The organism is Desertivirga arenae, assembly GCF_017355785.1.
In the GTDB taxonomy this organism is placed as follows: domain Bacteria; phylum Bacteroidota; class Bacteroidia; order Sphingobacteriales; family Sphingobacteriaceae; genus Desertivirga; species Desertivirga arenae.
Genome location: NZ_JAFEWE010000001.1, coordinates 230,686 through 288,356, shown reverse-complemented (window position 1 = coordinate 288,356; position 57,671 = coordinate 230,686). Strand labels below are relative to the sequence as shown.

General features: G+C 42.0%; 27 protein-coding genes (2 of these 27 only partly in view). All 27 read left to right on the top strand.

Annotation, left to right across the window (positions count from 1 at the left end; all coding sequences use genetic code 11):
* A protein-coding gene (locus tag J4N24_RS01045) for a RagB/SusD family nutrient uptake outer membrane protein (RefSeq protein WP_207531787.1) crosses the window boundary here: on the top strand, positions 1-913 show its 3' end. Its footprint begins 935 nt before the window's first position; only the last 913 of its 1,848 coding nucleotides appear in the window; its start codon lies off the left edge, out of view; its stop codon occupies positions 911-913.
* A 304-nt stretch (positions 914-1,217) separates the two neighbouring features.
* On the top strand, positions 1,218-3,365 hold the full coding sequence (locus J4N24_RS01040) for a hypothetical protein (protein WP_207531786.1): 2,148 nt from the start codon (positions 1,218-1,220) through the stop codon (positions 3,363-3,365).
* A 202-nt stretch (positions 3,366-3,567) separates the two neighbouring features.
* On the top strand, positions 3,568-5,589 hold the full coding sequence (locus J4N24_RS01035) for a T9SS type A sorting domain-containing protein (RefSeq protein ID WP_207531785.1): 2,022 nt from the start codon (positions 3,568-3,570) through the stop codon (positions 5,587-5,589).
* Positions 5,590-5,756: 167 nt separating this feature from the next.
* The gene (locus J4N24_RS01030; RefSeq protein WP_207531784.1) at positions 5,757-10,109 is read left to right on the top strand and encodes a hybrid sensor histidine kinase/response regulator transcription factor; all 4,353 of its coding nucleotides are present in this window, start codon (positions 5,757-5,759) and stop codon (positions 10,107-10,109) included.
* A gap of 208 nt (positions 10,110-10,317) precedes the next feature.
* The gene (locus J4N24_RS01025) at positions 10,318-13,140 is read left to right on the top strand and encodes a glycoside hydrolase family 2 protein (protein ID WP_207531783.1); all 2,823 of its coding nucleotides are present in this window, start codon (positions 10,318-10,320) and stop codon (positions 13,138-13,140) included.
* A 188-nt stretch (positions 13,141-13,328) separates the two neighbouring features.
* A complete protein-coding gene (locus J4N24_RS01020) occupies positions 13,329-15,797 on the top strand; it encodes a glycoside hydrolase family 95 protein (protein ID WP_207531782.1) in 2,469 nt (822 codons plus the stop codon).
* Positions 15,798-16,003: 206 nt separating this feature from the next.
* A complete protein-coding gene (locus J4N24_RS01015; RefSeq protein WP_207531781.1) occupies positions 16,004-16,156 on the top strand; it encodes a hypothetical protein in 153 nt (50 codons plus the stop codon).
* Positions 16,157-16,445: 289 nt separating this feature from the next.
* Entirely contained in the window at positions 16,446-17,297 is an 852-nt protein-coding gene (locus tag J4N24_RS01010; protein ID WP_207531780.1) for a PAS domain-containing protein, read from the top strand.
* Between the two features lie 92 nt (positions 17,298-17,389).
* Positions 17,390-17,617: an NAD-dependent epimerase/dehydratase family protein gene (locus tag J4N24_RS01005; protein ID WP_207531779.1), complete on the top strand. Its 228-nt coding sequence runs from the start codon at positions 17,390-17,392 to the stop codon at positions 17,615-17,617.
* Positions 17,618-17,946: 329 nt separating this feature from the next.
* Positions 17,947-19,179 carry a glycoside hydrolase family 88 protein gene (locus J4N24_RS01000; RefSeq protein WP_207531778.1) on the top strand — a complete coding sequence of 411 codons (1,233 nt, stop codon included), beginning with the start codon at positions 17,947-17,949 and terminating at the stop codon, positions 19,177-19,179.
* Positions 19,180-19,211: 32 nt separating this feature from the next.
* A complete protein-coding gene (locus J4N24_RS00995) occupies positions 19,212-21,092 on the top strand; it encodes a glycoside hydrolase family 97 protein (protein ID WP_207531777.1) in 1,881 nt (626 codons plus the stop codon).
* A 161-nt stretch (positions 21,093-21,253) separates the two neighbouring features.
* Complete coding sequence (gene fucP, locus J4N24_RS00990; RefSeq protein WP_207531776.1) at positions 21,254-22,528, top strand: L-fucose:H+ symporter permease; 1,275 nt, start codon at positions 21,254-21,256, stop codon at positions 22,526-22,528.
* Between the two features lie 37 nt (positions 22,529-22,565).
* Positions 22,566-24,398 (top strand): glycoside hydrolase family 97 protein, encoded by a 1,833-nt coding sequence (locus J4N24_RS00985; protein ID WP_207531775.1) that lies wholly within the window; start codon positions 22,566-22,568, stop codon positions 24,396-24,398.
* A 12-nt stretch (positions 24,399-24,410) separates the two neighbouring features.
* Positions 24,411-26,405, top strand: coding sequence for an alginate lyase family protein (locus J4N24_RS00980; RefSeq protein ID WP_207531774.1), 1,995 nt, complete (start codon positions 24,411-24,413; stop codon positions 26,403-26,405).
* Positions 26,406-26,761: 356 nt separating this feature from the next.
* Complete coding sequence (locus J4N24_RS00975) at positions 26,762-27,331, top strand: RNA polymerase sigma factor (RefSeq protein ID WP_207531773.1); 570 nt, start codon at positions 26,762-26,764, stop codon at positions 27,329-27,331.
* A 146-nt stretch (positions 27,332-27,477) separates the two neighbouring features.
* The gene (locus tag J4N24_RS00970) at positions 27,478-31,578 is read left to right on the top strand and encodes a two-component regulator propeller domain-containing protein (protein ID WP_207531772.1); all 4,101 of its coding nucleotides are present in this window, start codon (positions 27,478-27,480) and stop codon (positions 31,576-31,578) included.
* Positions 31,579-31,921: 343 nt separating this feature from the next.
* Complete coding sequence (locus J4N24_RS00965; RefSeq protein ID WP_207531771.1) at positions 31,922-33,421, top strand: glycosyl hydrolase family 28 protein; 1,500 nt, start codon at positions 31,922-31,924, stop codon at positions 33,419-33,421.
* A 19-nt stretch (positions 33,422-33,440) separates the two neighbouring features.
* Positions 33,441-34,451 (top strand): LacI family DNA-binding transcriptional regulator, encoded by a 1,011-nt coding sequence (locus tag J4N24_RS00960; protein ID WP_207531770.1) that lies wholly within the window; start codon positions 33,441-33,443, stop codon positions 34,449-34,451.
* Positions 34,452-34,604: 153 nt separating this feature from the next.
* The gene (locus J4N24_RS00955) at positions 34,605-41,456 is read left to right on the top strand and encodes a cellulose binding domain-containing protein (RefSeq protein ID WP_207531769.1); all 6,852 of its coding nucleotides are present in this window, start codon (positions 34,605-34,607) and stop codon (positions 41,454-41,456) included.
* Positions 41,457-41,924: 468 nt separating this feature from the next.
* Positions 41,925-44,810, top strand: a complete 2,886-nt coding sequence (locus J4N24_RS00950; protein WP_207531768.1) for a SusC/RagA family TonB-linked outer membrane protein — start codon at positions 41,925-41,927, stop codon at positions 44,808-44,810.
* A gap of 17 nt (positions 44,811-44,827) precedes the next feature.
* On the top strand, positions 44,828-46,549 hold the full coding sequence (locus J4N24_RS00945; RefSeq protein ID WP_207531767.1) for a RagB/SusD family nutrient uptake outer membrane protein: 1,722 nt from the start codon (positions 44,828-44,830) through the stop codon (positions 46,547-46,549).
* A gap of 34 nt (positions 46,550-46,583) precedes the next feature.
* Complete coding sequence (locus J4N24_RS00940) at positions 46,584-49,682, top strand: SusC/RagA family TonB-linked outer membrane protein (protein ID WP_207531766.1); 3,099 nt, start codon at positions 46,584-46,586, stop codon at positions 49,680-49,682.
* Between the two features lie 18 nt (positions 49,683-49,700).
* Positions 49,701-51,503 carry a RagB/SusD family nutrient uptake outer membrane protein gene (locus tag J4N24_RS00935; RefSeq protein WP_207531765.1) on the top strand — a complete coding sequence of 601 codons (1,803 nt, stop codon included), beginning with the start codon at positions 49,701-49,703 and terminating at the stop codon, positions 51,501-51,503.
* A 65-nt stretch (positions 51,504-51,568) separates the two neighbouring features.
* Positions 51,569-52,090, top strand: a complete 522-nt coding sequence (locus J4N24_RS00930; RefSeq protein WP_207531764.1) for a hypothetical protein — start codon at positions 51,569-51,571, stop codon at positions 52,088-52,090.
* Between the two features lie 48 nt (positions 52,091-52,138).
* Complete coding sequence (locus tag J4N24_RS00925; RefSeq protein ID WP_207531763.1) at positions 52,139-53,134, top strand: family 43 glycosylhydrolase; 996 nt, start codon at positions 52,139-52,141, stop codon at positions 53,132-53,134.
* Between the two features lie 212 nt (positions 53,135-53,346).
* Positions 53,347-55,011, top strand: coding sequence for an RICIN domain-containing protein (locus J4N24_RS00920; RefSeq protein WP_207531762.1), 1,665 nt, complete (start codon positions 53,347-53,349; stop codon positions 55,009-55,011).
* A 344-nt stretch (positions 55,012-55,355) separates the two neighbouring features.
* Positions 55,356-57,671, top strand: partial view of a SusC/RagA family TonB-linked outer membrane protein gene (locus tag J4N24_RS00915; protein WP_207531761.1) — the 5' portion only. It continues 927 nt past the right edge of the window; 2,316 of the gene's 3,243 nt are visible here — the first part of the coding sequence; its start codon is at positions 55,356-55,358; its stop codon lies beyond the right edge, outside the window.

Here is a 57,671-nt window from a genome sequence, read left to right as displayed (position 1 = left end):
AAACGGGATAGCTATTTTAAGAGGGAACGTAAATTTTGGAAGATCATTCCCGTTGCAAGGCGCAATGCCAACACTTTGGTTTGACTACGATGCACAAGATACAAGACGAGGTGTTACCATTGCCAACTTCGGATTAACCAGCACGAACGAACGCTGGCTAAATCCTTACTCTATGATGGGAATTGGTAAGTTTCGGGTTGTCTGGAAAGCAGACAAAGGAGTAGCGGATAACAAACGTAATATCAACTGGATATTTTTACGTTATTCCGATGTGTTGCTTATGTATGCAGAGGCTCAGAATGAACTAAATAATGGCCCGACAACTGCAGCCTTCAATGCATTTAAAGAGGTAAGAAAGCGAGCATTTAATGGCGATGAAACTAAAATTGGCGTTATTCCAACCAGCTACCAGGCATTTAAGAATGCTGTTATAGAAGAGCGGAAATTGGAGCTTGCATTTGAAGGATGGAGAAAGACTGACTTAGTTCGATGGGGTATTTTTTATGAAAAGCTTACAGAGACCCAGGTGAAGTTACAACAGCTTGCGAGAAGAGAAGCTGGTTCTAAATATGCCAATGTTCCTCGGTACGCAGCCTATAAGGTAGGTACAGTAAACTTTGAAGACCCAATTATAGAAATTGTGCCAAATTATACCTACATGACCCAGCCTAGTTCAACCGAAAGAACGAGATTAACAACAGAAGGTTATAAGTTAGTTAATTTAGATGGAGATGTTGTAAATACCGGTGCTACCAGGTTCAACTTTTTCGACACAAGCAACGGGCAGCTTTCTGCTTGGGTAACTGGTGTGTTCAGTGGACTACGTAAAAATCAGTCCGAATTACACCCTTTAGGTATCAGTAAGATAAATGAAAATCCAGGATTAACAGGTCAGGAACTTCCGGGTTATTAAAAACTATACCCAAAAAAATTGAAAACTTTTCTCTTAAAAGTGCAGCCGGGCGATTCATTCGTTCTGGCTGCTTATATTCTACTTAGTTCCTCAATCTTTGCAAGATCTTAATTAACAGCTTCGGTGCATTTAGGCCCAAGCATGTTATTATTGAAAGCCTTATCCGGAGAATGCGACGAGTACCTTCAAAATCAGCCTTCTTTTAACATACGAATGTCTCTCACAAATCGATATAGAGAACCAGTAACAATAGTTGTCAACCTGGTAATAAAAGCTAATTCCAACTAAAATAATAAGTGTTTATATGAACCTAGGTAAATTGATTATCAGTAGTGCCCTGTACGTGATAGCAGTTTTAGCACAAACAAATGCACAACCTATAAACCGGCAAGAGGTTATTCAAAGGCATACAATTCTAAATACAAGGATAGATTCCCTGGAATCGTTATCGGTAGGAAATGGAAAATTTGCGTTTACAGTAGATGCTACAGGGTTGCAAACCTTTCCTGAACGTTACGCAAAAGGAGTTAGTTTAGGTACGCAATCTGAATGGGGATGGAACCGACTGAAAGATACCATTGGGTATAAATTTGAAGAAACGTTCAAAGAGTTTACGTTCAATGGAAAGAGAGGGAGCTATAGCATGCAGGCCTCCGAGCCCTTACGCAAGCGAAAGGCCGCCGATTGGTTTCGAAAAAGTGTACATCGCATCCAGCTAGGTAATCTCGGCTTCGACATCTATAAAAAAGACGGCACTTTGATTACTCCCTCTGATGTAAAAAACATCCACCAGACATTAAATATGTGGACCGGCGAGATTACCAGTCATTTTACCGTGGAGGATATACCAGTGGATGTTGTTACTGTTGGTCATCAGGAGCTGGATCTTGTAGCAGTTAAAGTTAAAACGCTATTATTGCAGGAGGGGCGGTTGAAAATTAGAGTACGCTATCCTTATCCAACTATGGAGTTCCTGGATGAGGGCGTAAACTACAAAAGCAACGAAAAACATTTTTCATCGGTAGGTACCCAAAGTGAAACCGGTGCAGTCTTAACACATCAACTGGAAGGAATCACTTATTTTAATAAGTTGAAATGGAATGGGAAAGCATCTCTTGCTCAGACCTCTACTCTTCACTATTTTCAAATAAGTCCCGATAAGGGAAGTGATTCATTTGAGCTGAACTGCTTGTTTTCGCAACAGCTTCCCGGAAATGCAGATTTGCCCGACTTCGCTGAAAGCAGAAATAATAGTAGTAACCTTCTTAAATCCTTCTGGATGAGTGGAGCAGCAATAGACTTCGCTGGAAGCACGGATCCGCGTGCTAAAGAGCTGGAAAGGAGAGTGGTAACTTCCCAGTATTTAACGAAGATTCAATGTGCAGGCTCATTTCCCCCGCAAGAAACTGGTTTAACTTTTAACAGTTGGTTCGGAAAGCCTCATTTGGAAATGTATTGGTGGCATGCCGTTCACTTTGCTTTATGGGGAAGATCGGAATATCTGCAAAAGAGTCTCGACTGGTATTTTAAAGTTGAAGATGGAGCAAAGCAAATTGCAGCCAGACAAGGCTTTAAAGGTGCACGCTGGCAAAAGATGACCGATCACGAAGGTCTGGAAAGCCCATCGTCTGTTGGTGCATTTATCTTGTGGCAGCAACCTCATCCTATTTACATGGCTGAACTGCTTTATCGTGATAGTCTTAATAAAGATGTGCTTGAGAAATACAAACACATTGTTTTTCAAACTGCGGAATTTATGGCTTCTTTCCCTGCTTATGATAGCATCAAACATCGCTATAACTTAGGCAAAGGCTTGATTCCCGCTCAGGAAGTTTTCAAAGCATCGGATACTTATAACCCAACTTACGAGCTGGCCTATTGGGATTGGGCTCTTCGTGTTGCCCAAAAATGGCGGGAGCGCTTGGGAATGCCTCGTAACGCAGAGTGGGACAAAGTGATCAAAAGCCTTGCACCACTGCCCGTATCTAAGGGAGTGTACCTGTCAACAGAGAACAATCTGGATTCGTTCACCAACAAGGAATGGTTACGCGATCATCCGTCTGTTTTAGGTGCCTTAGGCATGGTGCCAGCATCTCCTAAATTAAGCAATGCTATTATGCAGCGAACCTTTGATACTGTTTGGAAGGTTTGGCAATGGGATGATACCTGGGGATGGGATTTTCCGATGGCTGCCATGACCGCTGCACGACTTGGCAACTCTGAAAAGGCCATTGACGCCCTGTTCATGAATATTAAAACGAATACCTATTTAAAGAACGGACACAATTATCAGGACGGCCGCTTAAGAATTTATCTGCCAGGCAACGGAGGTGTTTTAACTACTGTTGCTATGCTCGCTGGTGGTTGGGATGGTACGTTGGGGCCAAATCCAGGCTTCCCTAAAAACGGTAAATGGAAGGTGAAGTCAGAAGGATTTAAGAAGATGCCTTAGAGACAATTGTTAATTAAGAGAGTATTATTTCATTTAGCTCATTATTCTCTGCTTTCCTCTGACATTCATTTTGCTGTGTTATTGCACGAAAAATCCCCCTCAAATAGGCAGTGTGACGAATATTTAAAGTTTTTTGTCAATTTTTATAAGTGCTGCCGACCACTAACCAATAGGTTTGTAACACCAATTATAGATCTAGAATATGAGGAAAACCAGCATTGATCAATTTGTAAATACATGTAAGAGTTTAGGAATACAAATTCGTCGTTTGGCCATTGCAAGTGCAATGCTATTAGGTCCACCAGTACTTGGCCAGCAGTTAGCCTTTCCATCGGCTGAAGGTTTTGGCCGATTTGCCACAGGTGGCAGAGGTGGTACAGTGTATAAGGTTACTAACTTGAATGACTCTGGCCCTGGCTCATTTCGCGATGCTGTAAGTCAGCCTAATCGGACCGTCGTTTTTACAGTAGGAGGTATAATAAGAATCAGTACACGTATTAGCGTTCAGAAAAACATAACCATAGCTGGTCAGACAGCTCCCGGTGATGGTATTATGATTTACGGCAATGGTCTTTCTTTTACAAATGCTGACAATAGTGTCGTAAGGTATATTCGTATCCGCATGGGTATTAATGGAGATGATGGTAAAGATGCAATAGCTATCGCGAACGGTAAAAACATGATTTTCGACCATGTGTCAGTATCCTGGGGAAGAGATGGAACATTAGATGTTAGTGCTGCTACCGGAGACGAGGTTGGCGATATGACATTTCAAAATTGCATCATTGCGCAGGGGCTTCAAGGACATTCCACCGGAGGCTTGTTGCAGACGGATGGTGGTATTAGCATTCTAAGAAGTTTGTATATCGATAATAACTCCAGGAACCCTAAAGTGAAGGGTATAAATCAATTTGTAAATAACGTTATTTATAACTGGGTGGCTTCAGCCTATATATTGGGCGATTCAGACGGCGCTTCAGCAGCTAACGTTACCAACAATTATTTTATCAACGGCCCCGAGACTTCTACTTCTGCGTTTAGTCGTGGAAATACCAATTTCAGTATTTATGCTGCAAATAACTACCAGGATTCTAATAAAGACGGGGTATTAAATGGTAGCGTTATACCTCAATCGGGCTACGGAACTGTAACCTGGAAAACTACTCCTTTTGATTATCCCGCCGTTACGGAGCTAACGCCTCAAGCTGCCTTAAATTATGTTATTGCAAATGCAGGGTATAATAAGAAAAGAGATAAAACAGATGCAAGACTAATTACAGAGCTTCAATCGTATGGAACAATCGGTCAAACTATTAGTGATGAGAATAACGCTCCGATGAATGGGGTTGGTACTTTAAATAGTGGGTCTGCTCCATACGATGCTGATAATGATGGAATGCCGGATTCATGGGAATCTGCGAATGGTACGAACATAAATGTTGCAGATAATAATGGAGACCTTGATGCTGATGGCTATACAAATCTTGAGGAATACCTTAATTCATTGACTGGTGGAGATTCGGCAACAGGCACAAGCATTACTATTCAGGAAAATTCAACGGGCTTTTGTAGTGTCCAGGGAACAATTGATTCGGATCATTCAGGATTTACCGGCAGCGGTTTTGCAAATACAAATAATGCCGCAAATGCAGGGATAGTATGGCGAATTAATGTTCCGGCAGCAGGGCTCTACACGTTAGCATGGCGCCAAGCAAATGGAACAGGGGATAACAGAGTAGCAAGACTGCTGGTTAATGGATCTGAAGTCCTTGAAAATATAAATTTCCCGAGCACTGGTAGCTGGACAACATGGAAAGAAGTGTCGGTTACTCGTCTGTTAGCAGCTGGGCAAAACACGCTAAGATTCGAAAGTACTACTGCAAGTGGCCTTTCTAATATTGATTATCTTAAGGTAACAGGAAATAACCCAAGTGTTTTAAGTTGCGCCGGAGCTACTGTTATGGCTGCAAAAGGTCACGAGCTATCACTTATAGAACCCAATAATAGTAGTTCAATAATTTATCCCAATCCATCTATAGATAAATTCACGATCAAGTCAGCAGACAAATTTAGCTACTATGTTTACGATCAGTTAGGTAAAGAGTTGGAAAGAGGGCAGGCTAAGGAACAAGTATCTACGGGAAGTAATCTTGCTTCAGGCGTTTACTTTATCAAAATAGTAAAAGCTTCGGGAGCAGAGACCCTTAAATTTATCAAGCAATAGAAAATAGAATAATAAAAGGAAAATTTAATAATTGGGATGTACCGCAACCGTACATCCCATAAGTTTAATCTCAATTGTAACGATTGAATATCGTTGCTCTAAGTCATCAAAAAGGAGTCTATATTTACTATAATCATTTGTAAAGTGATAGGGGGAGGATTAATTATTTGAAAGAGCTTTGTTTTCTACTGATATTTCTTTTTGGTAACCAGTTTGCAGTTTTAGCGACACTTCCGGAGCCAAAGTTTACGCACTATTCTACCGAAGACGGCTTGTCTCACGATGGAGTATTGTGTATTAAACAGGATAGAGAAGGCTTTATATGGTTAGGCACATGGGACGGCATAAATCGGTTTGACGGTCACACTTTTACGACATACAAGTCAAGGCCAGGTGATAAGTCGGGCCTCAGAAATAATAAAGTAAGGGAGATTGTAGAAGACCAGCTTGGATACCTATGGGTGATGACTTATGACCGTAAAGTATATCGCTTTGATAAAAAAACAGAGGAATTCACGGCCCTTACAAAGTCAGTTTCAGGAGAAGATTTAGAGCCTTTATATTTCAAAAAGATAATTCCCCTTGCGAATGGTGATACCTGGCTTCTTACTGAAAATAGGGAAGTTCTTTGCGTTTCACCCGGCACTAATAATAGCTTACGGGTTGTAAATTTTAGTTCACCAAAATATTTGTTTGCCGGCAGGGCGGTGAATTTCGTTTATGAAGATAAGGGACATAAGTTTTGGTTTGGAACGAGAAAAGGTCTTGTTTGCCTGGTAAAAAGCGGAAGCAAATATTCTTCCTACTTACCTTCTCCAAAGCGTGTTTACGCAAGCAATTTAAGCGTTACTTCAGTTTCCGAAAATAGTTCAGGAGAAATTTATTTCGGTAGTACCAGCGGTGTCTTAATCAAGTATCAGGACAAAGGGAAATCATTTTCAAACTACAAAATACAAGCAACTGATATATCTGATGTGCGTGCATCAAAGTCAGGAAAAAACTACATCACAACCAAATCTGCCGGCCTGTTTTCATTTGAACGAGACGGAGAATTTCGCCGTTTAGGTGATGGAAGCCGAAGGCAGTTTCAATCCATTTTCGAAGACTCAAACGGTAACTTGTGGATAGAGACGGACAAAGCTGGTGTTTATAAATATTCCCCAACTGATGGAAAGCTTAAATACTTTACTTCGGAGGGTCTCAATCCTTACGGAGACAAGGGCTACAATATTTTCGAGGATGTAAACCATGTGGTATGGATAAGATTAAAAAACGCAGATATCGGGTATTTCAATCGTGAAAAAGATAGAGTTGATTTTTTCTATAATGAGCCCGAGGCATCAGACAAGGTTTTTTCTAATAGTGTTGTGTCTGCCCTTTCAGATAGTAAAGGGGTTTTATGGTTTAGCTCCAGGAATGGTGGGCTAAATAAAGTCGTTTTCCCTTCAAATAATTTTAGGCATCATCTGCTGACCGAGGATCCAAATCTAAAGTCTGATAATGAAGTACGGGCAATGTTCCAGGATCAGGATGGTAAAATGTGGATTACCTCGAAAACCGGAAAACTACGGGTATATAAAAATGGTAAGGAAATTAAAGGACTCTTAAGTTCTTCTTCTCAAGACTTAGGAAGGATATATTGTATTACAGAAGGGAAAGACAGAACCATTTGGATGGGCACTAAAGGCCAGGGCCTGTTAAAGTTAGACCCGCTAAATCAGGAAGGAACCCAATACAAGTCGACTCGGTTCATCCGTGACTTGAATAATCCCTACAGTATAAGTGGAGACCAGATATATTCAATATTGGTTGATGATAAGGGAAGGGTATGGGTTGGAACATTTGGCAAAGGTTTAAATCTACTGGTTTTTGAAAACGGAAGATATAAGTTCAGAAACAGTAATAACACGTTCAGAAAATATCCGCATAAAACTTTTAATGTTATCAGGCATATTATTCAAGGGCCAGATAAAAGGATCTGGTTAGCTACGACAGATGGCTTATTGCGTTTTGATCCAAACCAAAATCTGGACAACGTTTCATTCATAGAAACTACAAAAATACCTGGTGACAGATCTAGCCTTGGTAGTAATGATGCGTTGTATATCTATCAGGCCCGTGATAGGAATATCTGGATAGGCACTTTTGGAGGAGGCGTAAGTAAATTGATTTCCTCTCCTTCAAATCCAAAGCAACCTTTAAAGTTTCACACATACACTAGGGAACGGGGGCTACCTAACGACATAATTCTTAGTATAGTTGAAGATAATTCGGGCGCATTATGGATCGCGACGGAAAATGGGTTGTCCAGGTTAGATAAGAAGAGGGAGAAATTTAGAAATTATGACAATTATGACGGCCTGCCCAAAACTCGTTTCTCAGAGGCAGCCGCTTTCAAATCTAATACAGGTGAAATATATTTCGGTTGTCTCAACGGATATATTTCTTTTCGCCCGGAAAAGCTGGTTAATCAGAAATATAAATCGTTACTAGCGCTTACCAACTTTCAATTATATAACACAGACGTCAATACAAGAAATTCAAATCCGGGTATAAAATATGCTATCAATTATGCAAAGGAACTTGTGCTTAAATTCGACCAGAACTTCATAACCTTTGAATATGCTGTTTTAGACTATAGGTTGTCAAAAAATATCTCGTACTCGTACATCCTCGAAGGCTACGATAAGACCTGGCATCACGTAAAAAATCAGCGGAAAGCTGCCTATACGCAAATACCTCCAGGGAAATATACGTTTAAGGTAAAAGCCACCGACAATTACTACTTCAGTAATCTTCCCGAAAAGGAAATACCAATCCATATATTAAAACCTTGGTGGTTTAGTAATTGGGCTGTACTAGGCTATTGTTTAATAGCGCTCGTAATCATTGAGATAATCAGAAGGGTTGGTTTAACGCTTATCAGATTAAAGAATAAGGTAGTTGTAGAAAAGAAAATGACAGAGCTGAAATTACAGCTTTTTACAAATGTTTCTCACGAACTCAGAACACCTCTTACACTCATCGTAAATCCGTTAAATAGAATAGGTGAAACCGAAAACCTAAGTTCAAAAGGTCGCGAGTATTTAGAGATAGCAGATAAAAATACTAAAAGAATGCTTCGCTTCATTAACCAGCTTCTCGACTTAAGAAAGATTCAAAGTCAACAATTTAAGTTGAGTGTGCAAAGCATTGAGCTTATAAGCTTTCTCAACCAGATAGCCTCGTATTTCAATGATATTTGCTCTGAAAAGAATATCCAATTAAAAGTAGTTTGCTCGTCCAACGAATGTATCGTGTGGGGTGATGAAGAAAAGATTGAGATTGTGTTTTTTAATATCATATCAAACGCTATCAAATTTACTCCCCCTGGAAAGCATGTTTATGTCGAAGTAGACGCCCATAATGAAAAGTATGTAATTGTCAGTGTTATTGATGAAGGAGTAGGAGTGAGCGAGGATAAGCTGCAAGATATTTTTAAACTTTATTATGAAGGGGATAATAGGCAGGATAAGGCATTTAAAGGTACTGGTATCGGTTTGGCATTAAGTAAGGATATAATTACACTTCATAAGGGAAGGATATCTGCCAGCAATAATAAAGAAGAAGGAATTACAGTGGCGGTAGAACTGCTTAAAGGGAATTCACATTATAACCCCTATGATATCGTGTCAGAAAGCACTATTATTAATCAGGTAGTTGAAAGTAAACCTACTGAAGTTCAAGCTATTGAGCCACCCGCAAATACAGATGGTCTCCCCAAAGTATTGATTGTTGAGGACAATACAGAGTTAAGAAAGCTTCTTGCTGATCAGTTTAGTTCAAGCTACCAGGTTATTGAAGCAGAAAATGGAAGGCAAGGATGCAAAAAGGCTGTTGAATTTCAACCTGATGTTATCCTCAGCGACGTTATGATGCCGGAGATGGACGGAATTCAAATGCTTAATCAATTGAAAAGTGATATAGAGACAAGTCACATTCCAATTATCCTATTAACGGCAAAGTCCTCGATTGAGGATCAAATAAACGGGCTTTCCGTTGGAGCAGACTATTACGTCACAAAGCCATTTCACACTGATTATATCGAGTACCTGATAAAAAATTTGATAACACAGCGTCAAAGAATTCTTACCAATATTCTGGAGAAAACGAAAGTTTTAAGGTTAGAACCTAGCGAAGTATTCATAACGCCACGGGACGAAAAGTTCTTGAAAGATGTGATACAGATCGTAGAGACTAAAATGTCGGATATCCACTTTAAAATTGATTCTGTTGCGGAAGGTATAGGAATGGGACGAACAACCTTCTTTAAAAAAATCAAAAGCTTGACGAACATGTCGCCCGTTGAATTGGTAAGAGACATACGGCTAAAAAGGGCAAAACAACTTTTGGATACAGGTGAAATGGGAGTTACCGAAGTTGGCTATATGGTCGGATTCAATAGTTCCAGTTATTTCAGCACGTGCTTCAGAGAAAAATATAATGTTGCTCCATCTGAATATTTAAAATCTAAACAGTAATTACAGCTGGCTGCAAATTGATTTTTGCCTAAAAGCAGGCAAGGTGGGAGTGCTATGCCATTTTTTAGCCTTAACATTCCATCTGGTTTTAGAATATGGGACAAGAAGAAATGCACTTAGAGATTATAAAACGAAGAATTGATGCTCGATGGTTGATGTACCAGTCAGATAGCAACTAATTCAATATAGAAAATAGATACCCTTAATTATGAAATTTAAGAAATGGATTTATGCTATCGGACTTTTAGTTCTTACTTCTGTAACAGCAGTAGCACAATCCGGGACAACTAAAGAGATTCAATACCTTTCGGGAACAGATGTAAAGAATTCTAAAACCTGGGATTTTCGGGTTACAGGAGGACGTAAAAGCGGAGTCTGGAGTTCTATTCCCGTGCCCTCACATTGGGAACAACATGGTTTCGGTAATTATAATTACGGACGCGACTATGTGACCTACGGCAAGAACTTTCGATTTAAAGATGAAAAGGGCCTATATAAGCACGAGTTTGAGGTACCGATATCGTGGCAGGGTAAAGATGTGTATATCGTCTTCGAAGGTTCGATGACGGATACCGAAGTAAAGATTAATGGAAGATCTGCCGGGCCAATTCACCAGGGAGCGTTCTATCGCTTCAAATATAACATCAGCGATAAGCTGAAATATGGCCAGAAAAACTTGTTAGAGGCCACCGTTAGTAAAATGTCGGCAGATAAATCGGTTAACAATGCCGAACGTCTTGCAGATTACTGGATTTTTGGAGGGATTTTTCGCCCCGTGTTACTTGAAGCCCTACCGAAAGAACATATAGACTGGGTGTCAATTGACGCGAAGGCTAGCGGATCATTTAACCTAAACGTCTATCTAAAAAATGCCGGATCAGGCAGAGAAGTTTTCGCGGAGATGGTTGATAAAGCTGGTAGAGTTGTGGGAACTGGCTCAGTGAAAACAACAGGAAAAGACTCGGTTGTTAACCTCAAAACTACTGTTAAGCAACCTGCACTCTGGTCAGCAGAAACTCCAAACCTTTATAAGGTTAACATCTATCTTAAATACAATGGGAAGGTAGTTTATGAAACTTCGGAAAAATTCGGCTTCCGTACCATTGAAGTCCGCAAGCAGGACGGTATCTACATAAACGGAACTAAAATAAAAATAAAAGGAGTAAACCGTCACGTGTTCTGGCCAGAATCCGGACGTGCGACGTATCCAGAAGCAGATCTGATAGATGTAAAGCTGATCAAGGAAATGAACATGAATGCGGTTCGTTGCTCGCATTACCCGCCCGATGCCAATTTTCTGCGAGTTTGTGATTCTCTTGGTTTATACGTTATTGACGAACTGGCGGGCTGGCAAAAAGCATACAACACAAAGGTTGGAGAAGCGAGAGTAAAGGAAATGGTAACTCGTGATGCAAATCACCCGTCCATTTTATTCTGGAGTAATGGTAATGAGGGTGGGCATAATAAGGAACTGGATGATGACTTTGCCAAATATGATCTTTCTGCCAGAACAGTCATCCATGCCCACCACCGTCCGGGAAATGCTATCAATGGTATCGATTGTAATCACTATGAAGATTATTACAGTGCAGAAAAAATAGTTGCCGATACAAATCTGTATATGCCAACCGAATTTCTTCATGCGATGCATGACGGCGGGGGTGCAGCAGGCCTTGCTGATATGTGGGATCTCCACTGGAATTCAAAAAAAGGAGTAGGTGGTTTCATTTGGGATTTTGCAGATGAAGGCATTATGCGAGCAGATCTCAATAATATGATCGATGTTAATGGCACTAATGCTGCCGATGGAATTGTTGGTCCTCATCGCGAAAAGGAAGGAAGTTTTAACGCTATCCGCGAGATTTATTCACCAGTAAGAATAAGCCTGAAAGCATTGCCCGAAAACTTCAAAGGTGAAATTCCGGTAGAAAACCGTTTTAATTTCATCAATCTGAAAGAATGCAGTTTTGAGTGGGAGTTGCTTAAATTCAATAAAAGGCAATACGACTCCGCCGGTTATACTTTAATAAATAAGGGAGTTATGTCAGCTCCCGATGTTGCTCCTGTAGCTAAAGGAATTCTAAAAGTAAACTTACCTGCCGGATGGAAAAGCTGTGATGCTCTTGCTATTCGAGCATACGATCCATATAAAAATGAGGTTTACCGCTGGGTTTGGAAGGTAAAGTCTAATACACAACTATTGGAAGATGTTTTAAATGCAGAAAAAGCAGACGGCATTGTTGTCGCAACCGAAACCGATAGTTCGATTTCTTTGAAAGCCAATGGGATATCCATCAACTTAAGTAAAAGGACGGGTAAGCTGATTCACGTCAAGAATGATAAAAATCCTGGATTATCTTTCGATGACGGCCCGGTGCTGGTGAGCGGAAATAGCACTTTTACAGGCATGAAGCTGATTAAAGAAGGTCCCCATACAATTGTAGAAGCTTCTTATACAGGGGATATGACTGTCAGGTGGAAAATGCAGCCTTCAGGATGGGTAGAGGTGTCTTATCAATACTCCTTAAACGGCAAATATCCGTTTGCTGGTATCAGTTTCAATTACCCTGAAGGGTTAGTTACTGGAGTGAAATGGTTGGGAAAAGGGCCATATCGTGTCTGGAAAAACCGGTTGCAGGGAGTAACATTCAACGTGTTTGAAAAAAGGTATAACAATACCCAGACTGGTACCTCACCCTGGATCTTTCCGGAATTCAAAGGCTACTATTCTGAAGTCGTATGGATGGAACTAAGTACAATGGAAGGGAAATTTACTATCGCAAGCCCTGATAATGATCTTTTCGTGCGCCTGTTTGATTTTTATGCAAGTAATGGACAAGAACCTCATCCACAACTTCCAACTGGTAATATTTCCTTTCTAGATGGAATTCCACCCGTAGGTTCGAAAATGGGAATCAACTACGAATCTGTCAAAGGATTAGGACCAGGCAGCGATCTCAATGAATTTAACGGGCCTATAAAACGAACGCTCTATTTCTATTTCGGGGTTCCAAAACCTGTGGAGGATTAGCAGTTTATGATGCGAGTTAAGATCCCTCAATGGTTTGGGGTCCTATTGCAATTTGTATTGCTGAACAAAGCCTATATGGGATTGTCCGGATAATATCCAATCGAGGGAATTCAAACTGCTTATTTACTAGTTAACCACCTATCCCAAAACAAACGATGAACATACCCACTCACTTAATAGATAAAAAAATGACAAGCTTAAGAATAGGATACCTGTTTTTGTTATTAATCCTTGCCGGGCAGGTATTTGCTCAGCCCTCGAAATTATTAACGTTATGGTACAACAAGCCTGCTGAAAATTGGAACGAAGCTCTTCCAATTGGAAATGGAGCACTAGCTGCAATGGTATTTGGCGATGTAACTAATGAGCAAATTCAGTTAAATGAAGAAACAATCTGGGCCGGAGAGCCGGGAAACAATGTGCCGGAAAACGTTTATAAACCAATTCAGCAAATAAGGAAATTACTATTCGAAGGGAAGTATAAGGAGGCGCAGAATTTGTCCAACATGACCTTTCCTCGTCCGGCACCTGCTAACCTCAACTATGGAATGCAATATCAAACAGCAGGCAACCTTTATATCCAATTTAACGATGCTGGTCCGGTCACGAAATATCGTCGTGACTTGGATATCAGCAAGGCAGTGGCCAACGTCAGCTATCAAAAGGGAGGTGTCAACTTTAAGCGAGAGTTTATTGCTTCGTTAACAGGCCGGATTATCGCGGTAAGGCTCACAGCTGATAAATCGGGAAGTATTTCGTTCGGTTTAAGAATGGATAGCCCCTTTAAAGAATACCAGGTGCAAACTCAAAATGGCAAACTGTTACTTTCGGGTTTAACCTCATCTGTTGATAATAAGAAAGGCAAAGTGCGCTATCACGTGCAAATTCAACCTCTTGTGCAAGGAGGTAAAATATCAGTTTCCGATACCAGCATACTCGTTTCAAAAGCAAATTCTGCAACCTTACTTATTTCGATCGGCACTAACTATCGAAGCTATAATGACATAAGCGGGAATGAGGTTGAAAAAGCCGCGCTTTATCTGCATCAAGCCGCAAAGAAGAACTATGAAACACTCAAGTCAGAACATATTTCTGCTTATAAAAAATACTTTGACCGTGTTAGCTTGAATCTCGGTTCGACCGACGCAGTTAATAAACCAACCAATATTAGAATTAAAGAATTTGCTAAAGGGAATGATCCCGCCCTGACTTCACTTTACTTTCAGTTTGGCCGCTATCTTTTAATATCCAGCTCACTTCCGGGAACACAGCCGGCAAACCTACAGGGAAAATGGAACGACAAATTAAGTCCTCCATGGGATAGTAAGTATACTGTGAATATAAACACTGAGATGAACTACTGGCCGGCAGAAGTTACAGCCTTGCCGGAATTGCACGAACCTTTGTTTAAAATGCTTAAAGATCTAAGTATTACAGGTAAGGAAAGTGCCTATGGCATGTACCATGCACGGGGCTGGAACATGCATCATAATACAGATCTATGGCGAATAACCGGAGTTGTAGATGGTGGCTTTTATGGCATGTGGCCAATGGGTGGGGCATGGCTTACTCAACATATCTGGCAACATTACTTATTTACGGGCGACAAGAAATTCTTAGAAGAATACTATCCGGTATTGAAGGGAGCCGCGCTGTTTTATGTTGATATATTACAGGAAGATCCCACAAAAAAATGGTTGGTTGTATCACCATCTATGTCGCCGGAAAACAAGTATCAGCCAGGTGTAGGCATAACTGCCGGTGCCACAATGGATAATCAATTAGTGTTTGATGTCTTTTCTAACGTGATCCGCTCGGCAGCTATCCTGAAGAAAGATAATCTCTTTGCTGATACACTTTCTGCTCTTATCAAACACCTCCCTCCTATGCAGGTCGGGCAGTATGGCCAACTACAGGAATGGTTGCAAGATTGGGATAAACCGACAGACAATCACAGACATGTTTCCCATCTATACGGACTATTTCCAAGCGCTCAAATATCTCCATTTCGCAATCCTGACTTATTTGAAGCTGCGAAAAATAGTTTAACCTACCGGGGAGACAAATCAACCGGTTGGTCCATGGGTTGGAAAGTTAATTTGTGGGCAAGGTTGCTGGATGGAAATCGTGCATACAAATTAATAGAAGACCAGTTAAATCCAGCGTCAATCGAGAAATCAGGGCAGGGTGGGGGAACTTACCCTAATCTCTTTGATGCACATCCTCCTTTCCAGATAGACGGAAATTTTGGTTGCACATCAGGCATCGCAGAAATGCTCCTACAGTCGCATGATGGCGCCATTCATCTTTTACCGGCGATCCCCGATATTTGGCCAAAAGGGAGCATAAAAGGACTTATCGCCCGAGGAGGATTTGTGATCGATATGGATTGGAAGGATGGAAAGGTTACTTATCTCAGGATAAAATCCAATTTAGGCGGAAATTGTAGGCTTAGAGTCCACAACGATCTAGCTGTTAAGGTAGCCATGTTGCGTCCGGCAAAAGGAGAAAACTCAAACCCCTTTTATACTTTGTCAGCTGTTAAACAACCTTTTTTATCAGAGAAGGCGAATTTGAAAGGTATTTCTATTGATAAAGGAAAAGTGTATGATGTGGAAACAGAAGCCGGTAGGACCTACGAGTTTTTCAATAGATAGTTTTATAGCTATTTAGTATAATATTTTTCTGCAGGGTAGATTTTAATTGTTTTCGTCATTACCGAAACTAGTTGCTTCTAACTATTTCAAGCGATTTGGAGCCAAAGATTGCAAGAGATATTGGAACTCTAAACTTTCCTATCTGATCCTCCTGCACTTTATCTCTGGTAGTAAAGAGATGCTTTACTTATTAAGCATCGGAATATGTGATTGTTCAGCTTTTTATGGAGGGCATAAATGAGATATTAGAGCTGAACAGGGAGATTAATTATTATGAGAAAGAAGATGAGGATATGGGATATGGGGAAAATGGGGTGCACGTGAATGAGAAATATTGGAGGGAAAGCCGAGCTGAATAAGTTATGCTCTTTGTGTTTAAACCATCAGTCTTCTTAAATGTTAGGTCTTCGAGTATATTACCAAGAACATTCCGGAACCACCATAACTCCAGGCAAAATCACTATTTATTCCTTTTGTGAGGTTATGATTCTCACATGATTATAGAATTTTGAACCGAATGGTTAGAATTAGTATACAAGTAATACTTAATACGATGGTTTAAAAATCAATCAATTAAGAAGATAGTGAGTGCTTTTTTTGAAGAACTAGAACTCCAAAGAATTGTTTACCTACGTAAAAATACTTGCTTTGAATAGATTTGAGTTTGAAGACTTTTTTAATGCTGCTCCTCCAATGGTTATACTAAGGGCAAATGTTCCTGACTTTACCGTAATGGATATCAATAAGGCGTTCTTAGATGCATCCGGTGCCAAACCTTCGGATATCCTGGGAAAGGGGATTTTCGAAGTCTTTCCTGAGAATCCCAAGGATCCTAATTCTAAAAAAAATCTGGAAGCGCTTAGGAATAGATTAACGGAGACTGTATTATATAAAAGCAAAACAGAACTGCCTTTGCAGAAGTATGATATTCCTATTCGCGGGACTAAAGAATTTGATGTCAGATATTGGCAAGCTAGTAATTCTCCAATTCTAGGTGAGGACGGAGAAGTAGAGTTCCTCGTTCACGTAACTACAGATATTACCAAAGCCATTACGCTGGCAAAAAAAGAACGGATCTCTTTTGAGGTAGCAGAGGGAAAAAGACGTGAATTGCATACGCTATTTATGGAAGCTCCTGGCGCTATCTGTATTTTAAGCGGTCCTACATTGGTATTCGAGTTGGTAAATCCCACTTTCCAGGGAATTTTTCCTGGACGGGACCTTTTGGGAAAGCCTGTGTTAGAAGCTTTGCCTGAAATGGGGCAACATCCTCTCATAGAAGTATTAAAAACAGTCTATGAGAAACAAGAAACCTTTGAAGGAAAAGAAGTGCTAACCCGCATATCTCGCCATGCTGATGGACCTGTAGAAAATATTTACTGGAATTTTATTTACAAGCCCAGGTTCGATTATAAGGGTAACGTTGATGGCATAATGGTATTTGCCCATGATGTAACAGAACAGGTTGTTTCAAGAAAAAAACTCCAGGAGATTGAATGAGCGGCATCGCTACATTTGTTTGTTAACAATTTCTATATGCAAAATCATTTTTTTAATGACGCCTTTCTACTATCCGAAATATTTGTGATGATATGAGAGTTCTTGTAAACGGTTCGTCGGGAAAACTTGGTAGTGTTACCGTTAAGCTTCTGGCCAATTTTCGTCATAGGGTGTCCGTCTTAGACATATCAAGTAGTGCAACTACGAATCTAATTGTGGATGTAAAAGATAAGCACACAATATTAAGGGTTACCGAAGGTTTCGATGCGGTAATACACACTGCTGCTTTACATGGCAGACATCTGGAAATTCACTTTTGAATATCTTTAAAAGAGCAAATAAAAACATTGGTTTGACGATGGAACTAATATTGTCAATCTTGATTCCGAAATACCCAACCACATCATTTTCCTCATTTCCCAAAATGTTATCTGCTGGTTAAGAGTGGTGATAGATAGCCAAGTTTAGCAAGCAAAGAATTTTTTTCTTAAGCTTGAGTATTAACAGACCTCTTACCTGTCATGCAATGGTAGTTTGTTAATATTAATTGCCATGATACTTCATATTCGGCCATCCAGGCTCAAGTTCTCTTATGTTGTCTTTCCACTGATTGGGTTTATTTTAAGGCCTTTTATTAGTACTACAACGTATGGCAGGGCAGCGTAGTTGTCACGTTCGCAGGCTTTCCCTGCTAATTAGCGTCATCTTTATTATTGCCGGTTGTAGTGTTACCCAGATTCCAGGAAAGAAGCAATTTAATTACCTGGAGGAACAGGCAGATAAAACTCTTAAAAGTATTCCTTCAGACACAGAAACTGCCATCCCTCGCAGTATAAGTTCCGGCATGAAGGAGTGGCGTTATGTAACTTACAAAGACTGGACAAGTGGCTTTTGGCCTGGCACCCTTTGGTATCTCTATGAAGCTACCAAGAAGGATAGCTGGAAGTTTGAAGCGGATAAGTTCTCGATGCTTTTAACTCCCCTGTCACGAATGGAAGCAATTGATCATGACCTCGGATTTATGGTTTTTAGCAGTTTTGGTAACGGTTACCGATTAACAAAAAATCCTGAATATAAAGAGATCATATTAAGAACTGCAGATACTTTAGCTACTCTATATAACCCCAATGTAGGCACTATTTTATCCTGGCCACGCCCTGTTCAAAATATGGAATGGCCCCAGCACAATACGATCATGGATAATATGATAAACCTTGAATTGTTGTTCTGGGCCTCTAAAAATGGTGGAGATAAGAAGCTTTATGATATTGCGGTTAGTCACGCTGCTACGACCATGAAAAATCATTTCCGTTCGGACTATACATCTTACCATGTGGTAGTATATGAACGAAATACCGGAAAGAAGATCAAAGGGGGCACGCATCAGGGCTATGCAGATGAATCTATGTGGGCAAGAGGGCAGGCCTGGGCAATCTATGGCTATACTATGGTCTATCGTGAAACGAAAGATCTTAGATTCCTTGATTTCGCACAAAAGGTAACGGATGTTTATCTTGAAAGATTGCCTTCTGATCTGATACCCTATTGGGATTTTAATGATCCTTCAATTCCGGATGCTCCCCGAGATGCTTCTGCTGCTGCTATTACAGCCTCAGCTTTGCTTGAATTATCAACCCTGGTGACTGACAATTCAAAGGCTAAAATTTACCGTGACAAGGCTGAAATGATGCTAAAGGAATTGTCTTCTGACAGATATTTAAGCAAGGATAAGAACTCGGCATTTCTGTTGCATTCTACCGGGCATAAACCTAATGGGTCTGAAATTGATGCTTCCATTATCTATGCAGACTATTATTATATCGAGGCTTTGCTGAGGTTGGAGAAACTCGAAAAAGGCCAAAATATATACAATCCCCTATGATCCTGCAGATGAAAGCCAAGCTACTACTATGTATGTCTCTAATCCTTGCATTTTCCGCGTATTTACACGGGCAGGAAACCGTAAAAGGATCAGAAGCAAGTATTCAATCTCCTGACAGGAAGCTTACGGTAAAGTTTTATCAGAAGGCGATCGGACCTGGACGAAGGGCGATGTATTACCAGGTCCATTATGATAATAAGCAGGTGATTGCTGAGTCTGAGTTAGACCTGCAACTGGATAACCACCTGTCTGAACGTGCAATGGCGCTTAAGGTGGATAAGCATGAGAAGTGGTTCGAAAACCTTTCCATTACGAATATTTCTACCAGTTCGAAGGATTCTTCATGGAGCCCGGTAGTTGGAGAAAGAGCTGTTATCAGAGACCGGTACAATGCCCTAACGGTGCAAGCGATAAAAGATGATAATCCTATCTATCCGGTTAATGTGGAGATCCGGGCTTATGATCAGGGAGCAGCAATCCGTTATTTTTTTCCTGAAAACGAAAAGGGAACTTATTACCGGATCGTCTCGGAGAATACGGAATTCTCTCTACCTGAAGGTACCAGAGCATGGCATGCGTCCTGGGCTCAGGCCCCTTATAGGTTATTGCCCTTGAAAGACTGGCCTGATGAAAGTGAGCGTCCACTTACTTTGGAACTTCCTAATGGACTATACGCCTGCCTGGCGGAAGCTCAAATGGTAGACTATGCCCGTACCAAATTCAAGCTAAGCACTTCCCGGCCTAACACTATTCTGACCTCCATGTATACTCCTGCTGATCTTGTATCACCTTTCGGTACGCCATGGCGGGTGATTATGGTAGCAGAGAAATACGGTGATCTTATACAAAATAATGATATTATCCTTAACCTGAACCCTCCCTCGAAAATCGCCGATCAAACCTGGATCAGGCCGGGCAAGATTATGAGGGTGATGAGCCAGACAACGGCTGATGCAAAAGCAAATATTGATTTTGCAGTACGACATAAACTTCAATATGTCCTCTTTGACTGGAAGTGGTACGGACCTGCTTTTTCCTTTAGTTCTGATGCCTCAAAGGTGGCTATTCCCAACTTTGATCTGCCCGGAATTATTCAATATGGAAAGGAGAGAGGTGTAGGAGTATGGCTTTACGTTAACCAGCAAGCCTTGCTTGCCCAGTCAGACTCCTTATTTAAGATCTATAGAAAGTGGGATGTTAAGGGCGTAAAGTTTGGTTTTGTGCAGGTAGGTTCGCATCGCTGGACAACATGGGTAGAAAAGGCTATCCAGCAGGCTGCAGAAGCGAAAATAATGGTGAACATCCACGACGACTGGAGGCCAACCGGGGAGCAGCGGACCTGGCCCAATTTAATGACCTCCGAGGGAATAAGGGGTAATGAGGAAATGCCTGATGCAACTCATAATACCGTCTTGCCTTTCACCCGATATATAGCCGGCGCTGCAGATTATACGATCTGTTATTACGATAAAAGGATAAAAACGACGCACGCACATCAACTAGCTATGGCTGCGGTGTATTACAGTCCCCTTCAAACTTTATATTGGTACGATAAGCCTGAACTTTCTGAAAACGAGCCCGAGCTGGAGTTCTGGGATAAAATTCCGACTACATGGGATGAAACGAAAATTCTTCAGGGAACACCGGGTCAGTTTATTACAGTGGCAAGGCGCAAAGGACAAGATTGGTTTATAGGAACTTTGAATAATACCGAAGCGCGCTCACTAAGAGTCGACCTTGCTTTTCTTCCCCGCGGAGCAAAATATCAGGCAAGTATCTACAATGATGATCCAGACGGTGGGACCAAAAACAAAGTTGGTATTCAAAGAATAAAAGTCAATTCAAAGACGGTAATAGATAGCAGAATGCTAGCCTCAGGAGGACAGGCGATCTGGCTAAAATTACTTAAATAAGGGATAAATTAAAAAGGATTTAAACAGCTTGAGTTAAAGATAAAAGGCTGTATAGTGAAAGGGGAATTGAAGCATGGGGGAGGGATATTATGTGAGAGAACTGAATAATAATTAGCTGGTCCGAGATAGAAATAGTTCAATATACTTAACGATAAACTTTGATGGAGATTTTAACACCTGAACGGCAGGAGCAGCGAGCTTTTGAAGTACAAGGTAAACCGGCATTTACAGAAAAAAGATTCCTTTTTACCTTCATATTGGTTACTTCCCTTTTTATGCTTTGGGGAATTGCTCACTCTATGAGTGATGTTCTGAATAAGCATTTTCAGACGGTACTTAACGTTTCTAAAGCAGATTCTGGCTTAATACAGCTTTCTGTTTTTGGTGCTTACTTTCTTATGAGTATACCTGCCGGCTTGTTTATGAAGCGCTTTGGATATAAGCGTGGTGTTATTTTGGGTCTTATTCTTTTTGCCATTGGGACCTTTTTGTTCGTCCCCGCGGCCAATGCGAGCTCGTTTGGCTTTTTCAGGATAGCCTTATTTATACTGGGATGTGGGATGGCAACACTAGAAACTGTAGCTCATCCCTTTGCTGCAGCGTTAGGAGACCAGGGCAGCAGTGATCAACGGGTGAATTTCGCCCAATCATTTAACGCAGTAGGAGCTATTATCGGACCCGCTTTGGGAGGATATTTCCTCTTTCAGGCTAGCTCAATGTCTGATAGCGGAGGGCTTGATTCTGTCAAGTCCCTCTATGTTGGATTGGGGGGCTTTATAGTTTTGGTTGCAATTTCGTTCCTATTTATCAAAATTCCTGCGCTAACCAATCCTCATAATACAGCCTTAGGTCGGGAATCAGTGATCGTAGATGCAGAACAGGGTAAAAAGCTTTACAAGCAAAGGCATTTCGTCTGGGCGGCAATAGCACAGTTCTTCAATGTAGCGGCGCAGGCAGGAACCTGGAGTTTTTTTATCAATTACAGTCACGAAGTTATGGGTTATACGGATTCCCAGGCCAGTAAGCACATGAGTATCTTTATGGCAATGATGGCCTTGGGAAGGTTTGTTGGAACTTATCTTATGAAGTATATTGCACCTAACAAGATCCTTGCAGCCTTTGCCTTCGGAAGCGTTTTGGCTTGCATCGTTGTCGCGCAGAAGTTAGGCTGGATATCTTATGCAGCTATTTTCAGTATCAATTTCTTTTTTAGTATCATGTTTCCAACTATTTTCAGCCTTGGCTTGAAAAATTTGGGTTCACATACTCAACAGGCTTCGTCCTTTATTTCAATGGGAGTTGTAGGCGGCGCAGTTATGCCTTATTTCATGGGAAAGCTTGCTAATCAGGATGTTGGTGCCGCTTATTACTTACCAATTGTTTGCTACCTTGTGATCTTTATGTTTGCTATAAAGCTTTATAAGGTAAGGTATTAGCCTCAGATTACAGATCGCACACCTTTATAGATAATTTATGATGAGAATCAGAATCAACGCCGGGAACTGGCCTGGGATTATTGTATTGCTACTCTTTTTAAATCCTGTGTTGGTGCAAGGCCAGGCAAGGGATTTTAAACTCAGCTCTCCGGATATGCAAACAACTCTACATTTATTCCTCGATGCACAGGGCAGTCTTAACTACGAGGTAAAGTGGAGCAAACGGAAGGTTATTGAACCATCTGAATTAGGGCTTACAATAAACGGGCGAGAAACAGGTAAGAACGTAAAGTTTGTGTCTTCAAAGGCAGTTTCAAGGTCTGAGAAGATTTTCTGGCCGATAGGAGAAAACTCAGTTATCGATAATACCTTCAACGAACTTGATGTATCCTGCATTTCTGGTGAGTTGCCGTACAACCTTATCGTTAGGGCTTATAATGGAAGTGTTGCCTTTCGTTATGCTTTTCCCGGCAATGAGAAATTTGTGATCTCCAAAGAGAATACAGCATTTAATATTTCTGCGCCCTCTGTTATTTACCAATACCATCACGAATCCATCTTTACTCCCACGAGCCTGGATACGTTGAAAACTACCTGCGACCTTCCCGCTACAGTAACAGCAAAGGACTTTTTCCTGAGTATCGGCGAGGCTGAAAATATCAGCTATACTAAGGCTGAACTTCAGAAAGGATCTGCAGGAAATTCTCTGGCCATTGCTTTTGCCCGCGATAGTGCCGTTAGATACAACAGCGCTTTTTCTACTCCATGGAGAACAATAAGTATCTCTGGAACAGCAATTGGTCTGCATCAATTTAGTGAGCTTTTCCTGAAATTATCCAAGCCCTCACCCACAGATCTCAGCAAGATTGCTCCCGGGAAACTGATCCGGGCCCAGTTAAACACTCAGAGTGGGATCGATTGTATAGACCTTGCCAAAAAACTCGATTTCAAATACATTATGTTTGATGCCGGATGGTACGGACCTGAGAGAGCGAAAACTTCTGATCCCCGTGTGGTGATTCCTGCTATTAATATGCCTGAAGTGATCGAATATGGGAAGAAGAATGGCATAGGCGTAATCCTTTACGTGAATTATCTCGGATTGCAGAATTATTTAGATGAGATCCTGCCACTGTATAAGCAGTGGGGAGTTGCGGGTTTGAAATTTGGATTTATTGATGGATTTACCCAAGAGGGCCTTACCTGGCTTAGTCAGGCTATCAGTAAAGTAAATGATGCAGGCTTACTGCTCAATATTCATGATAATTATAAACCAACCGGACTAAGCAGAACGTATCCTTATCTTCTTACCCAGGAAGGTATCAGAGGTGATGAAAATAGTCCCGACGCATTTCATAATACAACTTTACCATTCACACGCTTCCTGGCCGGTGCTGCCGATTTTACCTTCTGTTTCCCTAATTCAAGAAGTGACTTCGCAAAGAATATTAAAGTAAGTAAAGCACAGCAACTCGCGCTTACTGTAGTGAATTTCAGTCCCCTGCAATCCATTTTCTGGTACGGACAGCCAAAGGATTATACCAACTTTGAGGAGATAGAATTTTTTAAATATGTGCCCACGGTATGGGATGAATCAAGGTATCTCACAGGGTCTATAGGCAAGAATATCAGTGTAGCCAGAAGAAAAGGTTCAACCTGGTTTATCGGCAATGCCGCAGGCCTTTCCGACTGGAAGGAAAGAGTTAAACTCGATTTCCTTGATGCAGGAAGGATTTACAAGGCTACCATTTACAGTGATGGTGAAAACAATGAGATCTTAAAAACTGCCCACTCTTTTAGGCAGGGAGACAAGCTCTCAATAGACATTAAGGCCAAAGGCGGCGCGGCTATTATGCTGGAGCCTCAATAAGCAATTTTTATTATGAAAAGGAAAATACAACTGATAGCCCTTCTGATAGTTTTTTCGGCGCTGGCAAAATCTCAAACATTTGTTCACCCCGGAATCCTTCACTCGCAAGAGGATCTGGAGCGAATGAAGAAGGCCGTTGCTGCGAAAGAGGAGCCCATTCATTCAGGGTATAAACTATTTAGTGAAAATCCGGTCTCCCAAAGCAATTATACGATGCAGGGACCGATGGAAATGGTGGGTAGAAATCCAACAGTAGGACAGGCTGTGTACGACACAGACGCTAATGCAGCACATCATAATGCAATACAATGGGCAATTACGGGGGATAGGGCTTATGCAGAAAAAGCTATAGAGATAATCAATGCATGGTCGCACTCGCTAAAGTCAATAACAGGTCGCGATGCAGTATTAATGGCTGGATTAGGCCCATTTAAAATGGTGAACGCGGCAGAGATAATACGCTATACCAATGCTGGGTGGAAAGAGCAAGACATCCGGAAAACGGAATTGCATTTTAGAGAGGTTATTTATCCTGTTATCAAAAACTATGCTCCTTTTGCAAATGGTAATTGGGATGCTGCAGCCCTGAAGACGGTCATGGCAATAGCTGTTTTCTGTAGTGACAAGCCAATGTTTGAGGACGCGTTAAGATACTATGTAAATGGACATGGAAACGGCCGTTTGACGCATTATGTAATCAACGAAGAAGGGCAGATACAGGAAAGTGGCCGCGACCAGGGGCACACTCAATTGGGTATTGGGATGCTGGCCGAATGCTCGGAAATTGCCTGGAAGCAGGGATTAAACCTCTACGGATACAACAATAATCGCTTATTGAAAGGATTCGAATATGTGGCGAAGTTTAATTTGGGTAACGAAGTCCCCTTTGTTGAAACGCTGGATCATACAGGGAAATATCATCACAAAGCGATAGCAAGACAGGATCGCGGGCCGCTCCGGGCGGTTTACGAACAGGTTTACAATCACTACGTGAGGAGGATGGGCCTGCAGGCTGCTTTTACCAGGCAGGCGGCAGAAAAGATACGGCCTGAAGGACCTGGAAAACCAGGCGCAGACCATCCCGGTTACGGGACGCTATTTTTCAGTCTTCCTGCCCCTGGAAACGCTGCGGCTGATTCAAGAACTCCGGTAGCTCCCGCTGGTGTTATTGCAGAAGCTAAGGGCAGGGCAATCGCCTTGTCATGGATTGAGCCTATTGGCGCGAAAACTTATATTTTGCGTCGCTCGGAGAAAAAAGGAGGTCCCTACAATGTTCTTTCCCGCAATATTTTGACAACAAACTACGAGGATCTTACTGTGAAGGAAGGAAAGATCTATTACTATGTTGTCTCTTCTTCAAATGGCAGAGGTGAAAGTAACTTATCGCAGGAAGTTGCGGTTTCGGCTGGATTACCTCATCCATGGAAACAGATGAGCATTGGAGAGCTTGATCATGGGGGCTCAACCCATCTCGACGGGAGGAATTATACATTCACTGCCTGGGGAAAAGGCCTTGATTCACTTAATGATTCCTATCATTTTGCGGCAGTACCGCTGAAGCAAGATATGGAGATCACTCTGCGCTATGTCCCTCAATTAAGCTCACAGTTTTCTTCCTTCGGTATAAGTATCAGGGAGAGTGAGTCAAAACAGTCCCGGCACTTGTCTCTGAGTATTAATCCTGGAAAAACAGAATTAATTGAAGCACCAGCATGGCATGCAAGACTTTCACAGAGGCTTAAGTCCGGTCAACCTCTTCAATTGCTGAACTTAGTACAAAAACTGCCGGACACTGCAGTTACTTTCGGCCGCCTTACAGGCTATTACTGGCTCAGGCTGAAGAAGGAGGGAAGCGCGGTTAAAGCGTATGTCTCGTCAAATGGACAAGCCTGGACGCCCGCAGGCTCTGCAATCTTAAATTTTCAGAAAGGCTGGCTGGGCATCTTTGCTGCTTCGGGAATGGCTAATGAAACTGTAGTCAACTTTGATAATATACAGGTGAGGTAAATACATTTTCAAGCCTTTCTGATGAAAAGACCTTTCAACAGAAAGGCTGCCTGTCTTAAATACAAGTCTACCATATTGGATCATTTATTCGGCCTCGCTGCTCAAAGCCAGTAGGCAAAAAGATCCCCGTCTGAAATTCTAGCTTTGATTCAGAAATCCGATCCAATATTTTTACGGTTAGCCCTAAATGCTTGCTTTTGCGGTTTAGTAGCTGGTTCTGCAATATTTCTCCCTTCTGTTTGACCTATTTGCTACCTCTTATCCCCCTTCTTTTTTGTGAGTTTAGCACTGCTAATGAGAACGAAAGCTCTCGGTTTAGTTGCTTGATAGAAACCAATTACATAACCACTATAAACATGTTAGCGAGAGAGAAATATTCTAAGTTGTGGAAAGAGACCTGTGCCGGAAATCAAAAGTCATATTCGGAACTGCATTCCTATTTATTTACCGGGCTATTTGAGTACGCACGGAAAATGGTTAAAGACGAAGATGTAGCTCACGATATTGTACAGGAGTTATTTGTTAAATTGTGGTTAAAGCGCGAGCGGATCGGAGAAATTGTTAACGTTAAAGCGTATGTTTTTACTTCCGTAAGATGCATGAGTATTAATTATCTGAAAAGTTGTAAAGTGAGAGAATCGAACATCCTCAATTTGGATTTTCCCGAATTTCAGTTTTCTGCCGAAGAACTGATCACGAACAGAGAGGCAAGTTCTATTCTCGAATCTAAGATGCGGGTAGCAATAGACAAACTGCCCGGACGTCAACGGGAGATGATCTATTTACGATATTTTGAGGAGCTTGACTACAAACAGATCGTGGAAGTTACAGGGCTAAAATATCAATCCGTTGTAAACCATATTTACAGAGCGGTTCAATTATTAAGAGATGAATTTAGTACTACACCTGATAGATGTGCTGCCTGATTAATCCCTCTCTGAGTATCCTTCTGAGAATTACACTAACGAGATCATCAAACATTTTCCCGTAACATTTTTAAGTGATTTTTAGAATCTGAGCAGGTGCAGTTGAAATGTCTTATATTAGGGTTCATATAACCAGTTGTAATTTAGTGCAGAGTTCTCCACGTAAGATTAGCCTTTTTTCAAACTTTAGTTGCCTTCTTTTTCTGTTCCTTGTGCTCTCTGTTTTGGAAAAGGGCTATGCTCAATTCATTAATCATCTTGAAATTGAAAATGGTCTCTCCAATAACACCATTACTGCCATTCACAAAGATAAAAGAGGCTTCCTATGGTTTGGGACCTTCGATGGCTTGAACAGGTTCGACGGAAATAGCTTTAATGTATACAGAAACCGCCTTAGAGATACCTTCTCTCTCCCTGACAATAATATAACCACGATCAATGAAAGTCCGTCGGGAGAGTTATGGGTTGGAAGCAGAAAGGGGGCTGCTGTAGTAAATGCAACCAACTTCAGCTTCAGGAAAGTAAGGTTTCATACAGGTTCCTATCTTTCGGACATCCCTACTGCTGTTAATGCTATTGCATTTGGTTCAAAAGGAAATGCATATTTAGGAACAGGCGGACTAGGTTTGTTGCGGGTAGAAAATGAGCATGGAGCAGCCCGGCTAGTGCCCCTTAAGGTTGGTGCTGCAATTCTTAGAACCTATTCTGTAATAGCTTTATTGTCAAGAAAGGGTAGCGTTTGGGCTTTGGTAGATAAGGTTGGCCTTTGTTTACTAAATGAGAAAGAACGCGAATTCAAGGCGCTGGATCAAGGTGTTACTGCTGGCCTTTGCCTAAAGGCTGGTACAGATGGTACGATCTGGGTTGGCACAAGTAACGGACTTTACTGGTTTCTGCCGGATAGTAAAAGAATTACTTTACAAGAGGTCAAAGAGGGGATTATTCAAGGAAGCCGGGTATTTGATCTGACGGAAGGTCAAAACGGAAAACTTTGGGTGGCCACAGATGATGGGATGGCTATTCTTGATCCCCTCACAAAACACATTTCCAAAACCCTCAATTCCCAGGTAGAAAGTAAACTCTCTTCTTTTGCTCTTCATAAGGTGTATTATGACAGGCAGGTGGGCCTTTGGATAGGGACTAAACGGGGAGGAATTGTACTTCTGGATTATAACAGGAACTACTTCAGAACTATACGAAATGAACCCTACAACCCTAATAGTTTGGCTCAGAACATAGTGTTTTCTTTTTGTGAGGACAATGACAACGTTTGGATAGGTACAGATGGAAATGGCATAAGTGTGTGGAACCGAAGGTCTGACAGTTTCAAAAACTATCGCTTTCCGGACTCGAAAAGGTTTTCGACGGGAATCAATTCTATTACATCGATCGTCAAGGATAAGAATAATGTTATTTGGCTCGGAACTTACGGTAAAGGTGTAAAGGTTTTTGATAGAGCTGCTGGAACCTTTTCCGATATCCCTTTCGCTGATGGTGGTGCAAAATATGTCTGGAGCCTCCATGTGGATAATGCTAATAATATTTGGGCAGGCTGTATCAGAGGCAGGTGGGCGAACAATTTCACCAAAGGCCTATATCTGTTTAACAGGAGATCCAAGAAGTTTGAAGAAGCATCTTTTCCCTTAGCTGAAGAGGTGGTGGCTATAAATCATGATATCTCCGGCAATCTCTGGTTGGGAACCATGGCAAATCTTATTAAAGTTAACCTTGCTGATAAAAGTATCATAAAGTACAAGATCGGTTCTGCTGTTCGTGCTATTCATGCGGGTGATCAGCAACAGATTTTTATAGGCACAAATGGCATAGGCCTTTGGGTACTGGATGCTAAAACGGGAAAGCATGAAGTTATAGACGAGGAACATGGCCTTCCCAATAATAATGTCCTTAATATTGAAAGTGACGGAAAAGGAAAAATCTGGATGAGTACTTTCCATGGGCTGAGTCGTATGGATTTGAAAACTAAGGGCCTTGAAAACTTCTTCGCCGAAGACGGCCTGCAATCGGATCAGTTCTATTATAATGCTTCCATCCGTTTAAGCTCAGGAGAACTGCTTTTTGGAGGAATAAAAGGCTTTAACATCTTTCAGCCATCAGAAATAAAAACATATGGCCGGTTTCCTTCAATGCGGATTATAAGTTTAAAGGTTTTAGACAAGCCGGTAGATGCCGGAAGTGATATCTCAAATAATGCAGCATCTGTTTATGATATCCGGAAAATTACGCTTCCTTACAGCGACGCTATGTTTTCTATTGGCGTGGCTGCCCTTGAATATTCGCTTCCCCGAAAGATAAAGTACGCTTATTATTTAAAGGGTTGGGACAAGACCTGGAACTATACAGATGACGGCAGGTCTATAAACTACTCGCGCCTTAATGAGGGAAATTACATTTTGGAAATTAAATCAACAAATGCCTCGGGTGTTTGGAACCCGATTCCCTTACTGATTCAAGTGAATGTATTGCCTCCCTGGTACAGAACCTGGTGGGCATATTGTATTTACTTCCTGATCGGTGCAAGCCTGATAAAGGTATATCTATACTATCAAAAACAGCAGGCAAAATTACAATATGAGGTGAAGCTTGCTAAGTTGAAAGCAGATCAGGAGACCGAATTAAATGATCGAAAGATATCTTTTTTTACCAATATAGCTCATGAGCTCAGAACTCCTTTGACTTTAATTGTCAACCCTATAAAAGATCTTCTTCAAAATGATGGTAAAAATATCAATTTGGTAGATGTGGGTGCTGTTTATCGCAATACCCGCAGGTTATTAAGCCTGGTAGATCAGTTGCTGCTATTTAAGAGTACGGATAAAGAACTATCGGATCTAAAGCCAGAAGTCCTTAATCTTAATGAAGTTTGCCGGGAAGTGTTCCTTAGTTTTAATAACCAGGCAAGGAAAAAGGAAATGAACTATGAATTCAGGACGGGGGAAGATGACTTAATGGTTTTTGCCGACCGGGAGAAGATAGAAATAGTATTATTTAACCTAATATCAAATGCCATAAAGTATACCCCTGTGAAGGGCAGGGTTATCGTAGAGCTAATGGTGCTTGACGAAGAAGTTGAAATTCTGGTTACTGACTCAGGTTCCGGAATCCCTGAATACGTGGGAGAGCGCTTGTTTGAGAAATTCTATAGGATGGATCAAACGGATAGAAGTGAGAGAAGAAGCGGTTTTGGAATTGGTTTGTCGATCTCCAAAAAAATAGCGGGAATGCAGGGTGGAAATCTCACATATAAAAGTGAACAGGGTAAAGGAACCGTTTTTAGCTATACCGTTCCAAAAGGGGAGTTTCCTGTTGAGAAAGTCAAAACTGAGGTAAGGGCTGCAGATAATCATTTATTGACGGAACTGATTTTTGAGCCAGCCGAAGTTGATGCAATCGAGCCAAGTGTATCTGATGCCATGAAAGATCTGATTGATGAGGCGGTAGAAAATAAACCAACTGTTCTGCTGGTAGATGACGATCCTGAACTAAGGGCGTATGTAAGACGGGTACTGGAACTGCAATATGTAATTCTGGAAGCTGAAAGTGCGGAAGCTGCCTTAACACTGATGCGGAAAGCAGAACCCGACATTATTGTCTCAGATGTGCTGATGTCTGGAATGAATGGAGTCGACTTTTGCGCCAGGATTAAGGAGTCAAAAGACTACGGTTATATTCCGGTTATTTTACTTACCGGGACTTCCTCTCCTGAGATAAAACTTAAAGGTATAGAATGTGGTGCTGAAGATTATATTACAAAACCTTTTGAGAAAGATTTGCTTATCGCCCGTATAAGAAGTATCCTGAAAGGACGAGCTTCATTAAAAACCTACTTCTTCAATGAAGTGACATTAAAAAGTAATACAGAGAAGATCTCTGAAGAGTATAGCGCCTTCCTCAGAAAATGTATTGAAGTGGTAGAGAAACATCTGCTGGATGAAAACTTCAACGTAAGAAATTTCGCGTTGGCAATGGGAATGAGCCAGAGCAATATTTTCAGAAGGGTAAAAGCAATGTCTGGCCTTACAACCAGTGAGTTTATCAGGTATATCCGTTTGAAGAAGGCTGCTGAAATAATGATTTCTCGGGATGTACAAGTAAAGGAGGTTGCGTATGAAGTTGGCTTTCAGGATATCCGCTATTTCCGGGAGCAGTTCAGCAAGATCTTCGGAGTTAATCCTTCTGAATATATAAAAAAATATCGCCGGACATTTTTAAGAGTACCGGGGAAATAAGTCTTCTATTTCAATTAGAGCAATTAAAGTCATGAATCAGGTCGTTAAGGTCTTTTGAAAAGTAGAATGGCCTTTTTACAACACCTCTTTGACGAATCTATCCCCTGTTAGTAACATCAATTTCTGCTTATTTCGTCCATCAGTTCATGGTTGTCATTAAGCCATGGCGAAATGTCCCTTCTCATTATATTGGTTATACGCGAAAGGTAAGCTAACTCCCGTTAGCTGCCTTTTTAATTTTACAGGCCTTTCACCATCAAATTAATCAGATTTCTTTGCCTTCCTTTGAGTATGATATGATCTAACGCTTGTCATAATACTGTTCAAACACACATACAGTATTATGATATTGATTAGATCAATTCTGCGTTTTGCTAATAACCTTTATCCCTTCTCAGCAAGACTTTCATTCTCAGTGCTTCTTAGTGCATTGTTATTCATTTCTTCACCAGCTTTTTGCTTTTCTGAAAAGCAACCCCAGCCGAAATTAAAAGTTTATCAGGCACCTCAGGGAGCAATTCTAAATAATACCTTTTCCGTGAAGGTCCGTTCTGCCGGGGGGGAATGGCAAAGGATACCCACATACCTTGTAAAAGTAGATCATGTTGTTGATGGTATGCACCGTGAAGAACAAGCTTCTATGTCTAATTTCGATTTCGCCGGTGAAGTTGAAGTGGCGGTGACTTTAGCAAAGGGAGATGCTAAGGCGGCCCGCATCCGCCCTCTGTCGTACAATATGGTTCAGGATCTGCGAGGAAGTACAGTTTTTTTTAAGCTTGTCAAACCTTCAAACATCTCCATAGAGTTTAATGGAGATATTTTTCATAACCTCCATCTATTTGCTAATCCTATAGAGAGTTTTGTGCCTGATCGGAAAAATAAGAACCTGATTTATTTCGGTCCTGGAATACATGAAATTGATGGAGGAAAATTTAAGATTCCCTCAAATAAGACAGTATACGTGCATGGAGAAGCTGTACTAAAAGGTCAGCTTCTCGTTGAAAATGCCCGCAATGTACGGATTCTTGGTCGCGGCATGGTTGACCAGGCGGTGAAAATGGGAATAAAAATAGCTAATTCGAGAAATGTATTTGTGAGCGGACTTTTCTCAACCCAGTGTTTAACGGGAGGCTCTGACAGCGTCACTATCCGGAATGTCAAAACGATCAGTTACTTTGGGTGGGGTGATGGAATGAATATAATGGCAAGTAATAATGTGTTGATAGATAGTGTTTTTAACAGGAACTCCGACGATTGTAGTACCGTTTATGGTACCCGGCACGGTTTTAAAGGTGGGAGCCGCAATATCGTCTTTCAAAACTCCGTGCTATGGGCCGACGTAGCCCACCCGATACTTATTGGAACTCATGGCAGCACCCCTTCTCCGGAAATTCTTGAAAATATCACTTATAATAATCTTGATATCCTGGATCATAAAGAGGCTCAGCTTGACTATCAGGGGTGCTTTGCAATAAATGCAGGAGACAGCAACCTGATAAGAAAAGTTCGTTTTGAGAATATACGTGTGGAAGACTTCCGGCAAGGGCAGCTGTTAAACCTAAGGGTGTTCTATAATAAAAAGTATTGTACCTCTCCCGGCAGGGGTATTGAAAATGTCCTTTTTAAAAATATTACATACAGCGGGAGTAACTCGGTTACGTCGATAATTTGTGGTTATGATAAAGACAGGACCATCAGAGATATAGTATTTGAGAATTTAACGATAAATGGCCTCCTTATTTCGGATGACATGAAAAAGCCCGCATGGTATAAAACCTCCGATATAGCCGGTTTCTATGTTGGAGACCATGTGGAGGGTATAACATTCATAAGGACCAAATAGTCTAAATATTCTCTGCGACATGCCTGAAAAGCCATCTATAAAGAGCATTGCAAAAGAACTTGGTGTTTCTGCAACTACGGTTTCCCTTATTTTGAATGGTAAGGGCCCTGAAATGCGTATAAGCAAATCAATGACAGATCTGGTAAATGATTTTGTGCGTAAAACGGGGTATAAGAAGAATCAACTCGCAAAAAGCCTTTCTACCGGTAAGTCGATGACGATTGGCCTGCTGGTGGAAAATATATCAGATGTATTTTTTTCAGAGATAGCTTATCATATAGGTAAAATTGCCTTTAGAAACGGCTATAAGGTGATTTATGGTAGCACTGAGAACGACCCGGAAATTGCCAGGGGATTATTAGACTTCTTCAGGAATAGAATGGTTGATGGTCTGATAATAGCGCCACCACCCGGACTTGAAAGGGAGATCACTGAATTGGTGGATTTAAACTATCCGGTAGTGTTGTTTGACCGGTTCTATCCGGAAATAAATTGTAGTTATGTTGTTTCTGATAATTATGAAAGTACTTATGCTGCGGTTATCGATTTGATAGATCAGGGAAATAAAAACGTGGCGATAATAACAACAAATTCCCGGCAGCAGCAGATGACAGATCGTTGCAAGGCCTATATGGATGCTATCAAAGCCAGGCAGCTTGAGTCTTTGGTAAAAGAAGTAGCTTTCGTGGATGAACAGGACTTTCTGGAGGTGGAAATTAAAGAGTTCCTGAAAAGTAGTTCTCAACTGGACGCAATATTTTTCTCAACCCATTACCTTGCACTGGTTGGAATAAGGATTATTCGTGAAATGGAGGCGAAAATCCCGAAGAAGCTATCTATCGCATCTTATGATGACCTCCCTATATTTGATGTATTAGACCAACCGGTTTCATCAATACGGCAGCCTGTTAAGCAGATGTCAATGCATGTAATGCAGATCCTGTTAGAGTCACTGCAGAAAGACGAAGAGGAGCGGCTTGTCAAAACACTGACCCTGGCTTCCAGATTCATCAAACGCCGCAGAAACTAGCTTTTCAATCGTTTATCCTGAATTTACTCCAGGCCAAGACTCTTTCCTTAATTCCGAAAGATAAAAATTGAAGAAGTTGAGTATTAATACCGGCTATTCTTGTCATAACAGGAGTACTTTAACTAACCCAATTATATATATAAATCTATGATTATGAGTAAACTATTACCAATCTTTCAGGTAGGTAGAAAGTTAGGGTGGCTGGCAGTATTCCTGTTATGCCACCTGACTTTTCTAAGCCATGTTTCCGCCCAGGATATACAGTTTGCTAGTCCCGGTGTTCCCTTCACGAGAGATGACATTGCACAATTAAAAAGCAATATTTATCGTGAACCCTGGCTTACTGGCTACACCGCCTTGCGCAATGATGCCAGGTCGAGGCTGGATTATTTTCCGCGTGGACCCTTTGCTACAGTTACCCGTGCGCCAAATTTGAATAACGACGCCTGGAAGAGCGATATGCTCGCCATTCACAACCTTACTTTCATGTATGTCTTTTCAGGAGATTCTGCCTATGCGAGAAAGGCAACTAATTTGCTTGACAGCTGGGCACGGGTAAATACGAGCTGGGGCGGAAATGAGAGTATGCTGGATATTGGTGATTATATTCCTTACTTCGTTCCTGCGGCTGATATTCTCCGCAGTACTTTTCCAGGTTGGACTGCCGCTAATTCAGCTAATATTGAGGAGTATTTTCGCGACGTGCTTTATCCGCACTCCTGGGTGCCTGCACCTCTAAGGGATCATAACAAAGGAGCCATTCAGCTTGAAATAGCTATAGGGATTGCAGCTTATCTAAAGGATCCTGTTCGTTTTAAAGAGGCTATAGAAGTTTACCGTATGGATGCCGGGGGAGGGCTGCGTAATAGCTTGCCAAACGGAGAAGTTGGAGATACAGGCCGGGATAATCATTGGTGGGTACAGATCCAGGCACTCGGCTGGAGTGCGGAAGTTGCGTGGAAACAGGGAATTGATCTGTTTTCAGAGCTTGATAACCGGTTGCTGGCTCTTTGTGAACTTTATCATCGATACAGCCTGTCACCAGCCGGAACTATTCCTTTTATCCCCTTTGGTGGATACTCGGCTTACTATACAAGCTGGGGCATCCCTACTGGATTCCGCAGGCATTCGCCGTTCAATAACATTATTGAGAACGCCTATGCTCGCCGTAAAGGTATTCCTACCCCCTATACTACGCAAATGCGAACCCTGCTCGGCGAGAACAGTTGGTCTTTTTTGTACCTCAAATCCGCCGATAGTACCCAGGCTGCTCCATTAACTCCGGTCGTATACCCCGGTGATAATGCAGTTCCTGTTTCTCTTATGACTAATTTGGATATTGGTAATCCGGGAATTTCAGGAAGTGCGGTTTACCATGAAGGAAAATGGATTGTTAAAGGAGCCGGAAATTCTTTAGCTAATTCCTTAAACTTTACTTTCAAAAGAGTTACAGGAGATGTTGCTGTTATTGTAAAAGTAGAAAGTACGTCGTCAGCAAGTTCCAATTGCGGAGTAATGCTCCGGGAGTCTCTTGCCTCAAATGCTAAATATATAGCCATTGGTATAGGCGGTAACGGAGGTATCAGCTCAAGTCACTGGCAGCCGAAAGTACCGTGGTGGTTAAAACTGGAAAGGGTTGGCGATCGCATTTTTACCTATCATTCCCAGGATGGAACTCACTGGACTAATCTGGCACTTTCCCGTCAAACATTCAAGGATTCGTACATAGGTTTCTATACGATCTCCAATAACTCTTCAGCTTTAAATTCTGCCACTTTCAGTAACTTAAAAATAGCTTCAGGTAATGCTGCGGGTGCACCCGAAATTACAAGTGGAGTAGCTGGAAATGCTAAACTTAATACGGCTTTTGATTTCACAGTAACAGCATCAGGTAATCCTGGAACTTTTAGGGCCGCAGGTTTGCCTCAGGGCTTGAACATTGACAGTCTTACTGGTGTTATTTCAGGAACACCTCTAACCACAGGCAAATATGCTGTAAACCTTGAAGCTGTTAATAGCCTGGGATCGGGATATGCAACAATAGTAATAAATGTAACAGGCAGTGCCCCTCCGGCGATACCTGTAAACGTGGCGGCAACGGTAAATAACACCACACGCATCGCTCTTTCCTGGACTGCCACTGCGGGGGCAAGTTCATATACAGTGAAGCGGGCACTTTCAGCAGAAGGACCTTACATTCCCTTGCAAACCGGAATTACCGGGAGCTCGTTTATAGATGAAAGGCCACAGCCTGAAGTCGATAACTTTTACGTTGTGTCTGCCTTGGCAGGAGACTTGGAAAGTGCTAATTCTGCAGCAGTATTTGCCTCGGTTCCTCCCGCTATCCCAATTAAGCCTGCAGTTGTTAATAAACCTGAGCAAATTGACCTGCAGTGGAATACTGCTTCAGGTGCTGTAACTTACAAAGTAAAAAGAGGATCGGTAAGCGGAGGACCTTTCACAACCATTGCAACAGTTTCAGATACTACTTACTCTGATTTGGCGGTATCCGCAGGAATACCCTATTACTATGTGCTTTCTTCTATGGGGAATACAAAGGAAAGTTCAAACTCTTCTGAAGCTTTCGGCCTGGCTGGTGCCAGCAGTGTAACATGGAATCCTGCACCTTTAAGCGATTCTTTAAACCTGGCTGCTAATTGGCTGGAAGATATGGTTCCAGGTAAATCTGCAGTATTAACTTTTTTAGCCTCCGCTGATTCTGTTTTAACGAATGACATTACGGGCCTGGAGGCAGCAAGAATACAATTTACTAGCGATGCTGTTTCTTATTCGATTTCCGGAAATAGTATGCTATTGCATAATGATCTTGTCAACACTTCATCACGAAGCCAGATATTAAGTGCTCCAATTACATTAGATAAGCAATTATATGTAAGCAGTGGTCCCGGAAATATTACGTTGAGTGGGCCAATAAGCGGTAACGGAGGTATTACACGTAGCGGCACGGGTTCGTTGTTCATCTCCGGTAATAATACCTATACAGGAAACACGGTCATTAACGGGACGGCAGGGGGATGGCCCCCAACTCAAGCTATTGTAATTGCAGGTCATGGAACGGGAACACCATCCCTTCCTGCTGCCGGGCCTTTAGGTACAGGGAGAGTTATTATGAACGGAGGCTCATTATATTCAAGTTCCGACGCCACCCTCTATAACGATATCGAGATCAAAAATGAAAGAAGGAGCTACATATTCCAGACAGGAGCTGCATTGAATTTAAGAGGCAGGCTGCTTGGCAATGGTACTGTTGAGCAGGATGGAAATACAACCGCAGGGCTTCATCTGTTTGGAGACAACAGCTCCTTTGAGGGCACCTTTATCTCTAAACTCAGGAGCGGTAATTCAAGGACACGGTTTGAAACTCCGCAGTCCGGTAGTGCTAAAGCTTTTTGGTTACTGGATAACACGGGAAACGATACTCAAAGTCTTCAATTTAGTTCAGGTACTATCGAATTTGGAGCTTTAAGTGGAAGGGGCGCGATACGCTGTAATGGTGGAGGCACTCCTGTGATAAGGGTGGGAGCATTAAATCAAAGTACTACTTTTTCAGGAAATATTTCGAACGTAAACGGCTCGGTGATGAGCTTTGAAAAGGTGGGTGCCGGTACGTTAATCCTCTCAGGTAATAGCAGTTATGGAGGCAAAACAACCGTTAAGCAGGGAACGCTTCTCTTAAACAACAATGCTGCTACCGGTACTTTTACCAGTCCGGTTTTTGCGGAAGCCGGATCCTTCGGGGGAACAGGAAGGAGTACAGCCCCTGTAAGTATAGGAACAGGAACAGGAACAGGAGCTGTGCTTGAACCTGGAAATATGTCTGTTGGTACCTTAACAGTTTCATCTTTAAACCTATACTCTGATGCAACCTATGTAGCAGATATTAATCCCTCAGCTAAGCTCTCTGATAACGTGGTAAGCGGAAGCGTAACGCTGAACAATGGCCCTCGTTTATCTGTAAAACTTGCGCAGGGTGAAGTGACGGAAAGTTCAATATTCACCATTATTGAAAATACAGGTACCAGTCCGGTTTCCGGTATCTTTAAAGATCTTCCTGAAATGTCACTGCTTACTCTGGGTAGTTATAGCTTTCGCATCACGTATAAAGGGGGCAATGGCAACGATGTTCAGCTATTAGACGAAAGAGGATTGCCCGTTATTATAACCAGTGCTCAAGCAGATACTACGCTCCTGGGCAAGCCTTATACCTACAGTATAACTGCCATTAAGTCTCCTGTACGTTTTAGTGCAAGCGGTCTTCCTGCCGGTTTGAGCATTGATAGCCTTACAGGAGTAATTTCCGGAATTCCCAAGGTACAAGGTGTATTCCCGGTTAGTCTTACTGCTTCTAACACGAGCACTGCAGATACCGTAACATTAAGTCTCACAGTAATGAGTAGTGTGGTGAGCAACGTTTTTGCCGCAGAAGGAGATGGGAAAAATATCCTGGAATGGGATGCTATTCCGGAAATGGATTATGTAGTCGGAAGATCCACTTCGTCCGGCGGTCCTTATACCACTGTTGCACGGGTTACTACACCTGCTTATACCGATGTGAATGTCGTAAATGGCACCACGTATTACTATGTTGTTGCGTCCGGTGATAGCATTCAGAATGCGGGAAGTGTAGAGGTCGCAGCGCGACCGGATCAGGGTCAGCTGGTGAATTATAGGTTTGACGAAGAAACGGGATCTAAAGCACGCGATAGCTACGGCGCGAGTCATGCTAATTTAGCTGCAGGAGCTTTAAGGGATACCGGAAAATTTGCTAGGGCGCTTAAACTGGATGGCAGCACTAATTCTTATGCAACCTTGCCACCTGGCATTGTCAGTTCGCTGAACGATTTTACTATCTCAACCTGGGTCAGAATGGATGCCAAAGCTAACTGGATGAGGGTTTTCGACTTTGGTACAGGAACTTCATCCTCTATGTTCCTCACCATACAGGCCGGAACAGCAAATATTATCAGGTATGCGATTAAAAATAATAATAGTGCAGAGCAGCAACTTAGTTTCAACTACTCTCTGCCTCTGAATTCCTGGACGCATTTTGCAATAACTCAGTCAGGCAATACTTGCAGAATGTATATTAATGGTAGTCTTGTAGCTACCAACACCAATGTGAGTCTTAAACCTTCAGCACTCGGAAACACTTCGCTCAATTACTTAGGAAAGTCACAGTTCAACGATCCATTACTGAAAGGTTCCCTGGACGAATTCAGGATATACAGCAAGGCCCTTTCTGCAGCAGAGATAGGCGCTATCTACAGCAAGCAAAATCAGGTTATTACATTTAGTCTTGTTCAAGAAAAGGAGATTGGCGACCAGGATCTTAAACTTTCCGCCCTCGCTTCATCTGGACTACCCGTTTCTTATACCAGCTCTGATCCTGCTGTAGCTGCTGTGGTTAATGATTCTCTCCGTATCCTTTCTGCAGGTGAAACGATCATTACGGCTACACAGACTGGAAATGCTCTTTTTGCAGCTGCTCTCCCTGTATCCAGACTTTTAAAGGTGCTGAAGAAAGAGCAGAGCATAAGCTTTCCTTCCATCACAATTAAGAAGGCAGGAGACGCTGATTTTATATTGGAGGCCTCAGCTTCGTCTGGGTTGAATGTAGCATTTCAAAGCTCCGACAATGAAATAGTAAGTGTATCAGGAGGCCTTGCCCGCATACTGAGGGCTGGGACTGTTACAATCACTGCTACCCAGCCGGGAAATTCCATGTATAAGGCCGTCACTGCTAAGCAGGAACTTGTTGTGCGACCATTAAATCTTAAGGTGCTTTACAGAAATGGTGATAACTCGATAAGTAACAATGTGATTAAGCCTTACTTCAAAATTTCTAACAATGATAGTTTAGCCGTGGCGTACAATGAGCTCACCTTAAGATACTGGATAAGTCCTGAAAATTTTGAAGGTATTAACACCTGGATCGATTATGCACAGGTGGGATCAGCAAAGATAAAAGCACGCTATGTTACTCTTGGTAAGCCGAGGAGCAATGCCCTGGGTTATGTTGAATATAGTTTTGATAGCAGTGCCGGGTTGATGAGTGCGGGATCTGATTCGGGGCCAATCGAGACCCGGTTGGCTAGTACCAATTGGGAGAGTCTTAATGAAGAGAATGATTTCTCTTACAACCCAAATACCGTTTTGGGATTAAACAATCGAATTACTCTTTACCGGAAGGGAGTTCTCTTGTTTGGTGAGGAGCCCGGAGTAGTTGAGGAACAGAGAGCGGTTAAGGTTTACACCGAGAGTAAAGACGCTGGCAGTAATACGATCAGCACGGTTCTTAAACTTGAAAATTCAGGAAACGTTCCTATTGATTATAAGGATATGGCGCTAAGATATTTCTTCACGCCGGAAAGCAACGCCAGTTTAAATTTTTGGATCGATTATGCGAAGCTCGGCACTTCTAAAGTTAAAGGGACATTTGGGGATATCTACCCTGCGAAGTTTAACGCTTCCAAATACTTTGAAATTAAGTTAGACTCTGCTGCAGGAAGGCTTTACCCTCTTAGTAGTTCCGGGGAAATAAAGTACAGAATAGCTAAGTCTGATTGGTCAATATTTAATCAGCTAAATGATTATTCTTATAAAAGTGGAAGTTTTAGTGAGAACGCTCACGTTTGCGTGTACTACAAAGGGTCTTTAGTTTTTGGTATCGAACCAGTTAGCGGCCAGGGAACCTTGATGGTAACAGATCTACCAAAACAGAACTTTCCTTCATTAGGAAATAAAGAAGTCATCGTTTATCCTAATCCAATAAGTAATAATAGCTTCACTGTAGATCTTAATGCAGATTGGTTGCACAAAGATGTGGAACTTAAAGTATTGGATGTGTCCGGGCAGTTGAGGTTTCAGAAGTTATATAAAAATGCCTCTGCAAGCCTTTCCGCTCGCGTTAATGGCTACCTGCCACAAGGAGTTTATACTTTGCTGTTAAATGACCGATTCGCAGCTAAGCTGATCGTTAACTAGTAAGTTTCAAACTATAAAAGCAAGATGTTCGGTGGGAGCCGGACATTTTGCTTTTATAGTCTAATGGTTTCTTTAGGGAAGGAAGGCCCTCCGTTCATCCTCCGTTTGTGAACTTCTGCTCATGTTGATTTTTCTTTTTGATCCTTGCTTGTTCAGGAATCCTTAGAATTCTTTGGAAAGCTGAGTATAGAATTAAAAAGCAGCTGTCATAGATATAAATTGATGAGTATCAATCACACAGATCTATAAACCAAAGAATAATTATGAGAGAATCTTACTTAAAAGCTTGGCAGGGCTGCATAAATATAGCTCTTAAAAATCTTTACCATTAAAAAGGCAGTACCAGACTAACCAGCTTTTTTAAAAAATCGATGAGAATAGGGACCTCTTACAAGCGGATTGCAATAGGCAATTGTATGAGCCTTCGTCTGAAACTCAAATTTCGAAGTCAAAAAATCTAAAAATAGTATGAGGCAAGTTTATTCAAAAATAGCCGCCTTTTTCCTGACAGTGGGTTTCGCCCAGCAGTCATTTGCTCAGATACAGGAGCCTGACTCTTCAGCATTGAAAAGGGACGGACAGATTTCTGAAACAGAACAGTTGAAAGGGGGATTACAACCTGTTCTGTTTGGCACTCAAGCTCGAAGCCGTCTTTTACAGTCAGTATCAACGGTATATACTGAGCAATTAACTACAACACCGAGTCCGCAGTTCCTGCAGGCATTACCTGGAAGATTGGCGGGACTAAATATTAATTTTACCAGTGGTGGCCCGGGCTTAGATGGAAATGGGATGAGCTTTAATATCCGTGGGGCAAGGGCACAGGTGATTCTGATCGATGGGGTTGAAAGGGGTTATCAATCCATTTCTCCTGAGCAGATCGAATCAATTACAGTACTTAAAGATGCCCTTTCTACAGTAATGTTTGGGCAGCGTTCTTCTTATGGAATTTTATCCATCGTAACTAAGAAGGGGGATATAGGGAAACCGAGAATCTCATTCACCGTTCAAACGGGCTCTGAATCGCCTACTGCACTTCCGAAGCCGCTTAATTCCTGGCAATATGCCATGTTATATAATGAAGCTCAGCAAAACAACCTGGGTTTAACTCAAATTACTCCAAGGTTTTCCCAGGCGGCAATAGATGCTTATAAGAACCAGAGCGATCCCACACTTTATCCCGATGTAAACTGGTATAGTACGGTTTTGAAAAAGAACGCTGGTATAACCCGTTACAATGCAAATCTTCAGGGAAGCGGAAAGGGATTCCGTTATTTCGTCAACCTTGATAAACTTACGGAACAAGGCTTGTTAAGAACAAGTGATATCAATTCTTATAATACAAATTCCCAGTTAGACAGGTACGAATTGCGTTCTAATTTAGGTGTTGATGTTACCCCAACAACATTTGTCCAGTTAAATGTTCTGGGACGTACGCAGCGTTACAATCAACCCGGTGGCACTGCGGCTTCCGAGCCTAATGGCGTAAGCAGTATATTCAGTTCATTGCTGACAACACCCAGCAATGCCTATCCCGTTTATAATCCTGACGGAACCTACGGGGGGACAAGCGATTTCGGTCAGAACGCCAATATCTGGGGGCAGGCGGTAAGCCGGGGATACTCCTTTCAGGATGTAAGAGATCTGGCGGTAGACCTGGAACTTACACAACGATTGGATGTGGTTGCTAAAGGCCTGTTTGTTAAAGTTCGCGGGTCAAATAATAACACTAATTATTATACTACTGAACGTTCGAAGAACTTTGAGGTATATCAATACAATCCTAATGGAACGTATTCCAAGTTCGGTACAACCAGTGAGCAGGGCAATACGGGAAATGCCAGAGACCGGTATAGGATTACTTACTTTGAAGGATCGATGGGATATGAAAGGACCTTTGGTATGCATAGTATTAATGCTTTGGCCGTGGCGAACCAGCAATCTACCTTATTATTTAATTCTAATAATATTCCCGAAAACTATACCGCCTATGCCGGAAGACTTAATTATAGTTTCAATGAAAGATACCTTGCCGAAGGTGCCTTAAGTTACGGGCATTATAACTGGCTTGAACCTTCGAAGCGTGGTGCTACGTACTGGGCTGCAGGCTTGGGCTGGAACCTTCATAATGAGAACTTTCTCCGCAACAACGTTAAGGCAATCTCTAATATGAAATTAAGGGCTAATTATGGAATTACCGGGCAGGTAAGCAGAGATTACTTCAGTTATATCCAAACCTATAGTAGTAACTCGAACAATGACAATGCCTTTGGCTATTGGTATGGTCCGGGTTCTTCGCTTGTTCGGCCTTCGGGTGAGAATGCACTTGCAACGTCAAATCTGGGCCCTGAGAAGGCAAAGAAATTCAATGCTGGCTTAGATCTTGGTTTATTCAATAATCGCTTCACCTTCACTGGTGATTATTTCTATAACAAATACAGTGATCTGGTTGCGACATCCGAAATAACAACGTCTGTTTTAGGTGCCACATTTCCTGTCAGGAACCAGCAAGCCATCAATTATTGGGGTGCTGATCTTACAGCAACCTGGCAAAGCAAAATCAGGAATTTTAAATATCACATTTCAGGAAATTTTTCTTCGGTTCAGTCTGAGTTAGTTGTAAGTGGCGAACTTCCTAAGAGCTATGACTATCAGCTTCGTGCAGGTAAGCAGGCTGGCATGTCTTACGGGTATACAGCTACAGGCTTGTTTAAAAACTATGATGAGATCAATGACCCGAGTATCGCGGTTTTTGGCTCAAGACAAGCCCTGAGACCCGGAGATATCCGCTATCTGGATAAAAACTCAGATGGCGTAATTAACGCTGATGACCAGTCGACCTTTGGAAATGGAAAACCAACTATTTATTACGGTTTAGTACTGGGTTTCAGCATAAAAGGGTTCGATTTCAGCAGCTTAATTCAGGGGACAATGAACCGCCAATCATATATGGCTGGAGGTACAATGAATACTGCAGATTTTATGAATGGTTTTGGTAATAACCGTAATGCGGCTTACGAATATAATCTCGGTCGCTTCACACCAGAAACCTCAGAGACTGCCACCCAGCCGAGAGTGTGGTTGGGCACAAATGACAATAATACGCTTACATCAACTTTCTGGTTGAAAAACAACGATTTCGTACGCTTGAAAAATGTCGAGATAGGTTATACCCTGCCTCAGGGTATTAGCAAGAAGTTCCGCGCGCAGGGCTTGAGGGTGTTTTGTAATGGACTAAATCTGTTAACGTTCGCTGAAATTCATAAGATGCGGGATGATATGGATCCTCAAAGCTGGGGTAGTGCTTATCCGATTATGAAAGTGGTCAATTTCGGAGTTAATGTCAAATTTTAAGAATTAGGTCAAAGGATATGAAAAAGAATTCGATCATTGTCTGCATACTGTTACTGCTTTTAGTTGTAAGTTCCTGTGAAAGGACCTTTGAAAAAGAACCGCTCAATCTTTTAACTGAAGAATATATATGGGACGCAACAGACCAATCTGGAGCCTTTGCAGAAACCTGGGTTTCAAAAATTTATTCCAGGATTCCAACTGGTTATTCGAGGATTAACGGCGTACCGCTGGAGTGTGCTTCTGATGATGCTATCCCTACCAATCCATTGAATAATACCTCTAAGATAGTAGAAGGTGGGTATAACCCTTTGTTAACTTTTGACGACAACTGGGTTAATAGTTACTCGGCCATAAGAATGGCGAATATTTTTCTTGAGAATTACGAAAAGGTGCCCTGGGCTAATCAAACGATAAAGCTACAACGGGCCAGCGAGGCAAGAGCATTAAGAGCCTACTTCTATTATGAATTGGTTAAGCGATATGGAGGAGTTCCCCTTATTGGAGATAAGGTATTTAAGCCAAGTGATCCGGAGCTATTTAAGTTGAAGCGCAATAGTTTCGAAGAGTGTATTAATTACATCGTGTCTGAACTTGACGCTGTTAAAACCACGCTAATTCCTGATGCCCCATTCTCACAGAGAAGGACAGATCCTAATTTTGGCAGGATGCGCCCGAGTATAGCTCTGGCTATTAAATCTAAGACATTGCTGCTGGCAGCCAGCCCTTTGTTTAATCCATCTTCAACCCCTCAATTGTCTTATACCGGCTATGCCTCCTACAATGCGGAACGCTGGAAAGCTGCTGCTGATGCGGCCAAGGAAGTTATTGACCTTGGTTTATTTGCTCTTGAAGCAGACCGTTACACACTTGTTACGGAGCGAGCTAACAATGAAAATATCTTCTTCAGAATGAGTGACTCGCGGACAGAGGATTTTTATAATTACTACATGGGACCAATTGGCTATACTGTAAATCAACGGAACAGTGAGGGTAGGGTTAGTCCCACCCAGGAATTTGTAGATGCGTTTCCCATGAAGAACGGTAAAATGATAACCGATCCTGCATCCGGATTCAATCCAGCGAATCCCTATGTGAACCGTGACCCCCGCCTTAATCAAACCGTTTTTTATAACGGTGCAAGGTGGTTGAGAAGAGCTGTTGAAACTTTTGAGGGGGGCAGGGATATGATTCCGCCTGTTGCAACATTGTTCGCAACCCGCACCGGATATTATGCAAAAAAGTTTTGTGCTAATAATGATGAGTCTACGGCTTATTCCAAAACGATCTATAAAGATAATGGATTTACACCAGCCTGGGGAATAATACGATATGCCGATATTTTACTGATGTATGCGGAGGCAAAGAATGAATATTCAGGACCGGATGTTTCAGTTTATCAGGCGGTTGAGCAGATACGCACGAGAGCTGGATTATCACCGGCTGCTTTACCTGCAGGTTTAACACTAGCAGAAATGCGTACTACGATCAGAAATGAACGGCGCGTTGAACTGGCTTTTGAGGAACAACGGTTCTGGGACATACGACGCTGGAAGATCGCAAAAACGGTATATGGTTCAACCCTTCATGGTGTCACTATTACCAAAAACACAAACGGCACTTTTACTTATACGCTGAAAGAAGTTGCTAAACCATTTTTTACAGATGCCATGTATCTGTTACCCATTGCGATTAAAGAAATTCAGGTTAATCCCGAAATGCAGCAAAACCCGGGCTATTAGTGCGGTCGCATTAATTTAAAAATCAATAATGGATATGAGAATACTCTTTATACTACTGTTGTCTGTCTTTTTGGGAAAGACAACTTCATTATATGCTCAAAAAATAGCAATAAGCGGTCATGTGATCGACGAAAAAAGGCAGCCAATGCCTGGAGCAACGATTGCAGAGGTTGGAATGGAAAAGAATACCACAATTACTGACCTGAACGGGAATTTCTCCTTACAGCTTCGCGGAACCAAAAACCAAATTATAGTCCGTACAGTCGGTTATCTTGCTCAAACGGTAAATGTAAGTGCACAGGGAAGGCAGGTTATTCAACTCAATCCCGATGTTAAAGGTCTTGAAGAGGTCGTTATTGTGGGTTTTGGCCGTCAAAAGAGAATTACCAGTACAGGAGCTGTCAGCACCATTAAGGCAGAGGAGATTAAAACTGTTCCAACTTCAAGCATCCAGAATACTTTAGTTGGCCGTTTGCCAGGCTTTTTCTCTCAGCAGACCAGTGGTCAGCCAGGTGCGGACGCTGCTGATTTTTATATTCGCGGCACTAACTCTCTAAGTGGAGATAACAAACCTCTCATTGTTGTTGACGACGTGGAATATGACTACAGTCAGCTTCAGCAATTGAATGTGAACGAGGTTGAGTCTGTTACTATTTTAAAGGATGCTGCCACCACGTCAATTTATGGGTTAAAAGGAGCGAATGGTGTGTTGGTGATCACCACAAGAAGAGGCCGGGTAGGAAAACCCCGAATCAACCTTACTGCCGAAACCGGTGTTAACAATGTGATCAGGATGCCTCAGTTCCTAGATGCTTATACTACGGCCCTGCTACGGAATGAAGCCGTGTTGAATAATGCTTATGGAAGCTCGCAAGCTCCGGTGCTACCTTTTTCTGCTGATGACCTGCAAAAATTTAAAGAAGGATCTGACCCTTACGGGCACCCTAATGTGAACTGGGTTGATGCCACGCTTAATAACTCCTCTACCCAAGGTCGATATAATATCGATATAAGCGGAGGAAGTAATTTGATAAAGTATTTTACCTCAGTTGGAGCTTATTCTCAGAATGGTATTTTAAAACAATACGAACCGATAGGGGAGGATGTTAATACCAACTATTTTTACAAGAGGTATAATTATCGGTCCAACCTTGATTTCACACCTACAAAAACTCTAAAGATCCGTTTTGATGTCAATGGCCGTTTTGAAACGGTAAATAATCCTGGTGGCGTTGTGGAAGATGAGGGCTTGTTCTACGAGATCGGGTCTTATAATTACCTGGCTCCCTATGCCATGCCCTTACAAAATCCAAATGGTTCTTACAGCTATTCAAGCTACCCCGGAGCCTCAACTACAAGTAATGCCATTATTAATCCGATGTACCGCCTAGCTAATGGCGGATACAAAAGGGACATCAAGAATAACTATAACATAGTGGTTGGTGCGGATCAAGGATTAGGCTTTATTACCACTGGACTTTCTGCAAAGATCCTTGTTTCTTATGCTGGTAATAACAATGAAAGCCGGGATCTTACACGTAATGGTTTGCCGGTAGCAAAATACGATCCTCTTACCAATTCCTATATTCTGAGAGGCACCCGACTTCCCGTTTATGGTATATCGAACACTAGTGATGCTTTCAATTCAACAACAATTGTGACGGCCTCACTCAATTATGATCGCAGCTTTAACGGTCATCATATAAATACGCTTCTTCTTTTGAACCGCCGGAACTATATTAACAAGTTCGATATCCCCATAAATTATCTTGCAACAACAGGCCGGTTGGATTACGATTTCAAGCAGAAATATTTGCTCGGCTTTACAATTGCAAGAAATGGAAATGACCTTTTTCAGAAAGATCAACGCTACGGCATCTTCCCTGCTGTGTCCTGGGGATATAATTTGTCGCAGGAGAAGTTTTTCCATAAGGCACTGCCGTTTATCGACCTGTTTAAAATAAGGGGATCTTATGGACTGGTAGGTACAGATGTAAATACTACCAGTGCGGCAAGTACCATCAGTCAGGCAAATCCGGTTATTCAGTATACCACCACAGGTTCAAACTATTATGGCGGTACTACGGTAGAAGGTTCATTGGTAAATCCCAATATCACCTGGGAGAAGGAGAGGAAGTTTGACCTTGGGATCGACGCGAACATGTTCAATGGAAAGTTCGCTATCACCGGAAGTTATTTCTACAATTATCGCTACGACCAGCTGATCGATCAAAATGGTGTACCTTCCCTGATCGGCCAGTCCTTGCCCAAAAAGAATATCGGAATTACATCAAACAGAGGGGCTGATGGCATGATCACCTACAGGAAGAACAATGGTAATTTTAAGTATTCATTGAGTGCTAATGCCTCTTATGCTAAAAATAAGATAGTCTATATAAGTGAAGCACCGAACTATCCCTACCAGGCACAAACAGGAAGACAGTTGAGTCTTGAACAAGGATATCATTTTATCGGGTTTTACCAAATGAGCGATTTCGATGCTTCTGGTAAGCTTAAAAATGGCATTGCTGCTCCGAAAGGAACCAGTGTGCCCATTCAACCGGGGGATCTTCGGTTTCAGGACTTTAATCAGGACGGTATCATTGACGATGCCGACATGACTTACCTCGCCCGGCCAAATCTTCCTACAACAACTTATGGTATTGAACTTTCAGGTTCTTATAAAGGTTTTAGTGTGAGAGCCCTTGTTCAAGGCGCTTTTAACTATTCTTTGCGTGTTAGATCTGTAGGATCAGGCGATGCATTCGTAGGGAATTTGAACCCATGGAACCTTGAGCGCTGGACACCGGAAACAGCTTCAACTGCCACCTATCCGCGGCTTGGAGTGGCCGGTAATTCATTTAATACCTCGGCAGTGATCTCAGATTTCTGGTATGTAGATGCGGGGTATGTTCGATTGAAATCGGTGGATGTGGGATACCAGATACCTCAATCCTGGATAAGAAAGATCCGCGCTGTGCAAAATGCCAGGGTATATGTCTCCGGATACAATCTGCTTACCCTTAATAGGATGGGTAAGTTTCAACAAGACGCGGAGATCGCTAGTCGCAGTACAGGCGCAGCTTATCCGCTTACAGCCAATTTCAATTTTGGCGTTCAACTAGGTTTTTAATCTTAAATCACGGAAGTAATGAGATACATGAATAGAAGCAAGGAACTTTGGATGCTGCCTTTAGCATTAGCTCTTCTATTATCAGCCTGTAAAAAGGATTTTCTTGAACAAAAGAAATTATCAGCTATTGACGAGGAAGGTGTGTTTAGTGATAGTATAAGATCAAGGGGAATGTTAAATAATTTGTATTCAAATATCGGCATGTCGTTTAACTCGCGCCGCTACAGTAATACCCCTCTCGATGCGGCAACTGATGATGCAGAGCCTAATCTTTATGATAATGCAATTGCCACCTTTTACACTTACCGCTTATCCAATGGCGCTATCAACTCAAGTAATACCGACAAAGATGTTTGGACGAGATGCTTTCAGATGATCAGGGCAGCCAACATTTATATTAAAAACAAAGATAAGGTGCCCGTTACTAATGTAACAAAAGACTTTTGGCATGGGCAGGTAAGGTTTTTAAGGGCCTGGTATTATTTCACGCTCTTAAAGCATTATGGCGGGATACCTTTGATCGGAGATAAGGTATTTGAAGGAGATGAGTTGATAGATGTGCAGAGAAGTTCTTACGAAGATTGTGTTAATTATATTGTAAGCGAGCTGGATGCTGCTGCAGCCCTACTACCAGCTACCTTTGAGCCTGGCAGTCAGGAGAATTTAAGAGTTTCGAAAGGTACTGCATTAGCGGTGAAATCGAGGGTGCTGCTTTATGCGGCAAGTCCCTTATTTAATGCAGGAGCCAGAGCTGACGATCCTGACCATTATGTATCTTACCCTTCTTCAGATAATGAGCGATGGAAAAAAGCGGCAGATGCAGCGAAAGCGGTTATTAGTCTTAACGTTTACAGACTATATACCCTCGGGGCTACTCCCTTCTATGAGCAATTCCTGAAAAATGTGCCTCAGGACCTGCCGGAAGCAGTATTCTTATATTGGCAGCCTCAGAATACGGCGAATAACTTCTACGTAGAAAATAGCGCGAACCCTGTTTCAAGGGGGACTAATAATGGCTATCAGGGTTCTGCAAAATATGTCCCTACACAAGAATTGGTTGATGCCTTTGGAATGAAGAACGGATTGCCCATTAGTGATCCTGCTTCCGGATACACAGATGGCGACAATATGTACAAAAACAGAGATCCCCGGCTTACATTTACGGTTCACTACAACGGAGCTCTCCGTTACATGGGCGGGGCATTTGGTGATCAGCCTGTTTATACCTATACCGGCGTGATTCCGGTTTCAACCAACCGCTCTGTTACGTCTGCTATAGATGACGGAATGTACAGGCCAACAGGTACGCCTACGGGATACTTCAGATTTAAAAGCATGAATAATTTTGGTACAGGGTCTGGAAGCGAGTTATACCGGCCATGGACATTAATGAGATATGCTGAGGTATTATTAAATGCTGCAGAAGCAACTAATGAATATTCCGGACCATCAGCTGAAGTATACGGATGGTTAAAGGAGATAAGGGAAAGGGCAAAGATCGATGCAGGAGCTAACGGACTATTCGGTTTAAAAGCGAACATGACCAGAGAAGAAATGAGGGATGTAATCAGAAATGAACGTAGAACTGAGCTCGCTTTTGAAGAGCACCGCTTCTGGGATGTACGTCGTTGGAAAATAGCCCCGGAGACAGAGAACAGAGAAACCCACGGGATGGAGATCACGCGTGATGCTTCCGGAAAGTACTCTTACAGACGTGTAGTGGTAAGAAAACATACCTTCACAGATGCCATGTACTTCTTCCCTATACCCCAAAGCGAGATTGTAAGATCTCCGGCCCTGAAGCAGAATCCAGGGTATTGATTGTAAAGGGGAGTATTAATGTGATGGGAATAATTTGAATGATCATCAGGTCCAAAATTCGAAAAATGAAAAGAATAATTTTGTCCATATTTTTATTGTCGGCCTGCCTTCTGCTGGCCTGTACAAAAGGCGGAGACTTAGAAGGTCTCTCACAAAACACGTATAAGGTAACTTCAGCCCTGGACGGTGCTTCACTTAGTCCCGCTCCGGCAAATGACACTACCAAGGGGAGTTTCTCAGGCTGGTATGATGAACAATCGAATAGTCTTGCATTTACAGTAAGATATAATAAAGACACCAGATTTGTAAAAACAGACACTCTGGTGGGCCTGAATTTTTACAAAGACAGATCTGCGATTGGAACTGCTGCTACAGCGCGTACCTTTCCCTTTTCTATTATTGTCGACGCTACCAAAAATCCGGCAGCTAATGTTACAGGAAGCCTAAGCTTTGGCTTGTCGGGCAGTAATGCTTTCATTGCCAATGAGAAAGCCGACTTTATAAATGGAAAGTGGTATGTGGTGCTGATAAGCAAACGTTTCCCTTTGGGTATTGCCGGCGGACAACTACTTCCGGTGAAAAACTAGTGGCCGATGGATAGTTTTGTCACACATACATCTTCTAAAACTACATTGATGAATTTAAACAAATATTTCAGGCTTATAACCATTCTTACACTGCTACAATTAAGCAGCTATGCACAAAAAGGTAAATCAGGATTAATCAAACCGGGTAGTGTCTGGCCTGATAACATGGGGAACCATATTCAAGCTCATGGTGGCGGTATTATCAAGCTTGGAAAGGTATATTATTGGTTCGGAGAATACAGGGCTAAAGATAATGATCCTTCCTTTCGTTACGTGGGCGTTTATTCTTCTGAAAACTTATCGGACTGGAAGTTCCTGAAAAAAATACCTTTCAGCGACCCCGAGAATTTGGGAGAGAAATGGGTATTGGAACGGCCAAAGGTATATTATAATGAGAAGTCGAAGAAATTTGTAATGTATATGCATCTTGATGACGCAAAATACAGGTTTGCAAGGGTGGGCATCGCGGTAAGTGACAAACCAGATGGTGAATATACGTTCGTTAAAAGTTTCAGGCCTTTAGGACTTGAAAGCCGGGATATTGGACAATTTATTGATGACGACGGAAGCGCATACCTGATATTTGAAAGCCGTCCGACCAAAGGTTTTTATATTGCCAGACTATCTGATGATTACCTGAATGTAGAAAAGGAAACTGCCTATATCAATGCACCTTTGGAGGGTGGGGCCATTATTCAGTATAAAGGTTTGTACTATGCGATAGGTTCAGCTTTGACCGGTTGGCGGCCCAATCCGAATAAATACGCTACGGCAACTTCGCTTTCTGGTCCCTGGTCAGAATTTAAACATATTGCTCCTCCTGAAACCAACACTTATCAGTCACAATCAACTATGATGCTTAAGGTTGCAGGATCAAAGGCGACTACTGTGATCTTTATGGCTGATCAATGGAAACCGGCAAGCCAATGGGATTCCAGGTATTTATGGATGCCACTGGAAATAGGCGGCGGTGAATTAAAATTACCAGAGCCCAAACCCTGGAAGGTCAACTTCAAAACAGGGAAAGCTGAGGTAAAAAAGTAGCAGGCCGTAAAAGGAAATATAATTTTAGGAAATTTGGAAGAGAGGTCAGTCTTAAAAGGGCTGATCTCTTTTTCTTTTTAGTACTGGCTGTTAGTGATCGGGTTTGTTTGAAAATATTTGAGATTAAGAGTATTAAACCTAAGGATGGGTGTCCTTATTACGTACGCACATCGTACGGTCTACTCTTATCTAATCATTATATAAACCACAAAATGAGACACAAACCATTAAGTATTTTAATTTCCTGCATTTTCCTTTTATTAGCAGGAACATCATGTAAGAAAACTGTACAATTAAATGCAGAAGAACCAGAAGAAGTTATACATTCCGCCAAAGGAGGGAGCTCGAAAACTCTGGCAATTTACCATGTTGGTGGAATTTTACATACCGACGCTGATTTTGAACGAATGAAGGTGAAAGTGAATGCGGGTGCGCAGCCCTGGAAAGGAAGCTGGGATAAATTGCTTGCCAGTCCGCATTCATCAGCTACCTGGACCTCAAGGGCCACGGCAACAATTATCAGAGGTGGAACAGGGGATAATGTAGGGTTGCTTTACAATGACGTAGCAGCAGCATACCAGAATGCACTGATATACAGGGTTAGTGGAAATACCGCTAATGGCAACAAAGCACGTGATATTTTAAACCATTGGTCAAGTACATTAACTTCGATCGGTGGAAACGCTGACCGTTTCCTGGCCGCGGGTATTTTCGGTTATCAGCTGGCTAATGCCGGCGAGATGATGCGCAATTACAGTGGCTTTAATGTTACTAATTTCAGTAACATGCTGGTAAATATCTTTTACCCGATGAACAACCAGTTCCTTGTAAATCATAACGATGCTTGTATTACAAATTACTGGGCAAACTGGGACCTCTGCAATATGGCTTCGGTGCTCGCTATTGGAATTTTTGCTGATGATCAGGCAAAGATTGACCAGGCTGTCAATTATTTTAAAACAGGTGCTGGAAATGGGTCAATTTTAAAAGCCGTACCCTTCGTCCATGCAGGCGGGCTAGGACAGTGGCAGGAGAGCGGGCGGGATCAGGGACATGCCCAGTTAGGGGTAGGCTTGATGGGCGCCATCTGCGAAATGGCCTGGAACCAGGGAATCGATCTTTATAGTTATAGCAGTAGCAGATTTATGCAAGGTGCTGAATATGTAGCAAGGTATAACAATGGTAACAGTGTTCCCTTTACTACCTATAACTGGGGCTCGGGGCAGAATTGTGCTCCTCAATCCCACACTGTAGTATCAGAAGCCGGCAGAGGGGAAATCCGCCCGATCTATGAAATGGTTTACGGACATTATGCAGGCCGGATGGGTCTAACAGTTACAAATGTGGCAGAGAGAGCAGCGATCCATCGCCCTGAGGGCGGTCCTGGCGGACACGCCACAACTTTCGACCAACCGGGTTATGGTTCTCTGACGTTCTATCGCGATGCTTCCTCGAGACCTATAGCTAACGGAACTTACAGCCTGCAGAACAGGGCTACGGGAAAGATGCTTGATAATGCCGGTTCAACGGTAGATGGTGCTAACGTTAAGCAATATCCTGACGGGACTAGTAATAACCAGAAATGGACAGTTAGCTACAGCAATGGCTATTATAAATTAAGTTGTGTTACCGGAGGTAAATGTCTGGATAGTTACAATAATACAGCGAACGGCTCCACGGTTCATCAATGGGCGAATGGCAGCAGTCCAAATCAGCAATGGCAGATTATAGATCTGGGCAATGGCTATTTCAAAATTTTTAACAGGGCTAATGGCAAATGCCTGGATACCGGGGGAGGTACTGCTGATGGTACAAATATGCAATTCTGGAATTCGGGTACGAGCAATAATCAGCAATGGGCTTTTGTAGCTCCTTAAGATCAATTATTATTAACCACAAATAAACGATGGGATAAGAGTAACGCTGAAGGGAGAAAGCCTCACTTCAGCGTTTCTTATGTTGTTCCTTCTCTTACTGAAAAATCGAGAATTGTAAGGGGAGTATTGGTACTGCCACCAATTTATGATTCAACGTTAGCCAGAAAAAGCACGAAGTTGAAGATGTGTGAGTATGAAAGGAATAAGTGTTTGTCTTATTTTCAATAGTAAGATATAAGCTTTCTTCACGAGGAAGAACCGTATTAAATCAGGTAACAGAATAGTATGAGGAATCTAACCTTTTAAAACCAACATATTTCTAAAATTTATTGACATCAGACATTATGACAAAGTATGATTTACATGAGCACAGGAAAAGCGGCATTCTTGCTCTTCTTTTTTGTGTTTTATTTTACTGTCATAGTTACGCACAGAACAGACAGGTAACTGGAAAAGTAACTGAGGCAGGAACGAAATATCCCGTAATTGGAGCAGCTGTTAAAGTAAAAGGCACCAACAAGGGGGCTGCCACTAATCCTAACGGTGAATTTAAAATTGATGCGGAAGAGGGAAGTGTGCTGGAGATAAGTAGCGTAGGCTATCGGACGGTTAGTATTGTCGCCGATTTCAGCAGGCCGATACAGGTTATCCTTGAACAAGACAACCGGAATTTGCAGGAGGTGGTGGTTGTGGGCTATGGAAGCAGAAAGAAGGAGACTTTAAGTGGCTCTGTGGCGCAGATAGGATCCGAAGTTTTTAAAGATCGTGGGTCAATGGCCAATCCCCTTGCAGCCCTACAGGGAGAGGTGCCCGGAGTTGTAGTAACACGTTCTTCTGGCGCACCCGGCAGGGAAGACTGGGATTTACAGATCCGCGGTGCCTCATCGGTTAATGGAGCGCCTCCCTTGATTATTGTAAATGGTGTACCTTTAGTAAGCCCTTCAGGCTTGAATTCTATCAACCCCAATGATATCGAATCAATGTCATTTTTGAAAGATGCTTCTGCCGCGATCTACGGATCCCGGGCTGCGGGAGGGGTAGTGCTTATCACTACTAAACGGGCCAAAGCCGGGAAACCTTCTATTCAATACGATGCTTCACTTTCCCAGAAAAGGATAGGCCTGCAGCCTTCTCTATTGTCTACACAACAGTGGGGGCCACTTTTATTGGAAGCGCAGGTCAATAATTCTACAGTAAATCTTGATAAGACCTGGTTGTGGTACCGTTTGGCTGAAAAGTACCTCGATCCCCCGGCAAGTGGTTATATTGATCTTACAAAAGAGCCTAACACTATCGGTTTTGGGGATGTAAAAGACTTCACATTTTTCTTTACCGATTGGCAGGACGTGTTATTCGATAATGCTTCTACCTCGCAACATAATTTAAGCTTATCTGCCAGAGGGGAAAAAATGGGGTACCGTTTGTCTTTAGGCTATTTAAATGATAATAGCTTGCTTCAATTTGGTGAAAATTCCAACAAACGTTACACGGCACGTTTAAACTATGATTACGCCTTTTCTGATAACTTCAAGGTTGAAACGAACATATCACTGGAAAAGAACGACATCGTTCAGCCTACTCGTGTGGGTAATGCCCTCAGTAATTTCTCCCAGCCGGGATTTCCGACATCTACGATCAACGGAAAGCCTTATGGTTGGGGAACGCAGTATACGCCCAACTGGCTAATAGAATTAGGGGGCGAAAATAAAGAGTATAATAACAGGATTTATACGAGCGTATTATCGACTTACAAGTTCAGCAAACATTTGGACCTTGTTGGGCAGGCCAGTTACAATTGGAACGGGACCGATATAAAAGAACAATCAAAAACACTGACGGAGTGGTATAATTACGCCGAAACAGCTATTTCTTCTGCGGCAAACCCTTCCCAGCAAAATAGTTATTATGACCGCAGGTTCGTCAAAGATTCTTATTACAATTTGAATGCGTATTTCAATTACACCAATACCTTTAATGCAGTACATGATTTCGGGCTAACTCTTGGTACAAACTATGAAAGGGACGAATTTAATGCCTACAATACCAGGTCATCCTACCAGGCTTATGATGATGTACCGTCCTTAGGATTGGGTATCGGAGACAATACTACTAAAGTTAACGGTGAATCACAGAATCATTGGGCAATTGGCTCTTATTTTGGCCGTTTCAACTACGCTTATAAAAATAAGTACCTTTTCGAAGCCAACTCCCGGTATGATGGAACTTCCAGATTTATTGCAAGTAAAAGATGGTCTCCATTTTACGGCTTGTCTGCTGCCTGGAGAATTACCCAGGAGCCTTTCATGAAAAATTTTAGGTTTATTAGCGATCTGAAGCTCAGATTGTCTAACGGAACTATCGGTAATCAAAGTGGAATTGGTTACTATGACTATATTCAGCTCCTTACCGTTGCAGCAACCGGAGGCCCAACCAGTGCTAATTTTCCTATTCTTGGCAATAGTCCGGCCGTTTATGTTGGGCCTAACCGTGAATTGGTAAGTATCGACAGGGCATGGGAAAAAGTTGAAACTACTAACTTAGGACTAGACTTTGGTGTGTTAAACAGCCGCCTATCAGGAAGCTTTGATTATTTTATCAAGAATAATCGCAATATGCTAACGAACAGCAGTGTTTCTGCACTGCTCGGTGCGAATGCTCCT

Coding starts and splice junctions, on each gene's coding strand:
- J4N24_RS01040 (WP_207531786.1), top strand. CDS start 1,218: ATGAACCTAGGTAAATTGATTATCAGTAGTGCCCTGTACGTGATAGCA.
- J4N24_RS01035 (WP_207531785.1), top strand. CDS start 3,568: ATGAGGAAAACCAGCATTGATCAATTTGTAAATACATGTAAGAGTTTA.
- J4N24_RS01025 (WP_207531783.1), top strand. CDS start 10,318: ATGAAATTTAAGAAATGGATTTATGCTATCGGACTTTTAGTTCTTACT.
- J4N24_RS01020 (WP_207531782.1), top strand. CDS start 13,329: ATGACAAGCTTAAGAATAGGATACCTGTTTTTGTTATTAATCCTTGCC.
- J4N24_RS01005 (WP_207531779.1), top strand. CDS start 17,390: ATGAGAGTTCTTGTAAACGGTTCGTCGGGAAAACTTGGTAGTGTTACC.
- J4N24_RS01000 (WP_207531778.1), top strand. CDS start 17,947: ATGGCAGGGCAGCGTAGTTGTCACGTTCGCAGGCTTTCCCTGCTAATT.
- J4N24_RS00995 (WP_207531777.1), top strand. CDS start 19,212: ATGTCTCTAATCCTTGCATTTTCCGCGTATTTACACGGGCAGGAAACC.
- fucP (WP_207531776.1), top strand. CDS start 21,254: ATGGAGATTTTAACACCTGAACGGCAGGAGCAGCGAGCTTTTGAAGTA.
- J4N24_RS00985 (WP_207531775.1), top strand. CDS start 22,566: ATGATGAGAATCAGAATCAACGCCGGGAACTGGCCTGGGATTATTGTA.
- J4N24_RS00980 (WP_207531774.1), top strand. CDS start 24,411: ATGAAAAGGAAAATACAACTGATAGCCCTTCTGATAGTTTTTTCGGCG.
- J4N24_RS00975 (WP_207531773.1), top strand. CDS start 26,762: ATGTTAGCGAGAGAGAAATATTCTAAGTTGTGGAAAGAGACCTGTGCC.
- J4N24_RS00965 (WP_207531771.1), top strand. CDS start 31,922: ATGATATTGATTAGATCAATTCTGCGTTTTGCTAATAACCTTTATCCC.
- J4N24_RS00960 (WP_207531770.1), top strand. CDS start 33,441: ATGCCTGAAAAGCCATCTATAAAGAGCATTGCAAAAGAACTTGGTGTT.
- J4N24_RS00955 (WP_207531769.1), top strand. CDS start 34,605: ATGAGTAAACTATTACCAATCTTTCAGGTAGGTAGAAAGTTAGGGTGG.
- J4N24_RS00950 (WP_207531768.1), top strand. CDS start 41,925: ATGAGGCAAGTTTATTCAAAAATAGCCGCCTTTTTCCTGACAGTGGGT.
- J4N24_RS00945 (WP_207531767.1), top strand. CDS start 44,828: ATGAAAAAGAATTCGATCATTGTCTGCATACTGTTACTGCTTTTAGTT.
- J4N24_RS00940 (WP_207531766.1), top strand. CDS start 46,584: ATGAGAATACTCTTTATACTACTGTTGTCTGTCTTTTTGGGAAAGACA.
- J4N24_RS00935 (WP_207531765.1), top strand. CDS start 49,701: ATGAGATACATGAATAGAAGCAAGGAACTTTGGATGCTGCCTTTAGCA.
- J4N24_RS00930 (WP_207531764.1), top strand. CDS start 51,569: ATGAAAAGAATAATTTTGTCCATATTTTTATTGTCGGCCTGCCTTCTG.
- J4N24_RS00925 (WP_207531763.1), top strand. CDS start 52,139: ATGAATTTAAACAAATATTTCAGGCTTATAACCATTCTTACACTGCTA.
- J4N24_RS00920 (WP_207531762.1), top strand. CDS start 53,347: ATGAGACACAAACCATTAAGTATTTTAATTTCCTGCATTTTCCTTTTA.